This is a genomic window from Alteromonas sp. MmMcT2-5 (assembly GCF_022348315.1).
In the GTDB taxonomy this organism is placed as follows: Bacteria; Pseudomonadota; Gammaproteobacteria; order Enterobacterales; family Alteromonadaceae; genus Alteromonas; species Alteromonas macleodii.
In genome coordinates, this window is record NZ_JAKRFB010000023.1 from 1 (window position 1) to 57,671 (window position 57,671).

Annotated in this window: 42 protein-coding genes and 1 pseudogene (1 of these 43 running past the window's edge); 29 read left to right on the forward strand and 14 right to left on the reverse strand. The window is 44.6% G+C overall.

Annotated elements, in window-relative coordinates:
* Nucleotides 1–180 precede the first annotated feature (180 nt).
* Complete coding sequence (locus tag MHN09_RS11295) at nucleotides 181–1,164, forward strand: endonuclease/exonuclease/phosphatase family protein (protein ID WP_239240743.1); 984 nt, start codon at nucleotides 181–183, stop codon at nucleotides 1,162–1,164.
* A gap of 17 nt (nucleotides 1,165–1,181) precedes the next feature.
* On the opposite strand, the gene MHN09_RS11300 is transcribed toward MHN09_RS11295, so the two are convergent.
* A complete protein-coding gene (locus MHN09_RS11300; protein WP_239240746.1) occupies nucleotides 1,182–1,730 on the reverse strand; it encodes a hypothetical protein in 549 nt (182 codons plus the stop codon).
* A gap of 555 nt (nucleotides 1,731–2,285) precedes the next feature.
* Between MHN09_RS11300 and MHN09_RS11305 the strand changes: the two genes are divergently transcribed.
* The 3 genes from MHN09_RS11305 to MHN09_RS11315 are packed head-to-tail and all read left to right on the forward strand — an operon-like array spanning nucleotide 2,286 to nucleotide 4,578.
* On the forward strand, nucleotides 2,286–3,269 hold the full coding sequence (locus tag MHN09_RS11305) for a galactosyltransferase-related protein (RefSeq protein ID WP_239240749.1): 984 nt from the start codon (nucleotides 2,286–2,288) through the stop codon (nucleotides 3,267–3,269).
* Between the two features lie 22 nt (nucleotides 3,270–3,291).
* The gene (gene gntA, locus MHN09_RS11310; protein WP_014949864.1) at nucleotides 3,292–3,957 is read left to right on the forward strand and encodes a guanitoxin biosynthesis heme-dependent pre-guanitoxin N-hydroxylase GntA; all 666 of its coding nucleotides are present in this window, start codon (nucleotides 3,292–3,294) and stop codon (nucleotides 3,955–3,957) included.
* Nucleotides 3,958–3,984: 27 nt separating this feature from the next.
* On the forward strand, nucleotides 3,985–4,578 hold the full coding sequence (locus MHN09_RS11315; RefSeq protein WP_014976827.1) for an urea carboxylase-associated family protein: 594 nt from the start codon (nucleotides 3,985–3,987) through the stop codon (nucleotides 4,576–4,578).
* A 31-nt stretch (nucleotides 4,579–4,609) separates the two neighbouring features.
* On the opposite strand, the gene MHN09_RS11320 is transcribed toward MHN09_RS11315, so the two are convergent.
* The 3 genes from MHN09_RS11320 to MHN09_RS11330 all read right to left on the reverse strand — a co-directional run bounded on the left by MHN09_RS11320 (nucleotide 4,610) and on the right by MHN09_RS11330 (nucleotide 9,964).
* Entirely contained in the window at nucleotides 4,610–6,352 is a 1,743-nt protein-coding gene (locus tag MHN09_RS11320) for a hypothetical protein (RefSeq protein ID WP_239240752.1), read from the reverse strand.
* Nucleotides 6,353–6,417: 65 nt separating this feature from the next.
* A complete protein-coding gene (locus tag MHN09_RS11325; RefSeq protein ID WP_014949867.1) occupies nucleotides 6,418–8,274 on the reverse strand; it encodes an alkaline phosphatase PhoX in 1,857 nt (618 codons plus the stop codon).
* Between the two features lie 460 nt (nucleotides 8,275–8,734).
* The gene (locus MHN09_RS11330; protein WP_101564990.1) at nucleotides 8,735–9,964 is read right to left on the reverse strand and encodes a DUF4861 family protein; all 1,230 of its coding nucleotides are present in this window, start codon (nucleotides 9,962–9,964) and stop codon (nucleotides 8,735–8,737) included.
* Nucleotides 9,965–10,142: 178 nt separating this feature from the next.
* Here MHN09_RS11330 and kduD point away from each other — a divergent pair, with 178 nt between their 5' ends.
* The 11 genes from kduD to MHN09_RS11385 all read left to right on the forward strand — a co-directional run bounded on the left by kduD (nucleotide 10,143) and on the right by MHN09_RS11385 (nucleotide 22,005).
* A complete protein-coding gene (kduD, locus tag MHN09_RS11335) occupies nucleotides 10,143–10,901 on the forward strand; it encodes a 2-dehydro-3-deoxy-D-gluconate 5-dehydrogenase KduD (protein WP_239240755.1) in 759 nt (252 codons plus the stop codon).
* A 21-nt stretch (nucleotides 10,902–10,922) separates the two neighbouring features.
* Nucleotides 10,923–11,768, forward strand: coding sequence for a 5-dehydro-4-deoxy-D-glucuronate isomerase (gene kduI, locus MHN09_RS11340; RefSeq protein WP_239240758.1), 846 nt, complete (start codon nucleotides 10,923–10,925; stop codon nucleotides 11,766–11,768).
* 30 nt (nucleotides 11,769–11,798) lie between these two features.
* Nucleotides 11,799–12,782, forward strand: coding sequence for a TRAP transporter substrate-binding protein (locus MHN09_RS11345; RefSeq protein WP_239240761.1), 984 nt, complete (start codon nucleotides 11,799–11,801; stop codon nucleotides 12,780–12,782).
* A 2-nt stretch (nucleotides 12,783–12,784) separates the two neighbouring features.
* Entirely contained in the window at nucleotides 12,785–13,270 is a 486-nt protein-coding gene (locus MHN09_RS11350; RefSeq protein ID WP_239240764.1) for a TRAP transporter small permease, read from the forward strand.
* The gene (locus MHN09_RS11355; RefSeq protein ID WP_239240767.1) at nucleotides 13,270–14,565 is read left to right on the forward strand and encodes a TRAP transporter large permease; all 1,296 of its coding nucleotides are present in this window, start codon (nucleotides 13,270–13,272) and stop codon (nucleotides 14,563–14,565) included. Before MHN09_RS11350 ends, MHN09_RS11355 begins: the two co-directional genes overlap by 1 nt.
* A 146-nt stretch (nucleotides 14,566–14,711) precedes the next feature.
* Nucleotides 14,712–15,728, forward strand: coding sequence for a LacI family DNA-binding transcriptional regulator (locus MHN09_RS11360; RefSeq protein ID WP_014949874.1), 1,017 nt, complete (start codon nucleotides 14,712–14,714; stop codon nucleotides 15,726–15,728).
* 209 nt (nucleotides 15,729–15,937) lie between these two features.
* Nucleotides 15,938–17,428 (forward strand): altronate dehydratase family protein, encoded by a 1,491-nt coding sequence (locus MHN09_RS11365; protein ID WP_239240770.1) that lies wholly within the window; start codon nucleotides 15,938–15,940, stop codon nucleotides 17,426–17,428.
* A gap of 11 nt (nucleotides 17,429–17,439) precedes the next feature.
* Nucleotides 17,440–18,855 carry a glucuronate isomerase gene (gene uxaC / locus MHN09_RS11370; protein WP_039225321.1) on the forward strand — a complete coding sequence of 472 codons (1,416 nt, stop codon included), beginning with the start codon at nucleotides 17,440–17,442 and terminating at the stop codon, nucleotides 18,853–18,855.
* Nucleotides 18,856–18,857: 2 nt separating this feature from the next.
* Nucleotides 18,858–20,399 (forward strand): mannitol dehydrogenase family protein, encoded by a 1,542-nt coding sequence (locus MHN09_RS11375; RefSeq protein WP_239240772.1) that lies wholly within the window; start codon nucleotides 18,858–18,860, stop codon nucleotides 20,397–20,399.
* Complete coding sequence (eda, locus tag MHN09_RS11380; RefSeq protein ID WP_239240774.1) at nucleotides 20,399–21,037, forward strand: bifunctional 4-hydroxy-2-oxoglutarate aldolase/2-dehydro-3-deoxy-phosphogluconate aldolase; 639 nt, start codon at nucleotides 20,399–20,401, stop codon at nucleotides 21,035–21,037. Before MHN09_RS11375 ends, eda begins: the two co-directional genes overlap by 1 nt.
* Nucleotides 21,034–22,005 (forward strand): sugar kinase, encoded by a 972-nt coding sequence (locus tag MHN09_RS11385; protein ID WP_014976838.1) that lies wholly within the window; start codon nucleotides 21,034–21,036, stop codon nucleotides 22,003–22,005. The genes eda and MHN09_RS11385 overlap by 4 nt, the downstream gene beginning before the upstream one ends.
* Nucleotides 22,006–22,184: 179 nt before the next feature.
* Here MHN09_RS11385 and MHN09_RS11390 read toward each other — a convergent pair whose 3' ends face one another.
* Both MHN09_RS11390 and MHN09_RS11395 read right to left on the reverse strand, forming a co-directional pair.
* Nucleotides 22,185–23,120 (reverse strand): rhamnogalacturonan acetylesterase, encoded by a 936-nt coding sequence (locus MHN09_RS11390; protein ID WP_239240776.1) that lies wholly within the window; start codon nucleotides 23,118–23,120, stop codon nucleotides 22,185–22,187.
* A 203-nt stretch (nucleotides 23,121–23,323) separates the two neighbouring features.
* Nucleotides 23,324–26,023, reverse strand: coding sequence for a TonB-dependent receptor (locus tag MHN09_RS11395; RefSeq protein WP_239240778.1), 2,700 nt, complete (start codon nucleotides 26,021–26,023; stop codon nucleotides 23,324–23,326).
* 681 nt (nucleotides 26,024–26,704) lie between these two features.
* On the opposite strand from MHN09_RS11395, the gene MHN09_RS11400 reads away from it, so the two are divergent.
* The 4 genes and pseudogenes from MHN09_RS11400 to MHN09_RS11415 all read left to right on the forward strand — a co-directional run bounded on the left by MHN09_RS11400 (nucleotide 26,705) and on the right by MHN09_RS11415 (nucleotide 32,831).
* Nucleotides 26,705–27,910 (forward strand): glycoside hydrolase family 88 protein, encoded by a 1,206-nt coding sequence (locus MHN09_RS11400; RefSeq protein ID WP_239240780.1) that lies wholly within the window; start codon nucleotides 26,705–26,707, stop codon nucleotides 27,908–27,910.
* Between the two features lie 33 nt (nucleotides 27,911–27,943).
* On the forward strand, nucleotides 27,944–29,410 hold the full coding sequence (locus tag MHN09_RS11405; RefSeq protein WP_069944526.1) for a glycoside hydrolase family 28 protein: 1,467 nt from the start codon (nucleotides 27,944–27,946) through the stop codon (nucleotides 29,408–29,410).
* Nucleotides 29,411–29,423: 13 nt separating this feature from the next.
* Nucleotides 29,424–30,626: a pectinesterase family protein gene (locus MHN09_RS11410; protein WP_239240781.1), complete on the forward strand. Its 1,203-nt coding sequence runs from the start codon at nucleotides 29,424–29,426 to the stop codon at nucleotides 30,624–30,626.
* A gap of 91 nt (nucleotides 30,627–30,717) precedes the next feature.
* Nucleotides 30,718–32,831 (forward strand): annotated as a pseudogene (locus MHN09_RS11415) (response regulator).
* A gap of 52 nt (nucleotides 32,832–32,883) precedes the next feature.
* On the opposite strand, the gene MHN09_RS11420 reads toward MHN09_RS11415, so the two are convergent.
* The 6 genes from MHN09_RS11420 to MHN09_RS11445 form a co-directional block, all read right to left on the reverse strand.
* Entirely contained in the window at nucleotides 32,884–33,771 is an 888-nt protein-coding gene (locus MHN09_RS11420) for a WYL domain-containing protein (protein WP_049586912.1), read from the reverse strand.
* Between the two features lie 115 nt (nucleotides 33,772–33,886).
* Complete coding sequence (locus MHN09_RS11425; protein ID WP_168463444.1) at nucleotides 33,887–34,507, reverse strand: PEP-CTERM sorting domain-containing protein; 621 nt, start codon at nucleotides 34,505–34,507, stop codon at nucleotides 33,887–33,889.
* 11 nt (nucleotides 34,508–34,518) lie between these two features.
* Nucleotides 34,519–38,529 carry an ExeM/NucH family extracellular endonuclease gene (locus tag MHN09_RS11430; RefSeq protein ID WP_239240783.1) on the reverse strand — a complete coding sequence of 1,337 codons (4,011 nt, stop codon included), beginning with the start codon at nucleotides 38,527–38,529 and terminating at the stop codon, nucleotides 34,519–34,521.
* 337 nt (nucleotides 38,530–38,866) lie between these two features.
* The gene (locus MHN09_RS11435) at nucleotides 38,867–41,515 is read right to left on the reverse strand and encodes a M1 family metallopeptidase (RefSeq protein WP_239240785.1); all 2,649 of its coding nucleotides are present in this window, start codon (nucleotides 41,513–41,515) and stop codon (nucleotides 38,867–38,869) included.
* 226 nt (nucleotides 41,516–41,741) lie between these two features.
* On the reverse strand, nucleotides 41,742–43,613 hold the full coding sequence (locus MHN09_RS11440; RefSeq protein WP_239240787.1) for a Cache 3/Cache 2 fusion domain-containing protein: 1,872 nt from the start codon (nucleotides 43,611–43,613) through the stop codon (nucleotides 41,742–41,744).
* 253 nt (nucleotides 43,614–43,866) lie between these two features.
* Complete coding sequence (locus MHN09_RS11445) at nucleotides 43,867–44,118, reverse strand: hypothetical protein (protein WP_014976849.1); 252 nt, start codon at nucleotides 44,116–44,118, stop codon at nucleotides 43,867–43,869.
* 163 nt (nucleotides 44,119–44,281) lie between these two features.
* Between MHN09_RS11445 and MHN09_RS11450 the strand changes: the two genes are divergently transcribed.
* Nucleotides 44,282–44,686 carry a phosphate ABC transporter substrate-binding protein gene (locus tag MHN09_RS11450; protein ID WP_014949893.1) on the forward strand — a complete coding sequence of 135 codons (405 nt, stop codon included), beginning with the start codon at nucleotides 44,282–44,284 and terminating at the stop codon, nucleotides 44,684–44,686.
* 110 nt (nucleotides 44,687–44,796) lie between these two features.
* Here the strand turns inward: MHN09_RS11450 and MHN09_RS11455 are convergent, their stop codons facing one another.
* A complete protein-coding gene (locus tag MHN09_RS11455) occupies nucleotides 44,797–45,705 on the reverse strand; it encodes a LysR family transcriptional regulator (protein ID WP_239240790.1) in 909 nt (302 codons plus the stop codon).
* 108 nt (nucleotides 45,706–45,813) lie between these two features.
* On the opposite strand from MHN09_RS11455, the gene MHN09_RS11460 reads away from it, so the two are divergent.
* The 4 genes from MHN09_RS11460 to MHN09_RS11475 all read left to right on the forward strand — a co-directional run bounded on the left by MHN09_RS11460 (nucleotide 45,814) and on the right by MHN09_RS11475 (nucleotide 51,052).
* Nucleotides 45,814–46,680 carry a type 1 glutamine amidotransferase domain-containing protein gene (locus tag MHN09_RS11460; protein ID WP_110288677.1) on the forward strand — a complete coding sequence of 289 codons (867 nt, stop codon included), beginning with the start codon at nucleotides 45,814–45,816 and terminating at the stop codon, nucleotides 46,678–46,680.
* Between the two features lie 14 nt (nucleotides 46,681–46,694).
* Nucleotides 46,695–47,849, forward strand: coding sequence for an iron-containing alcohol dehydrogenase (locus MHN09_RS11465; RefSeq protein WP_014976852.1), 1,155 nt, complete (start codon nucleotides 46,695–46,697; stop codon nucleotides 47,847–47,849).
* Between the two features lie 65 nt (nucleotides 47,850–47,914).
* Nucleotides 47,915–49,021 (forward strand): NADH:flavin oxidoreductase/NADH oxidase, encoded by a 1,107-nt coding sequence (locus MHN09_RS11470; protein ID WP_014949897.1) that lies wholly within the window; start codon nucleotides 47,915–47,917, stop codon nucleotides 49,019–49,021.
* Between the two features lie 147 nt (nucleotides 49,022–49,168).
* Nucleotides 49,169–51,052: a bifunctional diguanylate cyclase/phosphodiesterase gene (locus MHN09_RS11475; RefSeq protein ID WP_061486057.1), complete on the forward strand. Its 1,884-nt coding sequence runs from the start codon at nucleotides 49,169–49,171 to the stop codon at nucleotides 51,050–51,052.
* Nucleotides 51,053–51,198: 146 nt separating this feature from the next.
* On the opposite strand, the gene MHN09_RS11480 is transcribed toward MHN09_RS11475, so the two are convergent.
* On the reverse strand, nucleotides 51,199–51,870 hold the full coding sequence (locus MHN09_RS11480; protein WP_014949899.1) for a nitroreductase: 672 nt from the start codon (nucleotides 51,868–51,870) through the stop codon (nucleotides 51,199–51,201).
* Nucleotides 51,871–52,099: 229 nt separating this feature from the next.
* Here MHN09_RS11480 and MHN09_RS11485 point away from each other — a divergent pair, with 229 nt between their 5' ends.
* From MHN09_RS11485 to MHN09_RS11505, 5 genes are all read left to right on the forward strand, one after another.
* The gene (locus MHN09_RS11485) at nucleotides 52,100–53,602 is read left to right on the forward strand and encodes a catalase (protein WP_039225577.1); all 1,503 of its coding nucleotides are present in this window, start codon (nucleotides 52,100–52,102) and stop codon (nucleotides 53,600–53,602) included.
* 242 nt (nucleotides 53,603–53,844) lie between these two features.
* On the forward strand, nucleotides 53,845–55,374 hold the full coding sequence (locus tag MHN09_RS11490) for a DUF3369 domain-containing protein (RefSeq protein WP_039225303.1): 1,530 nt from the start codon (nucleotides 53,845–53,847) through the stop codon (nucleotides 55,372–55,374).
* Nucleotides 55,371–56,723 carry a GAF domain-containing sensor histidine kinase gene (locus tag MHN09_RS11495; RefSeq protein WP_239240792.1) on the forward strand — a complete coding sequence of 451 codons (1,353 nt, stop codon included), beginning with the start codon at nucleotides 55,371–55,373 and terminating at the stop codon, nucleotides 56,721–56,723. Before MHN09_RS11490 ends, MHN09_RS11495 begins: the two co-directional genes overlap by 4 nt.
* 232 nt (nucleotides 56,724–56,955) lie before the next feature.
* A complete protein-coding gene (locus MHN09_RS11500) occupies nucleotides 56,956–57,222 on the forward strand; it encodes an alpha/beta hydrolase (RefSeq protein ID WP_231514299.1) in 267 nt (88 codons plus the stop codon).
* Nucleotides 57,223–57,306: 84 nt separating this feature from the next.
* On the forward strand, nucleotides 57,307–57,671 hold the 5' end (the start) of the coding sequence (locus MHN09_RS11505) for a helix-turn-helix domain-containing protein (protein WP_239240795.1). It continues 448 nt past the right edge of the window; the window shows 365 of its 813 coding nt (coding positions 1–365); its start codon is at nucleotides 57,307–57,309; its stop codon lies off the right edge, out of view.

Consider the following 57,671-nt stretch of genomic DNA (forward strand, 5'->3'; position numbering starts at 1 on the left):
AGTCCTTTAACTTAGCCCGCTAGGCTTGCAGGACTGTTTCGCGATTAAAAGGCTTCCATTTAGACCAAAATTCGTACACCAAAGGTCAACAGGCCCTAGCTATAGTCATCAATTTAGTTTTGCAGACAGAAGCAACAGGTGGAGTGTTTTTCGTTAATTAAACTCAAGGACCAACTAGACATGGATACTGCTCTTACTGCTGTTTCAGTCTTATTTATAGCCGTAAGCTGGGCCCCTTTGCTTCCTTCTTCTCATTGGTTAGTAAGAGTGTGGGAATTTCCGCGACTACAAATAGCGGTTATCATTTCTTTGTTAATTGCTGGGCATATTTTTGAATCAACCTATTACGCACAGATAGATAGCCTAGCAGTAATTATTGTCGCTGGATTAACAGTTAGCCTTATTTATCAGGTTATCTGGATCATTCCTTATACCCCTCTGTATAAAAGAGAAGTTAGGCACGTCGAGGTTGAGAGTGCGAGCCAAAAGCTAAGTGTTTTATCAAGCAATGTGTATATGCCTAATGACGATTTTCGCAAGCTCATTGAACATGTACGTAATAAACAACCTGATTTTCTCGTAACGTTGGAATCTAATGAGAAGTGGCAGAAAGGCATCAGTGAAATTGAATCTGAATACCCGTATCGTAAATTTTGCCCGCTCGAAAACCTCTACGGTATGCATCTTTATAGTAAGCTTCCCTTTGAAGAGGTCTCATTGCGATTTCTAATAGAAGAAGATGTGCCGTCTATGAAAGTTAAAATCAATCACCACGGACAAGATGTCACGCTATATTTTCTTCATCCAAAACCACCAAGCCCAACAGAAAACACGTATGCAAAGCCCAGAGACGTAGAACTTACTGTTGTGGGGGAAGAAATAGCTGAAACAGAGGGCCCTGTTGTCGTCGCTGGCGATCTTAACGATGTGGCTTGGTCACCTACTACCAGAAAGTTCAAGAAAATAAGCGGACTTTTAGACCCACGAGAGGGGCGCGGTTTTTTCAATACATTTCACGCGAAATATCCTTTAGTGAAATGGCCGTTAGACCACGTATTTCACTCGGAACATTTTGCATTGGTCAATATAGAGAAGCTTGAAAGCATAGGCTCAGACCACTACCCGCTTTATACCGAACTAGCGCTAATCAGGGACAAGGAGTAATACTCAAGACTGTAAATCTAATGAGAGCTACGGTGTTTGATACACCACATGAGGCTATCACACGCCTCTTCACGCTTTTTAAAATGGGCTAGCCCTATTAGCTTGTTATCCCGAGGCCAAACCGCTTGGTTTAGCACCTCTTGATCTTCTGCCGATAGTTGTTCGCTATCTAACACAATCTCAACCGCTTTCTTATTGGGTTTTATTAATGTGGGGTTAGCTTCTTTGACCAGAGCAGAGTTCACACAAATATACTCTCTCTTAACAGGGTCTCTCACCACGCCGATGTAGTTGTTGTCGCAAATTATAGCTGGCCAGCCTTCCGTTATTCTGCTCTGTCCAAACATTACGAGTGTAAAAGCAACAAGAACGAAAAGTGTTAAACCGATAAATTGAGCGCTCAAATCTGGTGCTACGCTTACAATAACGCCGACAACAGCTGCGAAAAATATCCAGCCGCCAAATACTCTGCGCATAGCATTTGGTGAGATACCAGATATAACATCAACCACCTTTAATGATTGTTTGTCATAGTGTCGAATAAATACAGACGATTGTGATTCCACAGCCTTTGTCCACCAGAAAAAATACGAAATTCAGAAATTAATACGTTACAAGTAAGGCTGAAGATTTACCTACACTCTGAGTGAGTAAAAACCAATAATATGAGATTAGTTCTACTCGAAAGAAAACGTGTTAAGCAATATTTGTAGGAATATTTAAACTATTGAATTGTAATGTTTAACCTACTAATCAAGCATATCAAAATATGTGGGAACGGCAAAGCAATTACGCGCTAGATGCACAGTAAAACAAGACTTATGAAAAGAAGCGTCATGTTAATCTGCAAATTAGAACAGACCACCAAAAATCAACATAAAAAACTGCTGTTGGCCTCCATACATTCGTTTGTAAATTTTTCTCTCACTTTGCACCTCTTGCTTGCCTTGGCGCTCAACCATTGCTGAAAATTCTCGAAAACAGAACTTCAAAATAAAACTTTCAACAGATAATCAATAACTTACAAAACAGGAACACTCTTTGCTTCTACGAAAGTATAACGTTCAACGTTTCATGTCGTCGTTATTACAGGTTCAACAAATTAGAAAGGGAGGAAGAGTATGCGTTCACCAATAAGTGCAGTAACTATTGTTAAGAGCAGAACTGAGAAACTGGCCAATTTGATTACTCAGTTAGAGCAATGCTCTCCAACGCCAGATGAGCTAGTCATTGTTTGGATGGCACCTCCTTCTGATTTGTCACTCGTACGCAGTGACAAATTCGACATTGTTCACAAGTTTGTGACTCAAGATGCTCTTCCGATAGCGAAAGCGCGCAACAAGGGTATGTCAGCGGCCAAGCACGCGAATTTAGTTTACCTAAACGTAGACGCAGTTATTGCCCCATCGCTTTTTAGAGATGGCTTGCTTGCGCTTCATGACAACACCGTAGTGTTCACATCAGTGGTGTTTTTACCCAACGAGCGCTGTTGTAAGCCCTACCGACAAATTTCAAAAGATGAAAAAGAAATCGGTTATTTAGCAAGTAATGACGACACGTTACCCGAAGACGACAATAACGAAATACCTTCAAGAGATCAGGAAATTAATCATGGAAAGTTTAGTGACGATAGTATTTGTTCTACAGTGTTTTTTATTCGTAAGGCAGACTTTCAGAAAACCGGCGGCTTCGATGAAGGCTACGCGGGTTTCGGACTAAACGACGAAGATTTCTTCACTAACTGTAGGGCATTAGGGTTTTCGTTGGAGCAATTGCCCACGCGAACATTTGCACCACATCGGCCTAATTATCAATGCCCGATAAATCACCTTTTAGACTTTGTTCATAATGCACAGCGTTTTCACTCGAAATGGGGATTTTATCCATGTGTCAATGTATTGAACGCGTATGCAGACCAAGGTTTTATTAATGCTGACTTCAAGCAAAACGGCATTAAGATCAAGCACCTCCCCCAGCAGGTAGAGGAAGACAAGGCGGACGTGCCGGTTGAGCAATTAACGGTAACCAACGCCCAAAACAATGTTGAATTTACGTCTTTTCATTCGCCGGAGAAAGGCTCTGACCTTTTAAGCACGACCGCATAAAACGCTTTCAGGGAGATATGGAATGTCTTTATTGAAACCGAATCTAACCGAGCGCTTTTTGTCGTTTGTAGGGGAAGCCGATTTCCCCTGCGTCGGAGCCAAAACAGCCCTCAATAAAAGCCAAATTCATGTGAATCAATACGACGATATTCGCTGTCCTCTCAATGAGACAGATATGTTGGCGTCAATTCACCAATTTGTAGAGTCGTTTGATCTTGAACGGGACATGTACTCCTCTTTGGTCGCAACTTTTGAGCTTCCAGATACGATAAGCGAAACTGAATTTGATCGGGTTTTATGGGAAAAATTGCAGCGTTTACACGAGATTGACGCCTGTTTAAAACCTTGGGATAGTAAAGTATCAAGTGACCCTCATAACGCTCAGTTTAGCTTGAGTTTAGGCGGAAAGGGTTTCTTTGTAGTTGGACTGCATCCAAATGCATCAAGAAAAAGCCGTCGATTTCCCTACCCTGCCATCGTGTTTAATTTACACGAGCAATTTGACATGTTGAGAAAGCAGAAGCGTTTTGAAGCATTCAAAGACCACATTCGTAAACGAGATACCGCGTACTGCGGAAGTAAAAATGAGCTACTCGCAAACCATGGTGATAGCTCAGAGGTATATCAATATAGTGGTGTAAAACATTCCGAAAACTGGGAATGCCCGTTCAAGCGGATTAAGCACTAAACCTAAATAAAAGGGACAAGTCACATAATGTTACAAACTATACAGCCAAGAAGCGGCACTGCATTTACTATGAAAAAAGGGGAAAGACTTAAAGTTATTGATCCAGAAGGTGAACAAGTGGCCGACCTCTATGCGTTCAATGAACACGATAAAAATGAGTTTATCTCTTCAGGACGAAGTTTAGATTACAATGAAAGCATCCAATTCAAAAAAGGCAGCTTGCTATACTCTAATCAAAGTAACGTGATGTTCGAAATTATTGAAGACACTGTAGAAGACCATGACTTTCTTTTGACTCCTTGCAGTGTTGACACGTTTAAGCATTTTTATCCCAATGAAGAGCCTGTACCTGGGTGCCACGGCAATTTAGTCGCGGCTTTTTCAGAGTTTGACATCCCAGAGCATCACGTTTGTACCACATTCAATACCTTTATGAATGTGGAGGTAGACGCCAAGGGTAAAATATCTGTTCTTCCTCCTAAGTCTAATGCCGGTGATTACACAATATTTGAAGCAAAGATGGATCTAATCGTAGGGTTAACCGCGTGTTCAGCGGGCGAGTCAAATAACTTCCGTTACAAACCGATTCAGTTTGAAATTTTACCCGCGGCTAACATCTAGCCGCGAGCGTTATCTTCTAAATAAACAAGCGCTACCGAGCTTCTGCAATGGCGCTTGGCTTTTCTTGTTGCCAGTTAAGTCGCATATCCCACTTGAAACGATGTTCAGGCTTAAGCGGTGGCTGTTCGGCATCAATAGTGCTTAACACATTAGTCGCCTTAGTCAGCGTTGCGTCGCGACCGAACAAATAGCTTTGCTCTTTCACTATGGTCAAATACGCTTTGTTCAACGCATACGCGCGCTCTGGTGAAGGAGTAATGATGTCGTACACTGACTTGGCACGTTGCACCTCTTCCACCTTGACCATGCCTTTTTCATCAAACCATTTGGCCAGCATTTCTCCGTTTTGACGGAACTCATCGCCACCGCCCACGCGCTCCATATAAGTAAGGAACTCGCCTTTTTCCTCGTTGATATTTGGCACATCTTCAATTTCACGCAGGTCTATATAGCCCCACCCCGCTTGTCCGGGAACTTTCCGTGCAAATGAAAATGTTTGATCGAAGGTTGAACCTACTGTTTTGTGACAGCCGTTACAAAACGCAAGCTCTTGAGCGTGCTGTGCACGAAGTTCGCCCTGCTCATTTTCAATGAAGCCATTAATTGTCCAGCCAAAGCCGTTGTCTATTCCTTTTTCACCTAAGTAGCGGGTTTGAGGCAGCTTTTCAAAATGCTTATCTTTTGCTTCCGCATAATAGGCAGATGCTAAGCTTTCTCTGCTTCTGAACATATGCTTTTTCATGTAGCGCACTTCCTTCATACGCGGCGCGTTATAAATATTCCCGTTTTCATCCACGCCAATGTAGCGCACGGTATGTAAGAATTCTGTACCTTCGGGGTAAAGCATGTCCGCTAGCGGAACATCGCTTGCGTCGCCAACATAATGCGACAAACGAGCGATTTCAGTCACTGAATTGGTAAGTTTTCCGTCTTGGTTTACGTCGATGTTCAACGCTAATTCGTTGACCGGCGCCACAGTTAACGTATCCAGCTCTTTAAGTGCCATTTCAACCAAGCTTAGGTTCAATGTATAGATAGCCTTATTATACTTGCCTTTTAGCGTTTGAAAGCTTTCAGGAAGCCTGATCATAGCATCGCCGGTTGACCCGTTAGTCGGCCAAAAAGTACTTGGGAAAGGCTTGTAATTATACGACACCCATCCACTGCCATCTTTAGCAAAACCGTCGCCATCAAATGCCTTGTCAGCGGCGCTCAAATTTTCAATACGCATGTAGTCTGGCATGGCGTCATTGTTAAGCGAAGCGGTATAGTTGTCTTGCGCTATATATTTTTTAATCGTGGCATCATCAATGCCCGCAATTAGTGATGTACGGTCAATAAACAGGTTTTTCCAGCTGTTTGTTAACCCTACGTCAGAAAATTCGTAGTTGCCCTGTAACGTACCATCGCCCATTTGATTAGGACGCTTTTCCATTGAATCGTAACTTTGGTGGCATGCATAACATGGGTTGTTAACACCTTCTGTTTTGGTGTAACACTGGGGAGGAATAACCGATTCAGGGTTATACACTTCATCGTGTTCAATATATGCCAGAGCGGGAATAGCATCGCCTTCTCGATAAGGATAAGCGTGGGTGCTGTCGGTCTTTTCGTGAGTAGAAGTAGGCAGTTGTGTGTCAACTGTAAAGCTTGTTGAGTTTTGCTCATAGTTTGACTGATTGTTCACGTCAGTACCCGTGCTATCAGTGCATCCTACACTGATAAGTAGTGAAAGCAGAATGCTTACACCTGAAGTTATTTTTAACATTTTCATAATCGTCACAACGGAAAAATCCGGGCACATAAGTGCCCGGAGTATTTTTAAATTAAAAAGAAAACTTACTTATCTGCTGGCTCATACATCCACAGCGTATTGTTTTCTTGGAAACCGTCTTCACCGATAAGAATACGGCCGTCGTTCATCACCACTACGTTATCTGGTTGAGAAAGCTGTTCAACGTCACAACGCTCGGCGCCAGTTAGGCTTGAACGGTACGTACCGCCCATCACCACAGGTTCAATACGAGAGATGTTATAGCCTTCTTCAAGCTTGGCACGATAAACGCCACCACAGTCTTTAACGCGGGCTGAAAGCTGCATATCGCCTTCACCGTCAATCATTGTGTTGTCGATATCAGCGATGCCGATGTAAAGGTATGCATTCTGTACCACTTCACCTTCGATAGTATCTACACCTTCAACCGCTTCCTTTGCGCGTTTCTGGTTGATTGAGATACCTTCCAGTTTTCTCCACTCTGCGGTAGCCCCTTTAAGACGGGCCGCTGCACGACTCTCTAAGAACGCTACGCGGTTATCCATTGGCTGTCCTGCTGTTACGCTAGAGCCACCTTCCTCTACCGTTGGATAGGTCGCATCGCCATCAGCCCATGCTTGAACGTCGGCCATAGTAATGTAAGAACTTTGTCCATCCACGTAATCGTCGGTACCAATACCATTGTATTCATCAATCCACGCGCGAATAGTCAGGTTATCACCGCTAGCTAATTCCACCCATTCAACCGCAAAACCAGTTGTCGCAGGATCATTCTGACCTGCATCCTGAGTGAGCTTAGCGCCGTAAAGTGTACCTGCCGATAAGTCTTCAGCTGTGTCTGCGACAAACTTAAACAGTACGCCCCCCGTATCATCTTGAGAAAGGTAAACCGTTTTGCCGTCAGGCATGACCGTTGAGTTCTCATGCTCGTACCGGCCCATGGCAAAATGCTTAACAATAACCGGCTCATCAGCCAACGGCTCTGTTACTTCCGCAATGTAGCCATAGTTGTAAGGGTTTGGCGCATCTGGCGCCGTCATTTGCCACATACGACCTAAGCGCGCATCTGTAGAAACGGCCTCTGGGTTATTCCAGCTTGGTGATGTTGTCGTATCCACCGCCGAATCAACCACCCACTCTTCTGAAGTAAGCGGTGTACCCCAAGGTGACATTGAACCAAAGCAGTTCGCCGCCGTTCCCCATACTGGCGAGAAATCCAGCATCATGGCTTCAGTTACTTCCCACATACCAAACTCGTCTTTTTCAACTTTCATGCGGCTCATACCGCCAGGAAGCTCTTCCCAGTTCGAGAAAAGGTAACCTTCGCCTTCGGCGGTTGAGATGAAGCCGTTAAAATCAGGCATGTCATTTTCAAGAACCAACTCTTCGCCATCCAACGTGTAGATGTGACCTAAGCCTTCTGGTAGGTCAGTACCGAAAGTGTCGCCCGTTTGTCCAAGTACTTGATATTGACCAATGGCAGAAACCACCAGCTCTTTTTCTTCATCTGAGCTTGGTACAGGTGAATTTGGTAATGTTACTGGCAGATTGTTGAAGTTAGCACCTGCAAGCACGCCCACTGTACCGGTGTTGATAGGCATTGCATTTACACTGGTTGTCGCCGCATTAGTGCCAGACGGGTGCTGAACGTTAAAAAATAAATCGCCTTCGTCTGTTAAGAATATACCGGTCACTTCTGCACCAAGTGGAACCGTAGCGATACGTGTTAGCGTACCTGCACTATCACCTTGAGGACCTTGGTCGCCCACCGGGCCCTGATCTCCTACTGGGCCTTGCTCACCTACAGGGCCTTGTACACCGTCTTCGCCATCGTCACCTTCCAGTGAACAGGCAGTCATCCCTAGTGTTACAGCCAGTGCTATCGCTGAATACTTAATTCCACGAAGAGTTTCGCTTTTCATTATAGTTCCTTGCTTATACTTGTTTTCGATGTTGAGTGGAGGTAAACAGAAGACTCACCTCAGTAAACGGTCTTAGCGGGCGAAAGTCTGGAGGACATTTGTGACATTCCGGTGACAGTGAATTGACACCAAAATGAAGCTTTATTGACACAAGGGTCTGAAAAAACGACTAAAACAGATGCGAAAATTTACGAAGGCGCTGTAATCATTGGGATTATTGAATGCTCAATCAAGAAAACCTAAACCACTCAGTCAGTTTATGAATTATTTGTTTCACAATACTGGTCAGAGCTTTGTGCCCGTGAACACAACAGGACATAACTGTTTGAAAGTTGGATGGGCTAAAAATGGAAAAAGAGGGTAGTTGGAGAAGGCAATTAGAGAAAGACATAATATAAGCTAACGGGCTACGCATTTCGCTACGGCCCGCTAGCCCGCTAGCCCGGTCGCTAAGTAATACTTAGTTTAAGACGGTAAGAGGATGATTATACATCTTTAATTTATTAACCAGATAATCTTCAAACTGCTTTGCAGTTTGTACATCACTGCTGCGCTTAGGCCAAACCGCGAGAATTTTATAGTCTAAAGTGGTTAAAGGTTTGAACAATACAAGGTGGTCATGTTCACCCTCGAATACCTTTTCGACCTGATCTATTCGATAAACAACGGCCAATCCTAAGTTGTCATTATCTGCCAAGATACTTTGCGTTCCCCAAGTCGCTACAACGCCCCACTCACCACGCTCGGCTTTAATCACCTGCATTCCATCATGCGCCACTAGACCTGCGACAATATTATCCGATGGCTCTGATACAGAAACGCTGATGTGGGTGGTGGGGTCAAACGCATCAATTCGATAGTGCGTGGTAACGTCGATGCTGTCCGCTTTCGCATCAGACGATGACCACCCTTCGTAGCCAACCTCGAACTCAGCACGCAACTGAGAATTCGAGACTAATTGGTATTGCGTATTCTCTACATGCTGAAAATGCATAACTGTCTGCGTTGAGGAGTCTTGGGTTTCTTGTTCTGTTAATCGACCAAGCGCACCCACGCCCAACGATTTACCAACTTTAAGCGCGTCTCCGCCCCACGAAGATAAATTATGATAGCTATCGTAGCCGTCTTGCCCCACCTCAGGTAATACTACACTGTCGTTCGCTTTAACAAAGACATCAATAGCGTTACGCCAATCAAGATAAAGGCGATAGCCCATTTGATCAGACTCCCAGCCTGGTCCTTCGTAACGCAAAAAGTAAGAATGATCGGTCAATTGCGGAGGCGATGTGAATGAGGTAACTTCTTCAAAAGAAAAACCCTCAGCGCTATATACTGCGTCTTGCCACTCTCCTCCTGTTCTTACGGAAAGTTCAGCGTGCGCCCGGTCTTGGAGGTTAACATTCGTAGCTTGCTCAGGTGGCATAAGTTCCAATGACGCACTACTTCCTGGCGCAATGGATGCTGCACCTAGTAACACCGCTTGCCCTTCGCTATTCTCAATCCATTCTGACGGATATTGCTTTAACTTCCACCCCGAATATTGCGGGGGCAGAGATACTTCAAAAATTTGATCGCCGCTACCACCGTCTGCCGAATTTTTCACCTTAACAGACAAAGCCGAATTTATATCCCCTTGTGAGCAACTTGCCAATAATGGCACCAAAATTAGACCTATCTTACTAAATTTCATCACTTTTATGCTCTCCATCGGTTGTTAACGCATTTAACTAATTAACGATATTTATAAACAATATATTGACAAATGCCACCGGTGGCAATTATTTTAAATTTTGTTAACGAGATTTTTCAATTTAGTATGTCGATAAAATTCGTCATACCCATGAACCATTTAGTGAAAGGTAAATTACATGGTCAACTTTAGCCTAGAAGGTAAAACCGCATTAGTGACCGGAGCAAGTCGAGGTATAGGCCAAGCGCTTGCTTTAGCACTCGCCACTTCTGGCGCCTTCGTCATCTGCGCCAGTTCTCGACCAGGTGGATGTGACGAGACACTACGTAAAATTCAAAGTGAAGGTGGTCAAGCCATGGCATTAGATGCCGACCTCGCTGATGCCGACGCGGTAGTTAAACTTGCTGAAGATGCGTTAAGCATTAAAGGACACATCGACATCCTGCTGAATAACGGCGGCACTATTTTCAGAGCACCAGCAACCGACTTTCCTTTTGACGAGTGGAAAAACGTGCTTGCTGTCAACATCGATTCAGCTTTCCTACTTAGCCAAACTATTGGCAAGACGATGGTAGAACGGGGACAAGGCAAAATCATCAATATTGCATCAATGTTAAGTTATACAGGTGGCATCACCGTTCCTGCTTACACCGCGAGTAAACACGCCATTGCGGGCCTTACGAAAGCGCTAGCAAACGAATGGGGCCAATACAATGTGCAGGTGAACGCAATTGCGCCAGGTTACATCAAAACCGATAACACCCAAGCACTGCAAGATGATGAAACACGCAGTGCTGAAATTTGTGCCCGCATTCCAGCTAGTCGCTGGGGGGAAAGTGATGATTTAGCAGGTGCGGCGGTATTTCTTGCGAGCGCAGCAAGCAATTACGTAAACGGCCATATCCTTGCTGTCGACGGCGGCTTTCTAGCACGTTAATTAACGAATGGGGATACAGCCATGAGCAATAAAATAGACACCCGATATGCTATCGGTCGTAAAGAGGCCAATGCTTACAACACGCAAGAATTGCGTGACGCGTTTTTAGTCGACACCCTAATGACACAAGGTGAAGTCGTATGGATATACACCCACTACGAACGCTTTATGCTTGGAAGTGCCGTACCGACAACGTCAGCGCTAACGCTAGAAACCATTGAAGATCAGTTAAAGATGCCGTTCTTTACCGCCCGTCGCGAGGTCGGTGTAATTAATATCGGCGGGCCTGGAACCATTACTGTTTCAGGCACCGCTTATCACCTAGATAATGAAGAGGCCTTGTACATCGGACAAGGCAATGAAGAAGTCATTTTTGAGTCGGACAATGCGTCCAATCCTGCCAAATATTACTTAAACTCGGCGCCGGCTCACCACGCCTATCCCTGCAAGAAAATAGGCAGCACAGATGCAAACATCCTTCACTTAGGCAGTCAGGAAACCTCCAACAAGCGTGATATCAAGCAGTTACTTATCAATACTGTTGTCGATACTTGTCAGCTTCAAATGGGACTAACCCGTTTGCACACAGGTTCCGTCTGGAACACCATGCCAGCTCATCAACATGACCGACGCAATGAAGTGTACTTTTACTTTGATATGGATAGCGAAAGCCGCGTATGTCACTTCATGGGCGAACCTCACGAAACTCGCCATATTTTTGTAGCGAATGAAGAAGCCGTGGTATCGCCACCTTGGTCCATTCATTGCGGTGTAGGTACTGGAAGCTATGCATTTATCTGGGGAATGGCAGGTGAAAACCTGGATTACGATGATATGGATAAGTTTCCGCCTTCACAGTTGCGTTAAGCAGCCCTGCTCTAAATAGGTGTAATGATTATGTTGCGGTATATAAAACTCACACTGTCAGCCACGGCCCTGTTGCTAGCCTCGGCGTGTTCGCAAAATGAACTGCAAGGCGAGGTCACCGTATTGCGCTTGGGGCATACGCTGGACACTCAACACTCAGTACATAAAGCAATGGAATATCTTGGAGAGCGCCTAGATTACTATTCTGACGGTACAATGAGTGTGGTTATTTACCCGAGCAGCCAGCTGGGAACCGAGAGGGAGATGGTAGAACTGCTGCAGATTGGCTCACTCGCCATGACTAAGGTGTCGGCAAGTCCTTTGGAAGGGTTTGCTCCCGAAATGAAGATTTTTAGCATTCCCTACATTTTCCGCGATAACGAACACTTCTGGCGTGTATTAAACAGCGATTTAGGCGATGAGTTGCTATCTGGTGTTGAAGACTTCCGACTTAAAGGTCTCGGCTACTACGATGCGGGAAGCCGCAGTTTTTACACCAACGACAAACCAATAGAAACACCAAGCGATCTGAACGGACTCAAAATTCGCGTGTTGAACAGCCCCACTGCAGTAGCAACAGTTCGCGCACTTGGAGGAGCTGCAACCCCCGTTGCCTGGGGAGAACTGTACACTGCGCTTCAGCAAGGCGTTGTAGACGGCGCAGAGAATAACCCGCCCAGCTACTACCTTTCACGTCATTATGAAATTGCCCGTTACTACAGCCTTGACGAGCATACCAGTGTTCCAGACGTCATGCTGGCATCGCTGCCGGTATGGGAAAGTTTGAATGAACAGCAGCGAACGTGGCTAACCAAAGCAATGGAAGACTCTGTTGAATACCAACGCGAACTTTGGAAAACATCTACGCAAGCCTCTTTAGAAAAGGTAAAAGCCGAAGGCGTCACAGTTATTACGCCTGATAAAGCGCCTTTCGTTGAAGCGGTAAAGCCTTTTCATAAGAGCTTTGAAAACACGCCAATTGGCGACTTAATTACGCAAATAAAAGCGATGTAACAATGACAATAATACGCCTCATCGATAAAGCCTTAGCCGGCACCCTTATTATTGCCATGGTAAGTATTTTACTTACCGTAATTTGGCAAGTGGTCTCACGTTACGTACTTAAAGACCCTGCTTCGGTCACCGAAGAGTTGTCTAGGTTCATACTTATTTGGATTGGCATCTTAGGTGCGGCCTACGCCTATCGCCAAAACGCGCATTTGGGGTTCAACTTAATTGTTGAGCGTCAGTCTCGTAAAGTGAAACGCCTTCTACTTACCTGCGTTGAAGTCATTGTCATTATCTTCTGTGTTTTGGTGATGGTTTACGGCGGCGCTGAACTAGTGTCTCTTACATTAGAGCTAGAGCAAATCTCAGCGGCGCTAGGTGTAAAAATGGGCTTTATCTATAGCGTGCTTCCCTTATCTGGAGGCCTTATCATTGCCTATGCAATGGTTAACATTACTGCACTTTGGCGAAACAACAATAAGGAGTCAGCGTAATGGAACTGACCGGTATTATCTTAGTCGTCGCCTTTTTTGTACTCCTTCTTTTAAATGTTCCCATTTCAATCAGCATTGGTGTAGCCACGCTGCTTGCTATGGTAATGAGCATGGACATTGCTCCGGCTACCATTACTATTGCCCAGCGTATGGCAGGTGGTCTTAATAGCTTTGCGCTCTTGGCAATCCCATTTTTTGTTTTATCTGGCCTTATCATGGGACGCGGCGGGATAGCCAAGCGATTAATTGAATGTGCAATGGCGCTTATTGGTGCCCTTCCCGGTGGTTTAGCCTTAGTAAATGTTGTTTCCTGCATGCTGTTTGGTGCAATTTCAGGGTCTGCAGTAGCGACTACGTCTGCTATTGGCAGCTTCATGTTGCCCGAAATGAAAAAAGCGGGCTACGAGCCGAATTTTAGCGCAGCGGTCACTGCCGCAGCATCAACTACGGGAATGTTAATTCCACCAAGTAATATCTTAATTGTATACGCAATCGCTAGCGGTGGCGTATCCATCGCCGCCCTTTTTATGGCTGGCTATATTCCAGGCATTATGGTGGGTCTAGCGCTCATGCTGGTGTGCTTTATCTACGCAAAAATGAAGGGATACCCGCTATCGCCGCGACTTCCTATTAAAGTAGTTGTCGAAAAAACTATCGCAGCACTCCCTTCCCTATTCCTCATATTCTTAGTGATTGGCGGCATTGTGGGCGGCGTTTTTACCGCTACCGAAGCTGGTGCCATTGCGGTGGTTTACTCATTGCTGTTAGCTGTGGTGTTTTATAAAGAAGTGGATGCGAAAACCCTACCTGATATTTTCTTGAAGGCGGCAGAAACGACGGCAATTGTAATGCTGCTTATCGCGGCCTCAACAGCGATGTCTTGGCTATTGTCGTTCGAGAACATTCCGCAAACTTTAAGTAACGCATTGTTGTCGATAAGCGATAACCCATTACTTATTCTTCTCTTAATCAACCTATTGCTTATCGTAGTTGGTGCATTCTTGGATATGACACCTGCCGTACTTATTTTTACGCCCATATTTTTGCCTGTGGCCTTAGAACTTGGAATGAGCGAACTGCAATTCGGCATCATGCTCGTGCTCAACCTGTCTATCGGATTGTGCTCACCGCCCGTCGGCGCCGTACTTTTCATTACCTGTGCCATTGCCAAAACCAAACTTGAGAACATCATTCGACCGCTAATACCCTTATATGTGGCTATGTTTGTCGTTCTTATGCTAGTTACGTATGTCGCATGGTTCAGCGAAGCGCTACCACGTGCACTAGGATTTTAGTAAGGTAGAATCATCAAGACTGAAAGGTGTGGTCAGGCGGAGTTTGATCACACGAACTTTCACTTTTAAGTAACAAAAACATATTGCCCGTATTTGTGTGGTAATATCGGAAGTAACGACATAATAGCGCGGAAAAACAGAGAATTATGAACAAGCGCCCGACTATCAATGATGTTGCAGCCCTAGCAGGTGTATCAAAGCGTACCGTGTCACGCGTCATTAACGGTGCGACCAATGTGGGAAAAGCAACACGTGAGCGCATTGAAGCGGTCATTCAAGAAACGGGGTTTGCCCCTGACAAGCAAGCGCGTGGTTTAAGTACTAGCCGCTCATACTTGATAGGCCTAATTTACGACAACCCCGATGCCTTGTATATCGACCAAGTGCAAAGAGGCGTCTTAAGCATATGTTCTCAAAAGGGTTATGAGTTAGTTGTACACCCTTGTAGTTATAATGCCGAAGGTTTTGTAGAAGACTGTATTAACTTTGTACGTCGTTCAAACATAGACGGTGTCATCATATTGCCACCGGTATCCGAATCGAAGTTATTAGCCGACGCGCTGCAACAAAAGAGCATTAACTATGTGCGAATGGCGTCAGTAGATTTAGATGACCATCAAAATATCGTAGTGAGTGACGACAGAGCTGCTTTAAGTGACTTAGCGCGCTATATGGTTTCACTAGGTCATAAAGACATTGGTATCATCAGCGGTCCGCAACAGTATTATTCCTCAAAAGAGCGTTTGGAAGGCTTTGTTGAAACGCTTAACGGCCTGGGTGTCGATGTACCTAAAAACAGGGTAATTGAGGGTAAAAACAGCTTTGAAAGCGGTATAGAATGCGCGCGTCAATTGCTTATTCAGTCACCACGAGTTAAAGCTATTTTTGCAAACAACGATGAAATGGCAGCAGGCGTATTGAAAGTGGCTCATGAAATGGGAATAACCGTACCTGACGAACTATCCGTCGCGGGGTTCGATGACAACCTACTTGCTGCCCGTGTAATCCCTGCCCTTACTACTGTTCAACGTCCCGTTGGCGATATGGCAGCTATCGCAGCGCGTAAAATCATCGCGCACATCGAAGGCAGTGAAGTTAGTGAAACCGAAACGTATCTGGTCAAACCTCACCTAATTATTCGCGATTCAATTAAAAAAGTGTGATTTTTTACAATGAAGTGTTGCTAACACTTCTTTTTCGACCTATCATGTCACCGGTGGCACGGCAATAAAAAAGAATGTTAAAAATAAACAATTTGTAAACAGAGCGTAAAAAGCAACGTTTTCTAATCTATCGCTCTTTTTAAATACACAGTGCTTATTTAACAACGCTTAGCGGTTAAATAAGCCGTAAAGATAAAGCAGGACTTGTAATGGACGTTAAAACACAACTAGTTAAAGTGCATAATAACGATAACGTTGCGGTTGCAACCTGCCCTATCGTGGCTGGCACTTACATCGCTGAATATGACATTACAGTTAGCCAAGACATTCCTGCTGGCCATAAAGTTGCCTTAGTTACCCTGTCAGACGGTGGCGACATCGTAAAATATGGTTTCAGCATTGGTGCTGCAACAAGCCAAATTAATGCTGGTGAACATGTTCACAGCCATAACGCAAAGACTAAGTTAAAAGGCACTGAACAATACGTTTACGCGCCGTCAAATACCGCTTCAAAACAAAACCATCTTACTTCTGGGTTACAGTTCATGGGCTACAGAAGAGAAAATGGAAAAGTGGGTATTCGCAATGAAGTATGGATCATCAATACCGTAGGCTGCGTAAATCGAACAGCAGACCGTATTGCCAACGAATGTAATCGTCGTTTCTCTAGCGAGTGCGACGGATTCCGCGCATTTACCCACCCTTTTGGCTGTTCTCAGCTGGGCGATGATTTAGATGACACGCGCACTATCTTAGCCTCTCTCGCATCTCACCCGAACACTGGTGCGGTGTTAATTGTAGGCTTGGGTTGCGAAAACAATCAGCTTAAGAGTTTACTGCCTCACGTTGATAAACCGGCAAATCGGGTTCGCTTCTACAACGCACAAGAAGTGGTAGATGAGTTAGAAGAAGGCGTCAATGCGGTTTATGACTTGTTAAAAGTAATGGCTAATGACAAACGTGAGCCGATCGACGCTAGCGAATTAACCTTAGGCATGAAGTGTGGTGGTAGCGACGCTTTTAGCGGTATTACTGCCAATCCAACAGTAGGGCGTGTTACCGATTTAATGTGTAATCTAGGTGGCTCGGTCATTTTAACCGAAACGCCAGAAATGTTTGGTGCCGAACAGCTCTTAATGAATCGCGCTAAAAACAAAGACGTATTTGAGGCGTTTAACTCGCTGATTGATGAGTTTAAGAACTACTTTATCGCCCACAACCAACCTATTTACGAAAACCCGTCTCCAGGCAATAAGGCAGGCGGTTTAACCACGCTAGAGGAAAAGTCTCTCGGCGCGGTTCAAAAAGGTGGAACGTCTACTATTCAGTCTATCTTGCAGTATGGCGAGCCCAAGCAAGATAAAGGCTTAAGTTTATTACAAGCACCTGGTAACGATGCCGTTAGTTCAACGGCGTTGGCAGCATCGGGGGCACATATCGTTTTATTCACCACAGGCCGAGGCACGCCCCTTGGTTTTCCTGTACCCACAGTCAAGATATCGTCAAATTCAGATATCGCTAATAAGAAGCCACATTGGATAGATTTTAACGCTGGACAAGTTCTAGAAGGCGTCTCTATCGATAAGTGTGCCGAAGCGCTACTCCAACATTGTTTGGCAGTGGCATCTGGTCAACAAACCTGCAACGAGAAGAATGGCAGCCATGAGATTGCTATTTGGAAACGTGGCGTCACCCTCTAAAAGAGAGCGTTATGGAATCGATATTATTACATGAAGATAGACTTTTTCCTGCCGATGAAGCAACCCGAAGTGTTGCAAAGGCGCTGTATAAGGAAATTCGAGATCTCCCTATCATAAGTCCACATGGCCATACTGACCCACGTTGGTTTGCACAAAACAATAATTTCACCAATGCAACCGAGTTGTTTATCACCCCTGATCACTATGTGTTCAGAATGCTGTATAGCCAAGGTATTAAATTAACCGATATTGGTGTGCCACGTTGGGACGGCGGCGAAACGGAAAAGGATCCACGTAAAATCTGGAAACTTCTGGCAGATAACTATCATCTATTTGCTGCCACACCATCGCGTTTGTGGTTAGACACTGTATTTCACGATGTATTTGGTTTGCGAGAGATGTTGTGTAGCGACAACGCAACGCATTATTACGACCACATCACTGCGCAGCTTCAAGGGGATGACTTTAAACCCCGTGCGCTGATGGACCGCTTCAATATTGAAGTGATTGCTACCACCGAAGGCGCGCTTGATGCCCTTCCCCATCACGCAGCGATTAAAGATACACCGTGGGCAAAGCGGGTTATCACCACCTTTAGACCTGATGATGTAGTCGATGCTTCACGCGAAGATATTGTTTCAAACATTGAGAAACTTGGTGAACTCACCGGTGAAGACACTGCAACCTGGCAGGGCTACCTGAACGCAATTCGTGCACGACGTGCCGTCTTTAGAGAGCACGGTGCGACAGCAACAGATCACGGACACCCAACGGCGAACACAGCTGATTTAAGTGAAGCTGAGTGTATTGCTTTATTCGATAAAGTAAGAAGCGGAAACAGTAACGCTGAAGAGCAAGAGCTATTTAGAGCCCAAATGCTTACCGAATTAGCGGGAATGAGTGTAGAAGACGGCATGGTGATGCAAATTCACCCTGGTTCGTTTAGAAACCACAACAGTCAGCTCTTTACACAGTTTGGTCGCGATAAAGGCCACGACATTCCAATGCAAACAGATTTTGTTAAAGCGCTTCGCCCGTTACTCGGTAAATACGGTAACGAGCCTAACCTCGACATTATTCTATTTACATTAGATGAAACCACGTACAGCCGTGAATTAGCACCACTTGCAGGCCACTACCCTTGCCTGAAACTTGGTCCTTCTTGGTGGTTCCACGATAGCCCTGAAGGCATGTTGCGCTTTAGACATCAAGTGACAGAAACCGCAGGTTTCTTCAATACTGTTGGTTTTAATGACGATACGCGCGCGTTCTTGTCTATTCCTGCACGTCATGATGTTGCCAGACGCATTGATTGTCGCTTCCTTGCACAGCTAGTTGTGGAGCACCGCATCAGTGAAACAGAAGCGGCCAGCATTGCAAGAAAACTAACTTATGATTTTGCTAAACAAGCGTACAAACTGGGGTAATCATGACAAAGCCGTTATCAATTTCAACGCTACCTCTTTTAAGTGACAGCGTAAGTAAACCAAATTACGATCTGGAAGCAACCGGTTGTGGCATTGTGCATATTGGTCCAGGCGCCTTTCACCGTGCGCACCAAGCGTATTATACCGAAAAGGCGCTGGCTTATGGCGGTGACTGGCGCATTCACGGTGTGTCAATGCGCAGCGCATCTCTTAAAGAAGCGTTGAGTACACAAGACAATCTCTATGCGTTGTGTATTGTTGATAACGAGCCTGAAACCCACATTATCGGCGCAATTAAAACCCTTTCTACATTAGCACATGATCGTGAAGACATTGTTGCTGCACTGGTAAACAAGCAAACTAAAATTGTGACGCTTACCGTGACAGAAAAGGGCTATTGCCTTAATGCGCAAGGTCATCTAGATACTGATCATCCGGATATTAAAGCTGATTTAGTCACGCCAGAAACACCGGTAAGTGCAGTTGGCCTAATTGTGCAAGCGCTAGCACAACGTAAGCAGGCAGGCTATGCAGATATTACCATTATCAGCTGTGACAACGTGTCAGACAACGGTAAAAAGCTGCAAAAAGCGGTGACCGAGTTCGCCAATAAAACGGACGAATCACTCGGCCAATGGATCAGCGAGAACATCGCCTTCCCCTGCACTATGGTTGACAGTATTACGCCAGCAACTGAAGACAGCTTTAAAGCCAACGTTGCCGCTGAGCTGGGTTTAACTGATAACTGGCCTATTCAGCGAGAGGCATTTACTCAATGGGTGGTTGAAGATAATTTTTCTGGCCCACGACCCGCTTGGGATAAAGTTGGCGTTACTTTTACTCATGATGTGAGCTTCTTTGAAAAAGCTAAGCTTCGCATTCTAAACGGCACACATTCAACACTGGCCTACATAGGGTTATTGCTTGGCAAGGAAACCGTATACGACGCTATGCGTACCCCAGCCATAAAGCAACTGATTCAAACCATGTTGAAAGAAGAAATTGTTCCGTCTCTATCCAGTGATAACGAGAATGCCGATAGCGGAACACAAGACTTCGATCTGAACGCTTACGCACAAGACATTGTTAAGCGCTATGAGAATAAGCATATTCGCCACCTGTTGTCGCAAATTGCTTGGGATGGGTCACAGAAAATCCCATTTCGAATTCTCGACACAGTACGCGATAACCTAAAAGCAAAACGAAATATTGATTTGCTCTGCAGTGCCGTTGCGGCATGGTGCCTATTTGTAAACAACAAAGCACGTCTAAACGAAACTATCACTGACCCGCTAGATAGTATGTTAAGGGCCACAGCAAAATCGGTAGACTTTCAGGCAATAGAACTTGCTAAAAAATTGCTCTCTCTTGAAACCATGTTCGCTGAACTGTCGGTAAACACTACGTTCAAAGAAAAAGTGCTAGAAAAAGTTAATCAGCTGCTTAACATTTTATCGCACGAAAACAGCAACGAAGGTCAGCAAGGTTCTGCTCCCACTACGTTAACAGAAAGTTCGCTAGATTCACTAAAAGGAACCGCGTGATGAAAAGTACCTTTTCCATGCTTAAAGGCGCCCCATTACTCCCTATTATTCAGCCTAAATCTGTTCACGAGGGGCTTTACCTAGCAGAAGCAATTGCAAATAGCGGCCTGTGCAACATAGAAGTAGTGAAACGCAGCGACGCAGCATTTGAAGCCCTGTCAGCGATTAGAAAACAGTTTCCTGAACTCGTTGTGGGTATGGGCACATTGTTAAATCGCAACCACGTATTTGAAGCGTTGGATGCAGGCGCGCAATTTTTGATAACGCCCACAAGCTCAGAGACATTGCTCGATACACTGATTGCGTCTAATGCACCCTTTTTGCCGGGCGTCGCTACGCCTGCCGATATTCTTTTGGCGCACCAAAAAGGCATTCGTGAGATGAAGTTCTTTCCTGCGAGTCTTAGCGGCGGAACACCTTTTCTTAAAGCGATTTCAAGCGTATTTAGCGATGTTTCCTTCTGCCCTACCGGCGGCATTAATGGCGACAACGCGAATGAGTATCTCTCGCTTGGCAATGTAAGAGCAGTAGGCGGTACATGGATGATGCCGAAGGCAGCCATTGAAGCAAAAAATTGGCAAGCTATAACTTTGGCATGTCAACAAAGCCTAACATTGTTTGATGAGGCTGCGGCATGAGCATAGTTGATACCAACCAAAGAATGGTTATTTTTGGCGAGTGCATGGTAGAGCTTCGAAGCACTCAGCGTGAGTCATCAGTTAGTACGCGCGATGAAAACACAGATAATAATCTGATGGCGAAAAGCTTTGCTGGCGACACGTACAACACTGCGGTTTATTTAAAACGCTGCTTGCCTTCATCTTCCATTAGTTACTTAACGGCGATCGGCGCAGACTTTTTAAGCGATGAGCTGCTGTTTAAAATGGGTGAGCACGAAATTAACACTGATTTAGTGTTTCGCTCGTCGTCGCGTAACCTTGGCCTGTATATGATCCGCAACGACAACGAAGGTGAAAGAACCTTTGCATATTGGCGTAACCAATCTGCAGCGACACAGACGCTCAACATTATGAAGGGCGCTGAATTTGCTTGTGATTGGTTTTATTTGAGCGGTATCTCTATTGCCATTTTAGATGACGAACAGCGCGCTACACTTTTCGAACTAATTTCGTCCCTCAAGGCCAAAGGCAGTAAGATTGCCTTTGATCCTAATTATCGAGCTCGCCTTTGGTCATCTCAAGAAGATGCCAAATACTGGACGGGTAAGGCATATGCTGAAGCAGACTTGGCGTTCCCAGGTGCAGACGACCATTTAATGCTGTTTGGCCACACTAATGCTGATGAAATATTTAGCTATTTAGCCGACAAACAGATTGAAGAAATCGTTATGAAAAACGGGGCGGTTGGCGTTCATATACTCCGTCAACAAGAACAATGTATTGTGCCTGTTGAGCGTGTTGAACAGGTGGTTGATACAACGGCTGCTGGCGATGCATTTAATGGCGGTTATATGGCCGCTCGACTTGCAGGTAGAAAGCCTGTTGAGAGCGCGAGCTATGGGGCAAAAGTGGCAGCGACAGTGATTACCTACCCCGGTGCCATTATATCAGGTGATGCCTTCACTAATCACATACCGTCGCTATAGTCGGTATGTGACCTTCCCTTTCCTCTTCCCTCTTCCCTCTTCCCTCTTCCTCAATAATCATTCGCTACATACACAATTGGTAAAGATGCCTTAGCAAGTTAGCTAAGATAGGTTGCAGTGCGTTAGTTTAAATAGGCGCGGCACACCACATATTGGCGCGCCACTTTGTTTAGTTTGATTTATAGAGTGTCTCGATAAACGTATTTTGCCAGCGGATGCGCTGTTGCTTTTAGCTCTCGCACGAATATTTGCGCCATTTTCGCCGCGCCCACAACGTTCAAGTGAGTGTCGTCCGTTTTGCCTTCAGGGTAGCGCGCATAAAGGTCGGCGGGCACTTTAATGAAGTAATGGTTGCTGTTAGGCTCGCCTACCTGAGCGAGAAAATCGCAAGTTAAAGCGTTCATAGGAATAAATGGCACGTTATTTTGTGCTGCCACTTTCTTCGCTGCATCGGCATACGCCAGCAACGTCCGTTTTAACACACCTTCCTCAGTGAAATGACGCCGGCAAATACTACTTGCGATAATCACTGATGCCCCTTTTGCTTCAACATCCTGAACAAACTGTTTCAAATAAGCAGGATAGGCATTTTCCGGGTCGGCATAGCGAGCGGGGTCCGACTGTTTTTGATCGTTGTGACCAAACTGAATTACCACAAAGTCACCTTCAGAAAGATCAGATAACAGCACTTGCCAACGCCCTTCGTCCACAAATCGCTTTGTGCTTCTGCCGTTAGCTGCGTGGTTTTTAATATTTATACTTGGAAGCATGAATTCAGGAAGTAATTGCCCCCAACCACGTTCTGGATATGACAACATTGGCTTGTCTGACATGGTTGAATCGCCGACCAGATGTAGGGTAACTGGCTTTTTGTAGGGTGGAGCTTTTACAGCCTCTTCACTGCCTTTATTAGTAGCACTTTGGATTGAAGCACTTTGGGAACCCGAGCTGGTAAGTGCATAAGCGCTAGATTGCGCCGCGTAACTAATGTGAAGTGTACTCGTGCCTTGCTGGTCTGCCACTGCAAAAGTACTCGATACAACAAAAACGCTTGCAAGACTGTAGCGCAGCGCGGTGAATATTTTCCCTGTGGTGGGTTTACTTGAATTTTTCACACCTTTTCTCCTTCTCAATATTTCTATTGTTGCGATGCAAATTGCTCAAAAAGTGAGATACAGGAGTGCTGAACTCCTCCCGGCCTACACTTTTTGCACATAAAAAAGGCCATCATTACGATGGCCAAACACACCCGTCTTCACGGAACACAACATTTAATTATTATCTCAGGCCGGCCAACATAATTGGCCGGCCTGTGTTTTTACATAGTATAACGAGCGCCCAAGAAGAACTGACGGCCCGTGTGGTTGTACTCACGTACCAAGTTCAAAGAGCCATCACCCGTGGTAAACAAGCGCTCGTACTCATCGGTAAGGTTAATGACTTCAAAGGTCAACGTTAGCTCGTCGTTTACGTTATAAAATGACGAGAAATCCACCTGCGTAGGTCCTGTCGTACCGTGCGCAACGTTACCATTGCTGCCAGTAAAGTCTGTCAGGTAATCGTCGCGTTTGTTAACTGACACACGCGCACCGTATTGGTCTGTTTCGTAATACACCGTGAAGTTGTACGATGTTTCACTCATACCTTCGATGTCGTCAGCGTTTACGTGAGTGTAGTTCGACACGATACCCATGTTTTCGAACAGTCCTGGTAAGAAACTTAGCGGCTGCTGATAAATTAACTCATAACCGCTTACACTTCTGTCTTCAGCGTTAATTGGACTGCTATGCTCGTATGGAATAGTGCGTGGGTCTAGCGCAATTACAGGGTCAAACTGTGCATCGTTGTCGATAAAGTCGTAGTAAGCACTGTCGACTAAACGCTCTTCTGATGCGCGAACAATCCAGTTATCAATGTCTTTGTAGAACACTGTTGCTGCTAGTAGCGCTTCGTCATCGAAGTACCATTCAACACCAAAGTCAACGTTGTTCGACGTAAACGGATCAAGGAATGGGTTCCCCACGCTCACCGAGCCGTTAATATAATCAAAGCTTGGGTTACCAGGGTTTAATGAGTTCAGGCTTGGGCGAGTCATAGACTGTGTTAAGCCAAGGCGAACAACTACGTCATCAGTTGCTTCAAGTGCTAAGTTAACTGCTGGTAAAAAGTTATTGTACTCGTTTTCGATTTGTACCGTTTCGCCTTGAATAAAGCCTTCAGAGGTTGTGGTTGTTTTCACATAACGCACACCGTAATTAGCGCGAAGTAACATGTCGGCAATCTCATAGCTCGTATCAAGCTCAAGGTACATAGCTGATGTTTCTTCGCCTACTTGCCAGCTTTGTGCAGAACGCGGTGTCCAAACAACATCTAACAATTGGCTATTAATAGCGTCAAAGTCGGCAACAAGGAACGGGTCAAGAGGGCCATCAAAACCACTTCCGAAATCGTCTACCGGCATAATTTCAGCAAAACCTACTGCCGAGTCTTGATCTGGGAAGCCATTTATTTGTTCTTCACTGTAGGTTACAACACGGTCATTGTAGGCAAAGCCAGCCTTAATAGTGACTTCATCACCTAAGTATGTCGCATCAAATTTGACCGTGTCGTTTTCACGCAATACATCAGTAGCACGTAATCGGCCATCGCTTAGGTTATAGTTGCTTGCATCGTTAACATCGTAACCGTAAGTCACTTCTGGCGCGTTGCTGTTATTGCTAAAGTCAAAGCCGTAGCTGGTTTCTTCCAGCAGCGTCATATTGTAACGATATTGCTCTGAACGAGCGTCAGACTCTGCAGTACCTGCCATCATATCAAGTTTAAGGTTTTCACCAATAAACCACTCGCCAGAAATTACAAATTGGCTAAAGTCAGTGGTTGATTCTTGTAAACGGCTTTCAATACGCGATTTGATACCGTCGTACGTACCAGCCAGCACCTGTTGACCATTAGGATGAACAGTAATAGAGGTAGGCGTAATTTCTTCGAATGTACTTCTGAACATGTGGAAGAAGTTATACATGGTACGGGAGTTATCAAGCTTGGACACTAAACCGTCTAACGTAAGTGTGAAATTATCTGTTGCAGCCCACTGAATTGAACCGGTGAAGCCTACACGCTCTTGATCATTACCAAAGTAGTCAGGTCTAGGTAAACGAGGAGTCCATAAACAATTAATCGGGTCTACCGACTCACCTTCATACTGGCAATCATCTACGTCAGGTGTGCCGTTAACAACCGTGTTTGATGTATCGCCAAAGATGCCACCACCATCACGAACTGGAGTAGTCCAACGAACTGTACCAAAACCTTCCTGTCTTACTGTACGCTCTGAGAACGCTGCCGAGAAAAGCACACCGACTTTGTCGTCAGCGAAACGGTTGCTGATCATGAAAGCGGCGCGAGGATCGGTCTCTTCTGTAATGCTGTTATAGCCGCCTTGAAGAGATGAAACGAATTTAAAACCGTCGTAATCAAACGGCTTTGCCGAGTACAGATCAACCGTACCTGCAATGCCGCCTTCTTCCATAGAGGCGGTAGGAGATTTTTGAATATCTACGCGGTTGAACAATTCAGAAGCGAAAATGTTAAAGTCAAAGCCACGTCCACCGTTTACACCGCCACCTGAGTCAGTGCCATCTGTACTTGCTGGCACTTCCATGCCATTAAGTGTTGTGCGGGTAAATGAAGGGCTCAAACCACGCAAAGTAATTTGGCGTCCTTCTCCACCTTCACGAGAAATGGCTACGCCGGGTACACGTTGAATTGACTCAGCAATATTTAAGTCCGGGAATTTACCAATGTCTTGCGCAACAATTGATTCTTTACTGTTAACTGATGTTCGCTTTTCCATCAGTGATTTATTAAGTGATCCACGAAAGCCTGATACTTCAATGACTTCCATATTTTGCGCTTCGGTTTCACTGGCTTGTTCGTCTGTGGCTTCTTGCGCATGAATATGTGCGCCTGACAACGCTAGCGTAACAAGAACAGCGAGTTGCTTTTTCTTTGGTAACATTGTTGTTTCTCCGGTTTTTATATTTATAAGAGACGCGCATACTGACAAAAGGTGAAGATGCTTTTGAAACGTGTGTGAACTATTCAAATTTACACAAATTCAACATTTATCGTATTTAACCATTTCACTTCCCTTTATGCCACCGGATAACATTTTGGTGATTAATACCGTCAATGCTTTACATTTATCCGATAGCACGTCTTGGCTGTTAAGGAAGCGAAAACGCGTCAATTCTAATTCATTCTCTATAGTGGTCTCGTAAACCACCAAAACCTTGAATGAGAAGAGTTGCAGGGTACAGCTATGTTTTCTAATTAACGCAAAACTTCTCTTCGGCAATAATGTAAACCTCGAAAACAACACTCAAGCTTTACATTTGATTTACATCCTAAACAGTTATGCTACCGGTGGCAACAATTTTGTTGAAAAAATTTACAATAATTAGAAAATTGATATGCAATGATGAAAGAAGAAGAGACTAATGAAACTAACCCAAGCAGGATAAATGTTTTAATTAAAACATTTGAATACAGGCATTTACGTTATATCGACCATTTTTTCGACGCGTAAAATAAAAGTTAAAAAATGTAAATAATTCCGTTGACATATGAGCAAATAAAAACCATTATGCTACCGGTAGCACAGAGTGTATTTACAATGTTATAAAAATAAGGGTTTGTTATGCTAAAAGATATTCTACGCGCAGCTTCCGTTGTAGCTTGCACGGCGTTTGTTTCTTCCGCTGCTAATGCAAATGATTGGGTACAAATGCCTCTCGACAACACACAATCATGGTCTATGAGAATGATAGAGTCTGAGATGGTGCGTTTCCCAGAAGCTTGGCAAATCGATTGGGATGAAAAGCCACAATGGGATTACGTTCACGGTCTCAACCTTCTTGCCATAACAGAAGTCTATCAAGAGACTAAAGATCCCCGTCTCCTGTCTTATGTAAAAGGTTACTACGACATGTTGGTTCAACAAGACGGAAGTATCAAAACCTATGATATCAATAAGTTTAATATTGATATGGTTAACCCTGGTAAAGTGCTGTTTTTCCTCTATGAAGAAACCGGCAACCCTAAATACAAAAAAGCCGCTGACCTACTTAGAACGCAGCTTACTTCTCACCCACGTACCGAGCAAGGTGGCTTTTGGCATAAGAAACGCTATCCAAACCAAATGTGGCTTGATGGCCTATACATGGGGGCCCCCTTCTACGCTGAATACATTGTTAAGTACGGCGATATGAAAGAGCTAGACGACGTATTTTTGCAATTTGAACTCATTGAAGAGCACCTTTACGACGAAAAAACAGGCCTCCCCTTACATGGCTGGGACGCATCTAAAAAGCAAAAGTGGGCTGATAAAGAAACAGGTCTTTCTCAACATCACTGGTCACGTTCGCTAGGTTGGTATGCTATGGCAATGGTGGATGTGCTAGAAGTAGTTCCTGCCGAACACCCAAAAACACCGTGGCTACAAGGGCGCTTTAAAGCGTTTATCGACGCTATGCTTACCTATCAACATAATTCAGGCACCTGGTATCAGGTTACTGACTTGGGAAGCCGTGAAGGAAACTACCTTGAAGCATCAGGTACAGCAATGTTGACCTACGCTATGGCTAAAGGTGCAAGCCTTAAGTTTCTTCCTGATGAATACAAAGCTCACGCAGAAAAAGGGTTTGCTGGACTCCTTGATCAAATGATTTCGGTTAATCCAGATACTAACGTTATCAGCCTTGAGCAAGTTTGCGCTGTTGCTGGTCTTGGTGGAAATCCATATAGAGATGGTTCATTCGACTACTACATGAGTGAGCCAATCAGAGCAAACGACGCGAAAGGTGTAGGCCCATTCATTCTGGCTGCACATTATTTGAATAAGTAAAAAGCGCTAAATTGTAAATAAAAGGGGTATATGATGGTCCGACCTAACTCACCGAATGCCAGACGTCACTTCTTAAAGTCTGGTCTCGCCACCACTGTTGCAGCTTCTGGGATGGCTGTAGGTGTTCCTACATTCCTATCCGGATGTGCAAATGTGACCGAAACGGGAAGGACTCAACGCCAGTGGGACGCCGAAGCAAACCTTATTAAAGGGATGATAAAGCGCCCCACCTTTGCAAAGCGCGAAGCTAATGTTACCGACTTTTTAAATGAAAATGGCAGTGACTTTAAGCAAGCGTTACATGCAGCTATCGACCAAGTCGCACGCCAAGGTGGTGGCAAAGTGGTTGTGCCAAAAGGCGACTGGCTATGCACCGGCCCAATTCACTTACAGTCGAATATAAACTTGCATATTGAGGCAGGCGCAACAATTCGATTTTCTACCAATCCTGATGATTACAAACCATATGTTTTTACTCGCTGGGAAGGTATGGAGTTAATGGGTTACTCCCCTCTTATTTATGCTTTTGAGCAAAGTAATATCGCAATCACCGGCAAAGGTACGCTTGACGGTAGCGCTGCGAAAGACAACTGGTGGCCATGGAAAGGTAAGTGGAAGGCTTCAACATGGGGTGACGATCCGGTTGAGAACCAAAAATATACCAGAGACACGCTGCAAGAAATGGTAGAAAACGGGACACCCGTTAGTGACCGCGTTTTTGAAAATAATTACCTGCGCCCTCCGTTTATACAACCTTACCGCTGTGAAAATGTACTTATCGAGGGTGTTACCATCCTGCGCTCTCCATTTTGGTTAGTTAACCCTGTGCTTTGCAAGAACGTCACCGTTAACGACGTGTACTGTAAAAGTTTCGGCCCAAATTCGGACGGGTGCGACCCTGAAAGCTGCACGAACGTTCTTATCTCTAACTGTACATTTGATACAGGGGACGATTGCATTGCCATTAAATCTGGACGCAATGCAGACGGCAGAAGGGTCAATGTTCCCTGCAGTAATATCGTCATAGAACATTGCGAGATGAAGGCTGGCCATGGCGGTGTTGTAATCGGCAGTGAAATATCCGGCGGTGTAGAGAATCTCTATGCTCAGCATTGCACCATGAGTAGCCCTGATTTAGACCGCGGCATTAGAATTAAAACCAACAGTATTCGGGGTGGCCACCTAAAAAATCTAAACTATCGCAATATCGATATTGGGACGGTGAAAGACGCTGTTGTCGTGAATTTCTTCTACGAAGAAGGTGATGCCGGTAACTTCCCTCCACTACTGGAAGATATCACTATAGAGAACTTGAACGTTGCGTCAGCTAACCGGGCCTTTGTGCTTCGCGGGTATGACCATACGCCTATTTCTGGGTTGACGTTGAATAACATAACGATAAAACGTGCGCTTAAAGATGCCGTTATCGAAAACGTTGCGCATCTTTCAATAAACAATGTGTTTATTAATAGCCAACCATTTAACAAGCACGGGCTGTAGAAGAATAAATACTATGGAATTTAATAAAGCACGTGTCAGTCTTAGTTTAGCCTTTGTGTTGCTGGCAGGTATACTTTTCAGTGGATTAAGCGCGGCAATGCCAGCAACAACGGATGTAGTGGTAGCTAAATCACGTGACAGTGACGATGACAGTGACGTAACTAAGGACGCTTTACCTCATTTTAACTCTGTGTCCCAAGCTGTTGCTTATATCGCGTCTCACAAGCCACAAAAAGATAAAGTATGGACCGTCTTTATTAACGAAGGCGTTTATCGAGAGCGTGTCGTCATAAACGTTGATAATGTTCACTTTGTGGGCCAGTCGCAAGAAACAACGACTATCGTTTTCAATCGATATGCAGGTCAACAAGTCGCAGAGAATTCTCAAGAAAAATGGGGAACTCGTCGCACTGCCACTGTGGAGATTTTAGGTGATAATATCACTCTGGAAAATATCACTATCACCAATGATTTTGATTATCCCGGTAACGAGGTCAAAGCAAAAGACGACCCTACTCGATTATCAGGTACGCAGGCAGTAGCGCTTAAAACCGATGTGAACTCAGATCGCACTTACCTTAAAAATGTCGCACTCTGGGGTTACCAAGATACCCTCTATTTAAAAGGTGACCGCGCTCTGATTGAAGGCGGAACAATAGCAGGACATATTGACTTTATTTTCGGTGAGGGCACCGCGTTTTTTGAAAGCGTTTCTATTGTTTCCCGTACACGTTATTCTGGCGGTGATAGCGAAGGACTAACAGGCTACATCACCGCCCCAAGCACTCATTTACAGCGTCCTTATGGGTTAACGTTCAATAACTGTAGGCTTGAAAGAGAACACGGCGTTCCAGATGAAAGCGTGGCACTGGGAAGGCCTTGGCATCCTACAACCACCTTTTCAGATGGCCGATATGCAAACCCTTACGCTGTAGGTAAAACCACGTTTATCAACACCTATATGGCAGGTCATATCATCCAAAAGCGCTGGACTACTATGGGTGGAACTACGCCATCAGGTACAAAGAGACCATTTAATCCCCACACAGAAGCAAGATTTTCCGAGTACCAACCTCATGGAGAAGGTGCACCTAAAGCAGTCTCCTCACCAGCAATAAACTCTCATTTTCTGAATGATAAAAACGCGGCTTTTTACACTAAAGAGGCGGTATTGCGAGGCTGGGTGCCTAATAACATCCCGAACGATATTAAATAGAGCAACATAAGCGTAAGTAATTTTCTCGGCACATTGCGTAACCACTTGGTATCTATTATCTTTTAGTTATCACTGTGCCACTACTACCCTTATGTCTATACGTGTTCGTTATATCGTTGCGTTATTGCTAACCGCTACACTCGTCACTCTTTCTTTTATTGTTCTGTACGAATTAATCAGTGATCAGAAGAAAGATGCTGAAATTGTCAATATCGCGGGTCAGCAACGCATGCTTTCACAGCGTATTGCGTTGCTCACCTCTACACCAAACATTTGCGAAGACAGTGAAGATCAAAGGTATTTGGCGCAATCGTTAGCACGTTTCAAACAAAATCATCAACAGCTTGTGTCACTCGATAACCTTCCCTCCTCTATCTCTAATACTTACTTTAACGAAGGCCAGCTCGACAACAAAGTAAGCCAATATATAAAAAGCGCCGATCAAATTTTAGATGCAGCACAGTGTCAGCCCACTACGCTTTTAGATATTCAAGCGCTGACATCGCTATTACAACAGCTTGATTATGTCGTCGCGCGGTTCGAGCAAGACGCCACTGCTTGGTTCTTTCGATTGAAGTTTACTTATGGCTAGCCACACTCGCTCTATTATGTATCGAGGCAGCATTCATCTTTTCTCCTATGGAGCGCACCGTTAAACGGTCATTTGCCAAACTAACGAGCTTGAAAGAGCAAGCGGAAAGTTCGGCTGATGAGGCTCGTAGAGCAAGCAAAGCAAAATCAGAGTTTCTTTCAAGCATGAGTCACGAACTTCGCACACCAATGAACGGCCTGTTTGGCATGATCGAGTTGGCCATAGACAACCCTGACAAAAGCAACATCTACCTTAGAAAAGCCGAAACTGCTGGTAGGCAACTCCTTGTGTTAATCAACGATATTCTCGATATATCAAAAATTGAAGCAGGCAAAATCAAAATTGAACAGGCGCCAGTCGACCTATTACAAGTCTTGGACGATGTGGTGTCGTTACAGCGGGTTTACTGCCACAGAAAAGGTCTTGAATTTCATTACTTAAAAGACCCTGACCTACCTCACGTAATTAAAGGCGATATCACTCGTATTTCGCAAATTCTGCACAACTTGTTAAGTAATGCAATTAAGTTTACTGAACAAGGTTCTGTCACGTTAAAGGTCACCTATACCAAACGCCCGAACGGCAATTATTTAAGCTTCGATGTTATTGATACCGGCATTGGTATCGAGTCATCTAAGCTTGATAATATCTTTAAGAAATTTGAGCAAGCCGACCAATCCACCACCCGCGAGTACGGGGGCACAGGGCTAGGATTAAGTATTGCGAAGCAGTTGGCGAAACTCATGCTCGGCGACATCAATGTAACCTCATTTGTAGGCCAAGGAAGCACCTTCAGTTTTACCATGGCAGCGGAAGAATCTCAGCTGCCCGACATTAACGTTGAACCCAGTGCTAATTTGCGCTGTGCGATAGTTGATGACTTACAAACCAGCCGCGAATATTTTGAGCATGTTGTTACCTCCATGTCGATTGTGCCCCAAAGTTATGATAGTGCAAAAGCCTACCTATCAGACAGCCCACTGGCTTTCGACGTTATTATTCTTGATTTGTCTATGCCAGAGATGAGTGGGGTCGATTTGCTAGAACAGTTGAAGGCGATGAACCCAGATAAATTTCCTAAAATCATTCTTATCTCTGCTGAACTGGAACGACTAGAAGATGAAAATGATGTTTCTGAACTTATCTGGCGTACGCATGCTAAGCCCATTAATCGTCGAGAACTTGAGCATGATTTAGGAAGGTTAATTGAGACAAAACCCGTATCTCATAATGATGTTAAAGAAGGCAATAAGAAGAAACGCATACTGCTAGCTGAAGACAACGAAATCAATGCCGAAATCGTGAAGACTATATTGCAGTCAGAAGGCTATAAGTTCCTGCATGTTAAGAACGGAAAAGATGCGGTAGACGTGGGCAAGCGACATCAATTCGACCTTATTTTGATGGACTGCAATATGCCCGTCATGGGAGGAATTGAGGCATCAACAATATTACGCAAGGCATTGGAGGTTGATACACCAATTGTTGCGCTCACTGCAAACGCCTTCGCAGAAGACAAAGAAGAGTGCTTGGCTGCCGGCATGACTGACTTTTTAGCCAAGCCTTTAGACAAAGACACGCTGCTGGTTTGTATCAAGAAATATATCGGTTAGCTGCATGTACTAACACTTAACAAGGTGCTGTTTGGCAGGCCACTTTCACATTTTATACGGTATAGGGTTCTTGCTCTGCAATGTACCCTGGCGCGATGGCTAAATTGTCGGTATTCGCAAGGCTCTGCTGATTCCTAAGCCAAAGTTGATACTCTCCGGTACGTAAGCTTGCATGTTTTGTACAATCAACATTCCAACGTCTAAGCAGATATCCCGCCATGGCAGCCCGCACTTCCAATGTAAGCACGCCTTCTTCCATGGCGTAATCAAGCTCTATTGCGGTAGCATATTTAATATTCTTAGGATGCGGCACAATTTCAAGTGAGATAAATCGTCCCCACTCCTCATCGCAATCTATGCATTCATGGGTTTCAGGTTCTGCTTTAACCGTTACCTTACTAATTCGAGTTAGCACAAAATCTCTGAAACTTTGTGATTTTCTGTCGAATGCGCGAACATGCCAGCGTTGACCATTATCAACAATACTATGAGGCACTAACTCTCTTGCACCACTGCCGCTTGAAAGCGACGTATAGATTACACTCATCGCCTTTTTGTTCACGATGGCTTGTACCACTTTCGCCACCACAAAAATATCAGGAACATTAAGTGAAGATGCACTTTCAACAGGGAAATGTATGTCACCGATCGCATCAAATCCATCTGATATGTCGTTGGCAAGCTTCACAAGGGTTCGCTTTGCATCGTGTTCAAAAACCGGAATAAAGCTTTCTGTTTGAAAGTAACGTTTTTCCCTTGGATCGTAGACTAAGTTATCAGGGGCGAGCTCTTTGTATAGTGTAAAGTCACGAGAACCAGCCGATAGTCCCACTTCAAAGCGATTTATTAAGTCTTGGCGATGAATAGCCCCTTTAAACAAAAGGCAGAAGTCGATATACGCCAGTCGTTGGCGTTGAGAAAAAGAAATGGTTTCTAACATGGTGCGCACTTATTGTATTTTTATTCAGTGTGGTTTATTTAAAGCCGTATGTAAATAGCAATAGAAATAAAAAAGCCCAGCACGTGGCTGGGCTTAAACTTTTAGCCATTAAGGTTTATGACTTCACACGTTTGCGAGCGAAAAACATACCACCTAAAGCCAGAAGCGATAGCGCGAAGGTACCTGGTGCAGGTACTTCTGCAATGGTGAAGTTTGCGCTGTTAATTTCAATTTCTTTATTATCACCGCCTAAAAAGACCCCTCCAAAATTGATGCTACCTTCTAAGCCATTCAACGCTGAAGTTCCCGCAGCCTGTGCAACAAACTTTAAGCTAAACAAGTCTATTACAGGAGTTGTCGACTGATAAATAAAGTCGATTCCTCCAAAATGATCTACGATTGAAGATCCTATTTCTAGCACGCCCCCAAAATATGTCAGTGGAAGGAATAACTCGGAAATGGGATCTCCTAAGGTATTAATCGCACCAAAAGGGTTTAATGTTGAGGCATCTACAAAATTTATAACTGTTGCGTCAAAACCAATTACCGTATTGTAGACGTCAAATGTTTGAACAATTAACGTTCTGTCAAGGAAAGCATCTTCGTTAGAAAAGCTTACCGTCGCCGTGATAGTTTCTCCTACTTGATAAATTGATTTATCCGTAGAGATTTCAATCATTGCGGCATTTGCATTAAAAGTAGCAATTGCCAATACCATTAAAATAATTTTTTTCATTTTATTTCCAACTACTGAACTGCACATGCGGTACGTGTACACATAGACATTAACGCGTATAAATCGTAGATATTTAATCTGCCGTCATTGTTAAAGTCGTGCTCTTCAACCGTCGCTTGACGTTGCAGAAGCAAGGTGTAGAACGCCACAATATCGGTGTTGTCTATGTCACTATCGCCATCAAAATCACCAATTACTGGCTCCGGCTCACTCGTTTCAGGGAAATCCAGCACAACAATTACTGGATCGTGATCTGATGAACGATAAGCATCAGCCCCGTAATAGCTAGAAAGCTGTGTTTCTGACTTATATTCAACGTTGTAGTCGAAGACACGAGGCTCATCAGCATTGATATGCCAAACCGTTGCGTCTGCCACATACTCAGTCAAAGTTGAGCTTGATAGCGCGTGATCTAAGTAACCTATTTCGCCGCCGAAGCTATAAGAATAAGCACTTTCGCCGTGGAAGAGGTTCACCAAGTTGCTGTAACCGGCGTCTTCGAGAGCAAGAATTGGATCTTCTTTCGCATAAGCATTTAGGTCACCCATTACGATAACTCGGTCAGACAAACGTTCACTGTTTTGCACAAGCGCTGTCAGCCCTAACGCAGCTTGGGTACGTAGCTCGTTCCAGCAGCCTTGTCCATCACCCAAATCAGCATCATTACCTGTTGCACTGCCACAGCTTCCTTTTGATTTGAAATGATTTACCGCGAGCGTAAACGCTTCGCTGTTACTATTTACGCTAAAGGTTTGTAACAGCGGCTGGCGGTTACCGTAGTCAAAAGGAGCTTCAGAGGAAGTAACCGCTGCGCCTTGTGGTGTAACCGTTGCAGGCTTATAAATAATACCTACCGCAATTTCATCACCACCAAGTAATGATTCAAGTGCTACATAGCTATACACGTCACTACCAAGTTCAGCATTTACGCTATTTACAAGAGAAGCAATGGCAGAATCACTCCCGTATCCATCGTTTTCGATTTCTACTAAGCCAAGTACATCTGCGTCCATCGCAACGATGGCTGCTACTGTCTTCGCTTGCTGGCGGGCAAATTCATCTTCTGAGTCTGCACCACGAGAGGTAGGGAAGTTCGGACCATTAAAGTAGTTAAGCACGTTAAAGCTAGCCACTTTGACATCGCCTTGTACGTCTAACTGGGGCACATCTGTTCTTGGGTTTGTGCGTACAGTTTGAAGAGCGCCAACTGGAATTAAGTTATAAGCACCAAATGCGTAGTGCATTACACCTTCCAGGCCTTCTACACTGTCGCCTAAACGCAGAGGATTCGCATGAGATAAACCTCCAACTGGGAAAGGAATATCGTCAGCATTTTGTGCGCTTGAGCCATCATCAACCAACAATGTGTTGCGTGCATTCGCTTCAGCCAAGGCAATAGCTTCACTTGAACCCGCGGCATATTGGTTTGTAGGAATCATCAGGCGGCCTGATGACACGTTGAATTGCCCATATCGACCAAGATTGTAAACGTCTGTCACGTTCAAAGTTTGCTGGAATTGAACCTGCATACCTTCAAGTGACTCTAGGTTAACGCTCTCGTCAAATGGCATTTCAATGCTTGTCGTTAGTATATCACCACCCGCACCTAGCGTTTCAGCATTGGCGCTTAGTACAATTTCTGTAATGCCATTGTATTCAGCCACTGCACCGCTAACACGCACAGCATCACCAACAGATGGGTATTCAGTGAAGGTTGTCGAGTAGGCAAATACACCTTCAGACGTCGCAGCATTGCCATCAGAGTCGGCGGCTTCTTCTTGAATAAAGAATCCGTTCATTTCCGGCACAACTTTAGTCACTACTGCCTCAATAACAACGTCATTGCCTGTAAGTGGCGAGGTATCGCCTTCACCTTGAATAGCGCTAATTAAGACTACTTCACCAACTGGGTCTGTAGGATCAGTTGGGTCGGTCGGGTCAGTTGGATCCGTAGGCTCGCTAACAGATCCATTATGCGAACCAAAATTGTTAAGCGTATCTTTTGGTAGGCTATCCCATTCTTCAAGGGTAAACGCTGGGTTGCGGTTAGGATTGCCTGCTGTTACTGAACTCTTGCGTACCAAAGTAACGTCTTTACCCCAGTTAGTTTTAACGCCGTACGTACCTAGAGCATCAACAACCTGACCGTTAGCGACGAGCTCAATGTAGTCATCGCCATTGAAATTAATCACGAAGCTGCTAATCGTTGAGCCGGCAGTTAACAGTGCATCTGCACTTCCGTGAGCGAATGTTGCTACGCCACCTGCTGGGATTGTGCCTTCAAGTGCTAACACTTTACGGTCAGCATCTGCGGTCTCACCATTGGAGAGTAAAACTAACTCATAACCCGCTAGACTTACCGGTTGTGTCGAGCTATTGAAAAGCTCTATACCTTTATTGAAACCGCCACCTTCGATGTATTCTGAAATGTAAATACTGCTGGTAGAAGGTGTTGTGTCACCGCCGGTATCACCACCTGTGTCGCCGCCGGTATCACCACCCGTGTCACCGCCAGTATCACCACCTGTACCATCACAACTCTCGTTGAAGATAAGTGAAGCAAGTTCAGGTTTGTCAATAAACGGATTTCGGTTTCCTTGGAATTCATAAACGCGCTCGTTACGACGACGTTCGAAATCATCCACTGGATCACTTTCATGCCATTGAAGCAATACGCAAAGCTTACCAAACGCGGCTTCGCTAGTAGAGGTAAGGCGATTTACTAACACTAAGTCGTCTTCGGTATCACCAGCTGTATTGCCATCGTAACGCACGTCCATGTATAGCATTGAGCGTGCTACATCACCTTTTACTGCGTCACGAGGCTCAAAAGAGTCACCATCAACTCGGTTTAACGGAGCTTCAGAAAGCGCGCTATCACTAAAATCAAAATCTAAGTTGCCGCGCGAGCTATTTACAGAAATATCGGTAGGACGCAGGTGCAGAATATCGCTGTATGCCGTTAGGCTTGAGCTAGGAAAACCATGGCTCTTAGCCCAAACATGTTCGCGATTCCAATTGTCTGGGTTGGTGCTTTGACTACCGCTACCGTTGGTAAACTTGCCTTGTGATATGCCTTTGTAGAACAAGATAACGTTATCGGTGTTAGCAGGATCTTCATCAGTGTAAGTGAGTGCTGTCCACACTTCTGAGTAAGAAAGCGTACGATGACCATTTTCAATGATGTTATGCGCCGTGTCTTTTAACGTTTGCGCACTTTCACCGTTTGCAATAGCTGTGTCGAGAGCTGCGTAATAGTCAGATGCAACAAAGTCGCTGGCTAGGTTAACTGCTTCCAAATCAGGGCAGTTAAAACAAGTACCACTTAAGAAAAGAAGTTCATTTGAAGGTTCACCGCCGTTGTCAGGGTCACCGCCAGTATCCCCACCATCGGTAGTTCCATTTCCACTTACTGAAATACTGTCTAAATTGAGATATTCGGTACCCGAGTTGTTAGCCATGGCTACTTTCAGTTCTAAAGTGCTTCCGCTACCTATCGTTTCGGTCAGTGTTGCAGAACCAAAGTCTTCCTGTACCGTATTCGTTGCCCCTTCTGAAAGCGTAATAAGCTCGAATGCGCCACCATCTAATGAGTAAAATACATCGATGTAGTCTGTCGACTCAAAATTTCCACTTTGCGAAAGCACGGCATTTATGGTGATATCACCGGCACCAGATATATCGATAGACTCGCTCAACCAGACTACTTCACCGTCAGTATCACGTGCTTGCATTGCGCCGCTTTCAACACGGAACCAGTCTGAAGTGGCACTTAGCTCACTCGCTGACACGTCTACGGACCAACGATCAACACCTTCAAGGTCAACAATTGCTCCCGCTGGGTCTGAGCCAGTTGCGCCCTTGCCTTGCAGTTCATTTGCTTCGAAGTCCTCTTGCCATACTGTATCTGCAGAGGCATTAATAGAAACAACGCCTAACGACAATGCGCCCGCCAACAACGCGTTGACTACTTTAGCTGATTTCCTCAGCTTATACTTTTGTGTGTTACCCTCATGAATCATTTTGCTTTCCGCTTTTTTGTATAAGGAAGGTATAAATTCTTATACATACGTATATACAGCAAGCACTTAATAAAAATAATAATATAAACGTCACAAACGTTAAAAATCAGAAACTTAGACGTTTAAAATAAACTTACTTATTGATTAACTCTGCTGAACTTTGGTACAGGGAAAGTTGATTTGTCACAATGCGTAAATGTTTCAGCTTTGAAATATTTTAGTGACTCGCCGTGGTGCATGTTACAGTTTTATGCACAAAAAAAGAGCGCCTAGTGGACGCTCTTTCAATCATAACTTTAGGACAAAAAGCGCTGGGTAAACGCCTTTTCGTTGTTGCCTATAACTGCTCGTTTAAGAAGGCGTTAAAGTCTGCCTGAAATGCAGATTTCAGCCGCATACACTGTTGAGACTCGTCCTGCATAATTTCGACACCGCGTGCCATTCCTTGATAGGTCTCGCTAATTGGCGCGTAGAACGCATTGGCCATTTCTAAGTTTTCAGCCGAACAGGTTGTTGAAACAAATTCCGGCATTCTGCTTACATGGTAATCAGGCATTTTTGCTAGTAGCGCGTCTTTATTCTTACTAAGCCACTCATACAATAGCGTATGATCGTCTAAGTTACGTGCTACTCTCACCACCATATACATGGTATTTGCAGGCGTAATATCATCGGTAAGCGCTAAATCTAACATTTTAAAGACGGTCGCTTTGTCTTCAAAGTACATCGAATACACCAGCGTGCTTTTCACATTTGGCAACTGTGCTTTTTTAAATGCCTCTACAATTGTATAAAACCATGTACCCTGCTCGCCTTGTTCACTATTTCGCGTAGCAATTTCAATTGCTGTACCGGCAATACCGGAAGGAACACTGCTAGTATCTGCAAGGTACTGTTTCGCTATTTTAACGCTTTGTTCAACAAGTTGCTCATTGTTCGAATGAGTACCCAGTAAGCTGTATAGCTGGTTACGCAGGCGAATGACATCTGCGTTATCCTGCTCACTTTGAGACAAGGTAAGTTTGTTTAACAAAGGCATATAATTTTGATTTAGAAGCTTTGCATATGCGGCTTTATTGTCTTCATTTACTAAATAACTAAACTCAGCTAACACCCCAACAGCCGCACGAATGACCGCAGGGTCATCATCTTTTGCCAAGCTATTAAGCACCTTCATCACACTGTCTACACCTACTTGATCTGCGTTTAACAGCGCCTGGTAGTTGTATAGCACATTTTTCTTTTCACGCTTATTTAGCGCATCAATGTTGTTTAGCAGTGCGTTTAGCTGAGCTGGTTCAATTGACCAACGGAAGTAACCTGTTGCATTGTCATTAGGGAACACCCAGTCTGCTTCAGCAAGCTGAGGTAAAACTGTGGTTTCTTTATCAATAAAAACCACTTCGTTTAGTATTTTTCCGTTTGATTGATAAGTCAGCTTTAATGGAACTGCCCATGTCTTATCTTCCACGGTCGCGCCTGCAAGGTGAAAACGGGACTGGGTTAATTTGCCATCTTTTGAAATATGAATAAGTGGGTAGCCCGGCTGTTCCAAGTAGGCTTTCATCATGGCGCTTAAGTTGAAATCGGACACTTCATCTAGAGCGCGCCACAAATCGTCTGCTACGGTATTACCCCAAGCATGGGTATTCATGTAGTTTTGAACGCCTTCACGAAACTTTTCTGTACCAATTAGCGATTCAATCATTTGTAAAATTGATTCACCTTTTGAGTAGTTCAAGCCCAACCCATCCATCACATCTGGCTGACTTTTCACTACCTTTTTAACAGGTTTCACCGTGGGACTAGCATCTGCACCAAATGCTCCCTCTTGTACTATGCGATCGGCGTAGTTCAACTCTGGATACAAGGTTTTCATAGTATGACTTGCAGCCCAAGACGCAAACGCTTCGTTCAGCCATAGGTCATCCCACCACGCCATTGTTACCAAGTTGCCAAACCATTGGTGAGCAAGTTCATGCGCAATAACATTTAGCGGTCGTGAACGCTCCGTGACGCTTGGGTTATCTTCTAGCAGTAACAAACTATCGCGGTAGGTAATTAAACCTACGTTTTCCATTGCACCGTGGGTAAAGTTGGGTACGGCAACGAAATCCATTTTTTTATAGGGGTACTTGATACCAAAAAAATCTTCTAGCGAGGCTAGGATTTCTGGGATGTGTTTGATAACAAATTTGGTTTTATCGGCATACCCTTTTGGAACGTATATTTTTCCTGGCACCGACAGCCCAGAAATTTCAGCACTATCAAAAGGCCCTACGGTATAGGCAATAAGATAAGTCGGCATGGGCTTAGTTTTTTCAAACACTACGGTTTTTATGCCGTTTTCCACTGTCACCTTTTCAACAGGTGTATTACCCACTATTTCCTGATGTTCAGGAGAACTGATGGTCATTTGATAAGGAATTTTGAAGTTTGGCTCATCAAAACTTGGAAACGCTTTTCGCGCATGCATATCTTCAAACTGGGTAAATATATAGTTGGTCTCTTCAAAACGTGACAGATACATGCCATCTGAAGACGTGTTCACTTTCCCTTCAAACGTAATCTCTAACGTATACTTCCCAGGCGCAATCTCATCTTGCGATTCGCCCCAATTGATGTCGTATTCTCCAATCGTAACATTTAGAGGAAAGCTGCTGCTTCCAGACACTAAACGTGCAGAAGTCACGGTCAAATCTTGCTGATAAAAGCCCACTTTCTTAGTTGGGGTTTTAACCGTTATATCAATATTCGTTTTTCCAGAATATGTAGGGTTGTCAGGGTCGATATTTAAGTGAATGTGTTGAAATGTGGGAGCGATTGTTGACGGTAAGCGGTATTCAACATCAGCAAGTGTCTTTTTCGCGGGTGATACGACTGCAGATGCAGTTTGCGCTTCTTGCGCCACTACTGCCGTTGTCGATAGCGATGTGAATGCAAAAACACTCGCTACCACACCAGCTAGTGTAGATAGTTGTTTCATTATGGTTTATCCATGTTGTGGGAAAATCCCTATATCCATCCATGGGTAAGAATAAATATCAAAAAGAGCCTTAGCAATCTAAAGCCCTTTTGGCATTGGTTCAAATTGTTACTATTCATGTCAACCGCAAGAATTGTGCATTTCAGCGTACATTGACTCTGGCGATATATCTTGTTTCTGCTTCGCTGCCTGCTGACAGCCAAATCGATTGAATAAGCCAGTAACTCTAGAAATGGTATCGTCGCAACTGCATTTGCATTTGCTTAACTTGCTGAACTAAGGCTTCACAGTTATCTACCACTTCTTTTGCATAGGTAGTATTGGCATTGCCCACCTGTTGAATACTGCTTACCCCTTTATTCACATCGTTAGCAACCTCTGTTTGTCCTTCAGCCATTGTGGCAGCGTCTCGGTTTAACGTTGTGATGCGTGCAACAGCGTCAAGCGCCTGCTTTAACGAATCGCCAGCATGTTTTGTGGTGTCCACGGTTTTATAGGCGGTTTCTTTATTTTGCTGCATTTTTTCAGAAGCCACGCGGCTACCTTGCTGAAGGCGTTCAATCATATTGCGAATTTCTTCCGTGGAAGACTGCGTTCTGCTTGCTAGCGAGCGGACTTCGTCAGCGACAACGGCAAAGCCACGTCCCTGCTCACCAGCGCGAGCCGCTTCAATAGCTGCATTGAGCGCAAGTAGATTCGTTTGCTCTGCGATATTCCTGATAACTTCCATTACACCGCTAATTTCTTCACTTGCCTGAGCCAACTCAGTGATAACCTGTACTGACGCGTCCACATCGCTTGCCTGAGACTGGATGTCTTTAATGGTTTGCGCCAAAACGCTTACGCTGTTTCGCGTATCTTGATCGGCAGCGTGTGCCGCTTCACTTGAACTGCGAATGGTTGACGACACAGTTTGTGCATTCTGCTGCATTAACGAAATGGCGTTATTAATTGACTCCGTTTCTCGGCTAAGTTGTGAAACGGTATCTTTGGATTGCAACGCTGTTGCATTTAACCTTTCTGACTTTGCTAGCATGTGGTCGGTGGCTTCGTCCACACTCTGCAACGTGTCTTGTAACTGGCTAAGAAGCCCATTAAACGCTCTTGCCATGGTGCCAAACTCGTCGCTTCTTGATGCCTGAAAACGGAACGTTAAATCTCCCTCACCAGAAGACAAGTTGTTTACTACCCCAATGAATTCTTCAAGTGGCTTGCCAACAATATACTTAACGAGCAACCAAATGGTGATCAAAATTCCCACGCTCGCCAATACGATTTTAAGTACAACAACCAACACAGAGCTTCGAACCATAGCCGATTTTTCTGACGTCGACGCCACTAATATAATATCGTACCCCCAAGGCGAAAACGGTACCACTTCTACAACCCAGTCATCATTAGGTTGAAGGGCGTCGGCCACCTGCCGATCATTCACATGTGCGGAATGCATGCGAATGTTACCTTTTGCATCACGAAGGGCAACAAAGCCTTCTTTTAGCACGTGACTTTGCTTAATGGCTTGCTCTAAGACGTTAAGGTCGGCTGAGTATCCCACATACCAGATGCCCACAACGTCACCACTGCTGTTAAACATTGGCTCGTAACCTGTTAAATAAGGGCTACCCAAAATATCAACCGCACCGTAATACGCTTCCTGCTGATTAATCTTTTTGATCGCCTTGCCATCAGGGGCCAACTTAGTGCCAATCGCCCTCTCGCCATTTTTAATGACATTGGTACTCACGCGAATATAGTCGTCTCCTGTTTTACTAAAAAGCGTGGCGGTGCCTCCCATTACGCTTGTCAGGTTATCGACCAAATCGAATGTGTTGGCTTGCTCCGCATTGCCCAACCTTAGCTGCCGAGCCTGCGTATTTTTAACGATAACAATATCGGTTTGATTGGGTTCACCGATTGCCTCACCTCGTTGTTTAAGCAACGCCATACTGCTTTTGACGCGTTCAAGCATGATAGAGTCAGTCACAGTAAGAATATTCACTAAACGATCGGCGGTGTTCTTCTTTTGCTCTTGAACAAGGGTTGAAACATTTGAGGAAGTGGTGATAACCGTTGCCACGGCAACAATTAAAGCGAACAAAGCGATAACAGCAGAAATAGAAAATAGAAACTTTCTTTAAATGGACATTTATCATCTCGATGTGTAGACGTTTAATACAAAGCCATTCCGTTGCGCTTTCTAACCTCAGCCTTAAATTTTTTACCAAACAGCACAACGGCTTGAGGCTGTAATCCCTTTATATTAATTTAGGCAAAAATTACGTAAGAGCAAATTATCCAAACGTTTATATTTTAAAAAAGTTGTCCAATTAACAACCGATTATCAGTCTGTGCTACTTCATGGTCACCTTTGTGCCAACAATTTTCAGGGCCGGTGCACCTCGAATTAAGGCATTTCTTGCAAACTGTGCGTCACAAGAAGGACATATTCCTTCTTCATGAGTAAAGTCCTCAACTATTCTCTCTTTAAAGCATTTAACCAACGCGCCTTTGCCGCCTTTTCGATATTTAAATAGCTGGAATTTGCACTTAGAGCAATAAATTTGCACGGTTCTGACCGGCCCTTTTGCGTTAGGTTTTGCCATAATTTCTCTTTGTATGTTTTAGGATCCTTCAAATTTCACCTTTTGTCGAAATGCGACAAATTGTAAATCTCGGTTATACTTTCGTGAGGGCGCGTTGCCCTTGGGTACAAACCACTAGCATGCTTGCCTCGATGTTAGCGAGTTAAGAACGAAGGTAATATCAATGAAGATAGTTGCAGCCCTGTGCTTTTTAATGTCTGCGCCGATTTATGCCGGTACAGCCGTGATAATAAATGCCAATAACAATTCTGGGATCGATATCGATACCGTCAAGAAAATATATTTGGGGAAAGTAAAAGCATTTCCCGATGGAAGTCGCGCAATTCCCCTTACCTTCGAACAAGGTAATAATATCAGAGACGCTTTTAATAATAATGTGCTTGGAAAATCTGAATCACAATACTCTGCATTCTGGTCGAAGCTTGTGTTTACTGGCAGAGGCACACCACCTGAAATGATAGCAACTGAGGATGAGATGTTAAATCTTGTCGCGACCAACCCCAATACCATAGGTTTTGTGGATGAAGGTAAAGTTGATGGCACGGTAAAAGTTGTCGGTACATTTTAGGGCCTGCTGTTGTTTTATATTCAGCAAAGACCAACAAGCCCTGTTTATTTAAACTAGGAACAAATGGCGACGCCTTGTCCAAATGCGTCGCCCTTTTTAGGCGTCTAGCTTCAATCAGGAAGTGTCGAAAGATAGTTAATGTTTGCAAAAGCCATTATGACATCTTTGGCGAAGTCGACCCTAGGATGACGAAGCGCTCCCTTTTTCCACACTAAATAAACATCGTTTTCTGGGCCTGGCTTGCCCAGCGCGACCAATTCGCCTTTTGCAATACCTTCTTTACATAAGTAGTCAGGCAAAACGGAATAACCAATTCCCGCTTTGATAATACTACTTATTGCTCTTATATCGGGGCAAACAGCCGCGACAGGCGACTCACACGCGGCATTAAATACCTCCGAAAAGTATCGCCGAACAAGCGGTAACTGTTCATCATACGTCACTACTTTATGTTGGTTTAGTAGCGCTGCCGATATTTCTCTTTCTCCCAGCAACTTTCCCTGCACACGGTTCATCACTAAGATTAAGCGCTCTTTATCTAACTTCTGATATTCATACATCGCATCAGTGGGCTCAGAGGCCGTAATGGCAAGTTCCGCTACATCGTTCTCCAACAAATAATAAATATTACTTTTGTTGCCGGTATGGATCACTAAATTCACTTTATCGGCCTGAAGCAAGTTAGCGAGTGCCGGACCTGCCACCAGACTGAGGTACTCTGCAGGGCCTGCAAGGTGTAACGTGCCGTGATCGGTGGAAGCACGACTGCGAATAGAAGCCACTTTCTGCTCTAACGTATCAATGTGACTGGCGACCTGCAGCGCCAAGTCATCAGCGATAGCCGTTGGCTCAACGCCTCTCGCTTTTCTTATGAACAACTCTTTACCGACAATATTCTCCATGGCTTGTATGTGAGAAGTGACCGCTGGCTGTGACATATGAAGGCGAGCTGCAGCACGTGTAATGTTGCCGCTTCGATAAACTTCTACAAAGGTTTTTAACTGTGTTAAGTAAGACATAATCCCTACCCATCAGATTTTTGATGACTCATCACAATTTATCTGACTTCTCGATGTAAGCCAACCTCTCTAAGATACACGCACTTTCTAATGCGACAGGAGCTGCACATGAAATCAGCATCATCAATTTTATCGCTCGCCATTATTGCGGGTTTATCACAGTCGGCCTATGCGGCAGACGTTAAAGCTGCGAATACCAGTAAAGGCGAAATACTTGTACTACTTTCAAGTGAAAATGTAATGCAGCTTGCAGATGGCAAAACAGAGCCTACAGGCTATTACCTTAACGAGTTTGGGGTGCCGGCAAAAGCATTGGTAGACGCAGGCTACAAACTGGTATTGGCCACGCCAAAAGGCAATGCGCCATCTGTAGATAAAAAGTCAGTAATACCGCAATACTTTGATGGCGGCGAATCGCAAATGCGAGACATTCAAACGTTTGTAGCGTCAATAGAAGGCATTGATGACACGCTGTCATTGAGCGAAGTGATTGGACAAGGGCTAGAAGAGTTTGAAGGCGTATTCATTCCAGGCGGTCATGCACCGCTTATCGACCTGGCAAACAATCCTCAAGTGGGTGAAATTTTGTCTCACTTTCACAGTGAAGGAAAACCTACTGCCGCTATCTGCCATGGCCCAATCGCCTTACTTTCTGGGCAATCTAACCCGCAGGCATTTGAACTGGCATTGAAATCCGGTGAGCAAGCCTCATCTGAGAGTTGGATTTATGATGGCTACAAAATGACAATCTTCTCCACACCGGAAGAGGCCTATTTTGAAAGCACGTTAAACGACGCAACGTTATTGTACTACCCAGCAGACGCCATGGCGCAAGCGGGTGGCAAGATGGAATTCAAAGAAATGTGGGCGCCCAATGTAGTAGTAGACCGTGAGCTTATTACAGGCCAAAACCCGTTTTCTGATGAACTGTTAGCTGAAAAGCTTTTACAACAGTTAAATTCACAATCTAATTAAGGACAGGCAACACTATGCTTAATTTTACGTTTAAAAATCAAACCGAAATTTTGTTCGGCAAGGGGCAACTAAGTGAAGTGTCTTCACGTTTGCCGAAACAAGCAAAAGTCCTCTTCCTCTACGGTGGCGGCTCAATTAAGAAAAATGGTATTTACGATAAAGTAACGACTGCACTAGCAGGTGCTGAAGTCATTGAATTTCAGGGTGTTGAACCAAACCCAGAATTTGAAACACTGATGAAAGCTGTGAATGTCGCACGTGAAAATGACGTGAACTTCATTCTTGCGGTTGGCGGTGGAAGTGTTATTGATGGCGCGAAATTCGTAGCTGCTGCCGTTAACTTTGCAGGCGATCCGTGGGACATACTTGTTAAAGGTGCTGCATTTGAAAATCCATTACCTATTGGCGCAGTACTTACTTTACCTGCGACAGGGTCTGAGAGTAACGGTAACTCGGTAGTAAACAGAAAAGAAACCTCGCAAAAACGCGCGTTTTCTTCTGAAACAGTTCAGCCTGTTTTTGCCGTACTCGATCCTGAGTTCACCTATTCACTACCACCACGTCAAGTATCGAACGGCGTGGTTGATGCTTTTGTTCACGTGATTGAGCAATACCTTACCTACCCTGTAAACGCACCGCTTCAAGACCGCTTTGCAGAAGGAATTTTACAAACCTTAGTTCAAGAAGGTCCTAAAGCGTTAGCGACGCCTGAAGATTACGATGTGCGTGCAAACGTAATGTGGTCAGCAACAATGGCGCTTAACGGATTAATCGGCAAAGGTGTACCGCAAGACTGGGGCACACATATGATAGGTCACGAACTTACTGCGTTACACGGTTTAGATCACGCCGTGACCCTAGCAATTGTTCTACCGTCGTTAATGTTCGTGCAGCGTGACAAAAAGCAGGAAAAAATTCTGCAGCTAGGTGAGCGCGTGTTTGGCATTCAGGAAAATGACAAAGAAAAGGCCATCGACTTAACCATAAAAGCGGTTCAGGACTTTTTTGAAACTATGCAGGTTAAAACCCGCCTGTCAGACCACAACATTGAAAAGTCTGCCATTGATGGGCTAATCGAGAACCTTGAACGCAACGGCTTAACAGCGCTTGGCGAGCATGGTGACATCGATCTTGCTAAAGCCCGTGAAATTCTAACTCTTGCGGCATAACCCCTAGATTTTAAAGCACTCAGCCTTCGCTGAGTGCTTTTGTGTTTATTTAAAAAGAGAGAAATATGACTGCATTATTTGAACAATTTTCGTTAAAAGACGTGACGCTTCGCAATCGTATTGCTGTGCCTCCTATGTGCCAATACTCTGCAGAAGATGGGTTTACAAACCAGTGGCATGAAGCAAACTACCAGTCATTTGCCCGAGGCGGTGCTGGATTGGTTATCGTTGAGGCAACCGCCGTCTCGCCAGAAGGACGTATCACGCCAAATTGCTTAGGTATTTGGAAAGATGAACACGTTAGTGGCTTAAAAAATGTTGCTGATCGTATAAAAAGCCAAGGCGCTGTTGCTGGAATTCAAATTGCACATGCCGGGCGCAAAGCGAGTGCTAACCGCCCTTGGGAAGGTGATGACCACATTCAGCCAAGTGAAGAAAAAGGGTGGCAGCCTATTGGACCTTCGGCAGAAGCCTTTGGGGCACACTTACCTGTTACGCCTACAGAAATGACCAAAGCCGATATTGAGCGTGTTAAGAGTGACTTTGTGAAAGGTGCCCAGCGCGCGCTTGAAGCTGGATTCGAGTGGCTTGAACTGCATTTTGCCCACGGTTATTTGGCTCAAAGCTTTTTCTCGAAGCACGCCAATAAGCGTACCGACGAATACGGCGGTGATGCGCAAGGCCGTGGTCGATTCTTACTTGAAACACTGAGCGCAGTGCGCGCGGTTTGGCCTGAAAACCTACCGCTTACCGTACGCTTTGGCGTTATCGAATACGATGGTGATGACGAACAGACGTTGAGCGAGTCTATCGAACTTGTAAAACAGTTCAAAGAAATTGGTACTGATTTCGTTAGCGTTAGCGTTGGCTTTAACACGCCTGATGCGAATATTCCTTGGGGCCCGGCTTTCCTTGCTCCAATTGCTAAAAAGGTACGTGATGAAGCCGGGATCCCGGTTGCTACAGCTTGGGGAGTAGACACACCAGAGCTCGCCAACGATACCATTGAAAACCAACAACTTGACGTTGTTATGGTAGGTAGAATGCATCTTACTAACCCACACTGGTCTTACTTTGCAGCGAAAAAGCTAGGCGTTGAAAAACCATCTTGGGTAATGCCTGCACCATATGCACACTGGTTGGAGCGTTACGCACCATCAGACGAAAGGTAGTTATTTACTTTACGGGCAGCAGTGTTTTCGAGCACTGCTGTGTTTTTCCTCGTCTTTTGCCAATAACGTATAACGTTGCGTCTCTGCACTTGCTTTTTTCCAAGTTAGGTTTAAGGTTGCTATAAACCTCCTTCAAGATTTGGAAGAATGCAGGTTAAAGATTTTTTTTCCTCATCAGCAAAGCTTGCTGATCTAACGTCACTCCGAAGGCGCCGTGTCATTCAAATAAGCGCGGTAACAGGCTTCGGGCTTTTCGCTTCGTCTCTGGTCGCGAGAGGCATAACTTTTGATATCTTTTTACTGGGCTTGTTCTCATTAATCGTCACTGGCTCGCTCGCATACAAGTATTACGTTACCACCAGCAGTTACCTACTTTTAGGCGCTATGTCGTCAATGCTGTTTGCCCTATCCGCAACAGGTGCAGGCGTATTTGATATCGCCATGATTGGCTACCCTGGCGTCATCATATTTGCGGCTTTATTAGGTGGAATTGCCCTATTTGGCACCGTTTTATCTTTAGTGCTTCTACAGTGCATTACGCTTACGTGGTTGATAATGCACGATGTGGTAACACCAAACCCGCCTATTTTGAGCTGGTCTCATGTGCTTTTCATCATGGTTATTTACGTTATTACGGGCTTCAGCGTTTTTATTTTGATACAGGATATTCGTCGGCTTATGCAGTCACTGCAGCAAGAGGTGTCTAAAGTTGAGCAAAATAGAGCACATATCCAGCACTTAGCACATCACGATCCGCTCACAAACTTGCCAAATAGGATTTTGGGCGAGCGACTTTTCAACGAAAAGCTACGAGAGAGTGAAGAAAAAGGGCTTCAGCTCGCGCTGCTGTTCATAGACTTAGACAACTTTAAACCCGTGAATGACGCTCTTGGTCATGCTGCGGGCGATCGGTTTCTTCAAAAAATATCTCAAACCATCACCGACCACCTATCCACAAAGCAAAGTTTAATACGCTTCGGTGGCGATGAGTTTATTGTGTTGGCGCCAGAAATATCAGACAAATCTGAAATCGATGACTTATGTAAGAACTTAATTACGTGGTGTTCGAACGAATTCGAAGTGCTGCAAACCAAAGTGGTAGTATCGGGTTCAATTGGTGTAGCACAAGCGCCTTATGACGGAATTAAATTTAAACAGCTGTGCCGAAAAGCAGATATTGCAATGTACGAAGCGAAACGCAACGGTAGAAATAGATACGAATACTATGACGTTCGCTTTGACGAAGAAAACGATGAAAAATTCACACTTATTCAGCGTTTGCGCCCGGCCGTGCATGCCAATGAATTCGAGGTGTACTACCAACCGTTGATAGACCTTGCCTCTAACAAGGTTCAAGCAGTAGAGGCGCTTTTGAGATGGCCTCAGAAAGACGGATCAATGATATTCCCCGACAAGTTCATACCTTTAGCGGAAAGCAGTGGCTTGATCATCCCTCTTGGTGCGTGGGTGTTAAACCAAGCTTGTGAATTTTGCGCTAAACAGCATGAAAACGGTCATACTAATCTTACGGTTGCCGTAAACTTATCCTTCGCACAATTCAAAGATGGTACGCTCCCCGCTGTCGTTGAGCAGGCCTTACAAAATTCACAATTAGCACCGCAATTTTTAGAGCTGGAGCTAACTGAAACCATACTCGCGGATGAAAATGGCACCACTGGCGAACAGCTCGAAGCGATTAAATCGTTAGGCGTGCACTTTGCTATTGATGATTTTGGTACCGGTTACTCTAATTTAAATTATCTACAGACATTTAGCGCTCGCAAACTCAAAATAGACCGCATTTTTATCAACACCTTGGGCATTGGGGAAAACGACGCACCTTTAGTTGCAGCAATAATCAGTATTGCCGACAGCCTTGGCATGAAAGCGGTAGCTGAAGGTATTGAAAGTAAACCCGCTTTAGAAAAGCTAATAAAAATGGGATGTGACTTGGGGCAAGGCTATTATTGGAGCAAGCCACTCCCCGCGCCCGAGGTAGAACGATTCTTAAGTAATCATCCAACAAAGTAACCACTTAAACTAAGAAGTCGGAAATGTTTCGTTGTGAAGGCGCTGTTTTAGAAGCTGATGATATTTCAAACGGACGTTTTCATGCCGATGGCTTAACGCAGCATTGGCTTGCTGAAAAAATAACAATCTGCCTAAATCGAAAAACGCTAAAACCCGTGATACGTCACAAACTCTTCGTTGTCGGCGCGAGTTGAGCGAACCTCGTTTGCAGCGAACTCTGGGTCTGGATAGCCCAAGGCTATGCAAATCATAATGGCCTCATCATCAGGGATGTTAGCGTGCTTGTGTACTACATCGGACTGCATAATGCCCTGACCATTGATAACACAACCAAGCCCTAAGTCCCATGCAGCTAGCACAATGCCATACGCCAGCGACCCTAAACCAAACTGCGTGATCCCTGCTGGCTCTAAAGCCTTGTCATAGGTAAGCACCAAAGAAACGGGCGCATCAAACTGCCTAAAGCCGCGCATCATCCAATCCATACGCTTTTCCTTGTCTTCTCGGGTTATTCCCATTACGTCAAACAGCTGTATGGCTACATCAATTTGACGCTGACGGTGAATCCCCTCGTAATCCTCTTTGTATGGAAAGTCTCGAACGTGCGGTTTACCTTCAAGTGTATTTTTGGTGTTGCCTTCACGAATTTTATCAAGCACGTCGCCTGTTACTGCATGAATTTTCCAGGTTTGCGTGTTATAGGACGATGGCGCCCACTTCGCTGTGTTGATAATCGCGTCTACTGTTTCCTTAGTAACAGGCTGTTTAGTGAACCCTCTAACACTCTTTCTTGATGCTGCAAACTCGGCAAAATTCATACACTTCCTTAAACGCGGTAATTGAACTTGTTAAGTTAGAGTAAACACGACGAGTTTGCTCTTCAATAGGTGGCAAACCTAATTCAGATTGTTTGTTTTTATAGATATATATAGAAGTTTGTAAACCCTTTCATTTAGCAGTGCGTAGCAAAAGCATGTCATGAGTCAGGCACACATGATGTTTATGGAAGTTTGGCTTTCAAAAGAAGCATACGAAAGGAGTTTTATAATGGCTAAGAAACCGCAATTAACCACGTCGGCAGGCGCCCCCGTAGTAAGTAACGAAACCACTAAAACAGCAGGAGAGCGCGGCCCCGCCCTCTTACAAGATTATCAACTAATCGAAAAGTTAGCGCATCAAAACCGCGAACGAATTCCAGAACGTGTCGTTCACGCGAAAGGCTGGGGTGCACAGGGCACATTTACGGTCACGCACGACATTACCGATTACACATGCGCTGACTTATTCTCAGAAGTGGGCAAACAAACTGAAGTATTAAGCCGGTGGTCTACGGTAGCAGGAGAATCAGGCGCAGCTGATACCGAGCGTGACGTGCGAGGCTTTAGCTTGAAGTTTTACACACAACAAGGCAACTGGGATATGGTAGGTAATAATACTCCTATCTTCTTCATTCGTGACGGATACAAGTTCCCTGACTTCATTCGTACGCAAAAACGTCATCCGAAAACTAACCTGCGCTCACCAGAAGCCATGTTCGACTTTTGGGCTGCACAGCCAGAAAGCGTGCACCAAGTTACCATTTTAATGTCAGACCGTGGTATTCCGGTGTCACCTATGCACATGAACGGCTATGGCAGCCACACTTTCAGCATGTGGAATAAGGAAGGCAAGCGTCATTGGGTGAAGTTCCATTTCAAAACTCAACAAGGCATTAAAAACTACACCAATGAAACGTCTGAAAAAATCATTGGAAGCACTCGGGAAAAATATCAAGAAGAGCTATATAACGCCATTGAAGAAGGCAATTTCCCAAAATGGACAATGTACATTCAGGCCATGCCAGAAGAGGAAGCAGGACAGCAAAGCTATAACCCGTTCGACCTAACCAAGGTGTGGCCGCACGATGACTATCCGCTTATTGAAGTTGGCGAACTGGAAATGAACAGAAATCCAGAAAACTATTTTCAAATGATAGAAAACGCAGCATTCAGTCCGTCAAATGTTGTCCCTGGTATTGGCTTTAGCCCTGACAAAATGCTTCAGGCTCGCATATTTTCTTATGCTGATGCCCATCGCTATCGTTTGGGCACACACTATGAAGCACTCCCCGCTAACGCGCCGAAAAATAGCAAGGTAAACCACTATCACAAAGACGGCGCGATGCGCTTCTTTACCAATGATTTTGGTAACCCTGACGCCTACTATGAGCCCAATCAATACGAAGGTCCGGTGGCTGACTTTTCAGTGAAAGAGCCTCCGCTCCGCATTGATGGAGACGCTGATAGATATCATCAAGATGAAGCAGATGTGGACTACGTGCAGCCGCGAAAACTGTATGAGATGTTTTCTGATGATCAAAAAGAACGGCTGTATAAAAACTACGCTGCCGCAATGGGCCCGTGCTCAGATAGCGTAAAAGAGCGTTGGTACGCCGTGCTAGAAAAGGTACATCCAGACTACGCCGCAGGCGTACGAAATGCGGTAGAAAGCTTAGATACCGACGTAAATACGGTACCGATTACTGAAAATACCCCTATCGAAGATAGCTAAACGCTATTGTTGTAAGGTATCGCGGCCCAGCAGTTTTTTCCTACTGGAATCTGCTGGGCTCCACAATTTAACAAACATGGCATATTTTTAATACTTGCCTAAAACACATCTAACTGATGATAAAGAGACTTCTGTCATCAAAATATGCTCATTGAACTTTAGAACAAAACTTGTCGAGTAAGTTTGCGAGATTGAAAATTGTGGCTTACGTTTAATGTATCTAAACGTTTATAGCGCTATGTATGTCGTTATTTAAGAAGTCAAAAACAGAACAATCCACCTCTCGCCAAGCTCCATGGAAAATAGCCATAATCGATGATGAAGAAGGCGTACATGAGGTCACTAAACTCACTCTGCGGAAATTTAATTTCGAAAAACGCGGGGTTGAATTTCTATCAGCACACAGTGGCGCTGAAGGCCTAGCACTTTTCAAAGCAAATCCAGACATCGCTCTCGCTTTCGTTGATGTGGTGATGGAAACTGACGATGCGGGTTTGAATTTGGTTGAGGCCATTCGCAACGAGCTCAATAACCATACCGCCCGCCTTATTCTGCGAACAGGTCAACCTGGTCAGGCGCCGGAAGAAGAGGTAATCAGGCGTTACGACATAAACGACTACAAAGCCAAAACTGAATTATCATCGCTTAAACTTAAGTCTTGTGTGTACACAGCAATAAGGTCGTATCGGGATATTCAGACTATTGAGCAAGGTAAGCGCGGTATGGAAGACGTTTTAAAATCCTCGTCTTCCGTTTTAGCAAGCCAGTCTTTAGCCCAATTTGGCACCGCAGTGTTGAAACAGACACTTACACTGCTTAACCTAAACAACTCTGTACTCTACTTGTCTACTCAGCACACCGACTTATATGGCGATACGACCATGACGGTGCTAGGTGCCAGCGGCGACCTAGTTGGATTATGCGAACCAGGAATTTCTAGCCGAATTCCTGAAACCATCGAAGAAGAAATCAAACAAGTCTTAGAAAGCAAAAGTCACTATCAGTCTAAAGATTTATTCATCGGCTACTACCCTACTGGAGAAGATAGCCACAACATCTTGTATGTTAAGTTAGATCATCCACTGGATGCTCTGCAGCGCAAGACCTTAGAGATGTTTGCCTCTAATGTGGCGGTAATATTCCAAAATCTCACGCAAAAAGAAGACATACAAAAAACCCAAAAAGAACTCATTATGGTGCTTAGCGACGCAATCGAAATGCGGAGTAAAGAGACCGGTGGCCATGTGAGAAGGGTCATTCTTATGACCGAATTTCTCTCTGAAAAGCTTCACATGAGCCGAGAGTTTATTGAGACCATACGGTATTCAGCCGCACTTCATGACGTGGGTAAAATTAGCATTCCTGAAACTATTTTACATAAGCCGGGCAAACTCGACCCAGAAGAATGGGAGATCATGAAGACCCATGCACAAAAAGGCTACGAGCTACTTGCGGGATCTGATCGCATCGTTGCTAAAATGGGCGCCATCATTGCGAAAACGCATCATGAGCGGTGGGATGGTCAAGGTTACCCTGAAGGTTTAGCTGGAGACGACATTCCCGTGGAGGGTCGTATTATGGCAATTGTCGACGTTGTCGACGCATTGCTATCTAAGCGCTGCTATAAACCGGCATGGAGTCCTGAGGAAGTAAAAGCCTATCTTCATGAGAATTCCGGGAAACAATTCGATCCGCTAATCACCCACATCATGATAGAGCACTTCGACAGAATCCTTGAAATCCGAGCCACAGAACCGGACGAAGATGAATGAAAGAATTGCTAGAACTAATCTTATTACGCGTTAGCCAAAGCGCAGATATTGATAAAGGTGAATTAGACGTTGCTTCTAGACTTATTATCAACTCGGTGTGTGAGGGTTTGCAAATTACTCGAGCTGGCATTTGGCTGTATGATGAAATGCAAACACTGGTACAGTGCACATTGCTCATTGATAAGGGTAATGACCTAGACCACGAAAGCTTAGTGCTTACCCGGAAAGACTTTCCTCATTATTTCGAGGCGCTAGATTCAGAGAGAACCATTGCGGCCCACGACGCATTAAAAGATGTTGCAACATTTGAATTTGCAGAAGTGTATTTAACGCCGCTTGGGATTAGCTCTATGCTTGATGTCCCTATTCGCCACCGCGGCAAAATGATTGGGATAATTTGCTGTGAACATCAAGGCAAAGCCCGTGAATGGCATGCCGATGAAGTTGTATTTGCGGCGTCACTGGCAGACCTTTACGGGCGTGCAGTGAGTGCAAATGAGCGCGCAGATTACGAGCAGAGGCTAATTGAGGCCAACCAAACCCTTGAGCAAAAAGTAATAGACCGCACAGCTGAACTTGAGGCTGCACAAGAAAAGCTCGTCGAGTCAGAAAAAATGGCGGCGTTAGGAAATCTAGTCGCAGGCATTGCTCACGAAGTAAATACGCCGTTAGGCATTGCACTTACCTCCGTCAGTAACTGCAAAGAAGAACTAAAAGGCATCTATCGAGACTTCGAAAACGATGAATTAACCGAGCAGGGTTTTAAAGACTTCGAAGCTATTTGCTCTGAAGGGCTAAACTTGGCTGAAACGAGCCTGATGCGGGCAGCGAATTTAGTACAAGACTTTAAGCGCACTTCTGCTGACCAAACGTCGTTAGAAATAGAAGAAATTGCATTAGACGAATATATTCCTAGAGTCTGTAACCCTTTAAAGCCCATGCTTCGCAAAGAACAAGTCGAGCTTAGCATAGACGTTACGCCCAATTTAGTAATAACCACCTGCCCCGGTATAATTGCCCAATTGCTAACAAATTTAATATCGAATGCTCAGCGTCACGCTTTTGGTCCATCGGTAAATAACGACGTGAATAGAGTGAGTGTGAGCTGCAGTAAAAATGCCAAAGGCATTGTGATTAGCGTACAAGACAATGGCAAAGGCATACCAGAGGCGCTTCACAAGAAGGTATTCGAGCCATTTTACACCACGGCTCGTGATAAAGGCGGTACAGGGCTGGGCCTAAATATTTTATACAACTTAGTACGACAAAAATTTAACGGTGAGATTGACTTAACATCAACCCCTGGAGAGGGAACGAAAGTAACCGTCTGTATTCCGGTTGAAGACTAGCGTACCTCTCATTTTCCACTACATATACCCTGCGTTATAAATTCCCTGTGCAGCGCGCGACATTATTAAAATGTCGCCCTCACGACAGACGTGAAATCAAAGGCTGGGCAAGCTAAATACAAAAACATAACAAGGCATGTAGAAATGCAACTTTCACATTGGCGAAGTTCCGGCCACTTTTTAAACGTCGACGGTCAGCAAGTTTTTTATAAAACAGAATGGTCACCAACACATGCACTTGCTTTTGGACTATATGAAGCAGCGTAAACAATACCGAAAGCGCTGGGTAAGTGCACTGCAAAATGCCAATGCCCCTCTTCGACTAACCGCAGGTATGGCTGATCCAATCTCTGGCGCGCATATGGTGGCGCGGTACAAACAACTCATTCCTAATGCAGACGTAATTGAGCTCGATCAAATTGGGCACTATCCGCAAATTGAAAGTGCTGAAGCCGTGGTGAACTCTATAACAAGCTTTTTAGGTCGCTACGCTAACTAAACGTGAAACTTTGTCTTGATACGGCACGCGACAGGGGTAATATAAAGCTTCACTGATTTAACTCTAGACTCGCAACCAACGTTTATGGACGCTTCAACCAACAACGAAATTATTCCTGCCGCTAGCTTTAAGCAGATTGATATTGGTTTCGTGACCCCTGCTGCTTCCATAAAACGGTTTGTACAATGCATATGGGTGATTGATAACCCAGAAGGCTCAGCTACAACGCTAAACGAAAAATTTTATCCCGATGCAGGTTCTAGTTTGACTTTTTATCTCGATCAAACTAACTGTGAAGCACAATTGTTTTACCATACTCAGGTCTGCGCCATGCCGTGGGAACTGGCTTGCAGACAAATAAGTGTAAGATTTAGGCCCGGTGCCTTGAAATACTTGTTCGGTTTAACCTTTGATGACAGTAAAAACCAACAAATCGACATCGCGTTTGC

Coding starts and splice junctions, on each gene's coding strand:
- MHN09_RS11360 (WP_014949874.1), top strand. CDS start 14,712: ATGAACAAGCGCCCGACTATCAATGATGTTGCAGCCCTAGCAGGTGTA.
- MHN09_RS11410 (WP_239240781.1), top strand. CDS start 29,424: ATGGAATTTAATAAAGCACGTGTCAGTCTTAGTTTAGCCTTTGTGTTG.
- MHN09_RS11500 (WP_231514299.1), top strand. CDS start 56,956: ATGCACTTGCTTTTGGACTATATGAAGCAGCGTAAACAATACCGAAAG.
- MHN09_RS11345 (WP_239240761.1), top strand. CDS start 11,799: ATGTTGCGGTATATAAAACTCACACTGTCAGCCACGGCCCTGTTGCTA.
- MHN09_RS11355 (WP_239240767.1), top strand. CDS start 13,270: ATGGAACTGACCGGTATTATCTTAGTCGTCGCCTTTTTTGTACTCCTT.
- kduI (WP_239240758.1), top strand. CDS start 10,923: ATGAGCAATAAAATAGACACCCGATATGCTATCGGTCGTAAAGAGGCC.
- MHN09_RS11395 (WP_239240778.1), bottom strand. CDS start 26,023: ATGTTACCAAAGAAAAAGCAACTCGCTGTTCTTGTTACGCTAGCGTTG.
- MHN09_RS11295 (WP_239240743.1), top strand. CDS start 181: ATGGATACTGCTCTTACTGCTGTTTCAGTCTTATTTATAGCCGTAAGC.
- MHN09_RS11375 (WP_239240772.1), top strand. CDS start 18,858: ATGACAAAGCCGTTATCAATTTCAACGCTACCTCTTTTAAGTGACAGC.
- MHN09_RS11455 (WP_239240790.1), bottom strand. CDS start 45,705: ATGTCTTACTTAACACAGTTAAAAACCTTTGTAGAAGTTTATCGAAGC.
- MHN09_RS11330 (WP_101564990.1), bottom strand. CDS start 9,964: ATGAAATTTAGTAAGATAGGTCTAATTTTGGTGCCATTATTGGCAAGT.
- MHN09_RS11485 (WP_039225577.1), top strand. CDS start 52,100: ATGGCTAAGAAACCGCAATTAACCACGTCGGCAGGCGCCCCCGTAGTA.
- MHN09_RS11465 (WP_014976852.1), top strand. CDS start 46,695: ATGCTTAATTTTACGTTTAAAAATCAAACCGAAATTTTGTTCGGCAAG.
- uxaC (WP_039225321.1), top strand. CDS start 17,440: ATGGAATCGATATTATTACATGAAGATAGACTTTTTCCTGCCGATGAA.
- MHN09_RS11430 (WP_239240783.1), bottom strand. CDS start 38,529: ATGATTCATGAGGGTAACACACAAAAGTATAAGCTGAGGAAATCAGCT.
- MHN09_RS11305 (WP_239240749.1), top strand. CDS start 2,286: ATGCGTTCACCAATAAGTGCAGTAACTATTGTTAAGAGCAGAACTGAG.
- MHN09_RS11495 (WP_239240792.1), top strand. CDS start 55,371: ATGAAAGAATTGCTAGAACTAATCTTATTACGCGTTAGCCAAAGCGCA.
- gntA (WP_014949864.1), top strand. CDS start 3,292: ATGTCTTTATTGAAACCGAATCTAACCGAGCGCTTTTTGTCGTTTGTA.
- MHN09_RS11445 (WP_014976849.1), bottom strand. CDS start 44,118: ATGGCAAAACCTAACGCAAAAGGGCCGGTCAGAACCGTGCAAATTTAT.
- MHN09_RS11425 (WP_168463444.1), bottom strand. CDS start 34,507: ATGAAAAAAATTATTTTAATGGTATTGGCAATTGCTACTTTTAATGCA.
- MHN09_RS11365 (WP_239240770.1), top strand. CDS start 15,938: ATGGACGTTAAAACACAACTAGTTAAAGTGCATAATAACGATAACGTT.
- MHN09_RS11385 (WP_014976838.1), top strand. CDS start 21,034: ATGAGCATAGTTGATACCAACCAAAGAATGGTTATTTTTGGCGAGTGC.
- MHN09_RS11450 (WP_014949893.1), top strand. CDS start 44,282: ATGAAGATAGTTGCAGCCCTGTGCTTTTTAATGTCTGCGCCGATTTAT.
- MHN09_RS11435 (WP_239240785.1), bottom strand. CDS start 41,515: ATGAAACAACTATCTACACTAGCTGGTGTGGTAGCGAGTGTTTTTGCA.
- MHN09_RS11320 (WP_239240752.1), bottom strand. CDS start 6,352: ATGAAAATGTTAAAAATAACTTCAGGTGTAAGCATTCTGCTTTCACTA.
- MHN09_RS11405 (WP_069944526.1), top strand. CDS start 27,944: ATGGTCCGACCTAACTCACCGAATGCCAGACGTCACTTCTTAAAGTCT.
- MHN09_RS11400 (WP_239240780.1), top strand. CDS start 26,705: ATGCTAAAAGATATTCTACGCGCAGCTTCCGTTGTAGCTTGCACGGCG.
- MHN09_RS11325 (WP_014949867.1), bottom strand. CDS start 8,274: ATGAAAAGCGAAACTCTTCGTGGAATTAAGTATTCAGCGATAGCACTG.
- MHN09_RS11475 (WP_061486057.1), top strand. CDS start 49,169: ATGCAGGTTAAAGATTTTTTTTCCTCATCAGCAAAGCTTGCTGATCTA.
- MHN09_RS11480 (WP_014949899.1), bottom strand. CDS start 51,870: ATGAATTTTGCCGAGTTTGCAGCATCAAGAAAGAGTGTTAGAGGGTTC.
- kduD (WP_239240755.1), top strand. CDS start 10,143: ATGGTCAACTTTAGCCTAGAAGGTAAAACCGCATTAGTGACCGGAGCA.
- MHN09_RS11315 (WP_014976827.1), top strand. CDS start 3,985: ATGTTACAAACTATACAGCCAAGAAGCGGCACTGCATTTACTATGAAA.
- MHN09_RS11350 (WP_239240764.1), top strand. CDS start 12,785: ATGACAATAATACGCCTCATCGATAAAGCCTTAGCCGGCACCCTTATT.
- MHN09_RS11490 (WP_039225303.1), top strand. CDS start 53,845: ATGTCGTTATTTAAGAAGTCAAAAACAGAACAATCCACCTCTCGCCAA.
- MHN09_RS11470 (WP_014949897.1), top strand. CDS start 47,915: ATGACTGCATTATTTGAACAATTTTCGTTAAAAGACGTGACGCTTCGC.
- eda (WP_239240774.1), top strand. CDS start 20,399: ATGAAAAGTACCTTTTCCATGCTTAAAGGCGCCCCATTACTCCCTATT.
- MHN09_RS11420 (WP_049586912.1), bottom strand. CDS start 33,771: ATGTTAGAAACCATTTCTTTTTCTCAACGCCAACGACTGGCGTATATC.
- MHN09_RS11460 (WP_110288677.1), top strand. CDS start 45,814: ATGAAATCAGCATCATCAATTTTATCGCTCGCCATTATTGCGGGTTTA.